The organism is Sphingomonas parapaucimobilis NBRC 15100 (genome assembly GCF_000787715.1).
Lineage (GTDB): Bacteria > Pseudomonadota > Alphaproteobacteria > Sphingomonadales > Sphingomonadaceae > Sphingomonas > Sphingomonas parapaucimobilis.
The window spans coordinates 55,584-110,763 of record NZ_BBPI01000018.1 but is presented as its reverse complement, the minus strand read 5'-3'; the positions used below and the strand labels follow the sequence as shown (position 1 = coordinate 110,763).

Annotated in this window: 59 protein-coding genes (1 of these 59 running past the window's edge); 32 read left to right on the top strand and 27 right to left on the bottom strand. The window is 66.8% G+C overall.

Going from position 1 to position 55,180, the window contains the following annotated elements; all coding sequences use genetic code 11:
- On the top strand, positions 1-1,129 hold the 3' portion of the coding sequence (locus SP5_RS03905) for a phospholipid carrier-dependent glycosyltransferase (protein ID WP_042484303.1). Its footprint begins 128 nt before the window's first position; the window shows 1,129 of its 1,257 coding nt (coding positions 129-1,257); its start codon lies off the left edge, out of view; the stop codon is at positions 1,127-1,129.
- Positions 1,130-1,246: 117 nt separating this feature from the next.
- Here the strand turns inward: SP5_RS03905 and SP5_RS03900 are convergent, their stop codons facing one another.
- From SP5_RS03900 to SP5_RS03885, 4 genes are all read right to left on the bottom strand, one after another.
- Positions 1,247-2,347: a glycosyltransferase family 2 protein gene (locus tag SP5_RS03900; RefSeq protein ID WP_042484301.1), complete on the bottom strand. Its 1,101-nt coding sequence runs from the start codon at positions 2,345-2,347 to the stop codon at positions 1,247-1,249.
- Positions 2,348-2,352: 5 nt separating this feature from the next.
- Positions 2,353-3,396, bottom strand: coding sequence for a 3-isopropylmalate dehydrogenase (leuB, locus tag SP5_RS03895; protein WP_042484298.1), 1,044 nt, complete (start codon positions 3,394-3,396; stop codon positions 2,353-2,355).
- Between the two features lie 56 nt (positions 3,397-3,452).
- Positions 3,453-4,184, bottom strand: coding sequence for a DNA repair protein RecO (gene recO / locus SP5_RS03890; protein ID WP_042484295.1), 732 nt, complete (start codon positions 4,182-4,184; stop codon positions 3,453-3,455).
- A 151-nt stretch (positions 4,185-4,335) separates the two neighbouring features.
- Complete coding sequence (locus SP5_RS03885; RefSeq protein WP_042484292.1) at positions 4,336-4,932, bottom strand: hypothetical protein; 597 nt, start codon at positions 4,930-4,932, stop codon at positions 4,336-4,338.
- A gap of 86 nt (positions 4,933-5,018) precedes the next feature.
- Between SP5_RS03885 and SP5_RS03880 the strand changes: the two genes are divergently transcribed.
- Entirely contained in the window at positions 5,019-5,696 is a 678-nt protein-coding gene (locus SP5_RS03880; protein WP_042484289.1) for a helix-turn-helix transcriptional regulator, read from the top strand.
- 188 nt (positions 5,697-5,884) lie between these two features.
- On the opposite strand, the gene uvrC is transcribed toward SP5_RS03880, so the two are convergent.
- The 10 genes from uvrC to SP5_RS03830 form a co-directional block, all read right to left on the bottom strand.
- Positions 5,885-7,804 (bottom strand): excinuclease ABC subunit UvrC, encoded by a 1,920-nt coding sequence (gene uvrC, locus SP5_RS03875; protein ID WP_042484287.1) that lies wholly within the window; start codon positions 7,802-7,804, stop codon positions 5,885-5,887.
- Between the two features lie 213 nt (positions 7,805-8,017).
- Positions 8,018-8,338, bottom strand: coding sequence for a DMT family transporter (locus SP5_RS03870; protein WP_042484285.1), 321 nt, complete (start codon positions 8,336-8,338; stop codon positions 8,018-8,020).
- A gap of 372 nt (positions 8,339-8,710) precedes the next feature.
- Positions 8,711-9,382 carry a F0F1 ATP synthase subunit B family protein gene (locus SP5_RS03865; RefSeq protein WP_042484283.1) on the bottom strand — a complete coding sequence of 224 codons (672 nt, stop codon included), beginning with the start codon at positions 9,380-9,382 and terminating at the stop codon, positions 8,711-8,713.
- Positions 9,375-9,869, bottom strand: a complete 495-nt coding sequence (locus SP5_RS03860; RefSeq protein WP_042484280.1) for a F0F1 ATP synthase subunit B family protein — start codon at positions 9,867-9,869, stop codon at positions 9,375-9,377. The genes SP5_RS03865 and SP5_RS03860 overlap by 8 nt, the downstream gene beginning before the upstream one ends.
- Before the next feature lie 63 nt (positions 9,870-9,932).
- A complete protein-coding gene (locus SP5_RS03855; protein WP_007406947.1) occupies positions 9,933-10,160 on the bottom strand; it encodes a F0F1 ATP synthase subunit C in 228 nt (75 codons plus the stop codon).
- Between the two features lie 81 nt (positions 10,161-10,241).
- The gene (locus SP5_RS03850) at positions 10,242-11,033 is read right to left on the bottom strand and encodes a F0F1 ATP synthase subunit A (protein ID WP_042484383.1); all 792 of its coding nucleotides are present in this window, start codon (positions 11,031-11,033) and stop codon (positions 10,242-10,244) included.
- A 33-nt stretch (positions 11,034-11,066) separates the two neighbouring features.
- Positions 11,067-11,384: an AtpZ/AtpI family protein gene (locus tag SP5_RS03845; RefSeq protein ID WP_042484278.1), complete on the bottom strand. Its 318-nt coding sequence runs from the start codon at positions 11,382-11,384 to the stop codon at positions 11,067-11,069.
- A gap of 378 nt (positions 11,385-11,762) precedes the next feature.
- On the bottom strand, positions 11,763-12,143 hold the full coding sequence (locus SP5_RS03840; protein WP_042484275.1) for a YdbL family probable chaperone protein: 381 nt from the start codon (positions 12,141-12,143) through the stop codon (positions 11,763-11,765).
- Positions 12,144-12,145: 2 nt separating this feature from the next.
- On the bottom strand, positions 12,146-12,334 hold the full coding sequence (locus SP5_RS03835; protein WP_244955784.1) for a YnbE family lipoprotein: 189 nt from the start codon (positions 12,332-12,334) through the stop codon (positions 12,146-12,148).
- 29 nt (positions 12,335-12,363) lie between these two features.
- Positions 12,364-15,513 carry an intermembrane phospholipid transport protein YdbH family protein gene (locus SP5_RS03830; protein WP_042484381.1) on the bottom strand — a complete coding sequence of 1,050 codons (3,150 nt, stop codon included), beginning with the start codon at positions 15,511-15,513 and terminating at the stop codon, positions 12,364-12,366.
- A 158-nt stretch (positions 15,514-15,671) separates the two neighbouring features.
- On the opposite strand from SP5_RS03830, the gene radC reads away from it, so the two are divergent.
- From radC to SP5_RS03785, 9 genes are all read left to right on the top strand, one after another.
- A complete protein-coding gene (gene radC, locus SP5_RS03825; RefSeq protein ID WP_042484270.1) occupies positions 15,672-16,361 on the top strand; it encodes a RadC family protein in 690 nt (229 codons plus the stop codon).
- An 81-nt stretch (positions 16,362-16,442) separates the two neighbouring features.
- A complete protein-coding gene (locus SP5_RS03820) occupies positions 16,443-17,420 on the top strand; it encodes a hypothetical protein (RefSeq protein ID WP_042484267.1) in 978 nt (325 codons plus the stop codon).
- Positions 17,421-17,484: 64 nt separating this feature from the next.
- Positions 17,485-18,060 (top strand): aminoacyl-tRNA hydrolase, encoded by a 576-nt coding sequence (gene pth, locus SP5_RS03815; RefSeq protein ID WP_042484264.1) that lies wholly within the window; start codon positions 17,485-17,487, stop codon positions 18,058-18,060.
- Positions 18,057-18,659, top strand: coding sequence for a TIGR02466 family protein (locus tag SP5_RS03810; RefSeq protein WP_042484262.1), 603 nt, complete (start codon positions 18,057-18,059; stop codon positions 18,657-18,659). The genes pth and SP5_RS03810 overlap by 4 nt, the downstream gene beginning before the upstream one ends.
- A gap of 167 nt (positions 18,660-18,826) precedes the next feature.
- The gene (locus SP5_RS03805) at positions 18,827-19,018 is read left to right on the top strand and encodes a hypothetical protein (RefSeq protein WP_042484259.1); all 192 of its coding nucleotides are present in this window, start codon (positions 18,827-18,829) and stop codon (positions 19,016-19,018) included.
- A 247-nt stretch (positions 19,019-19,265) separates the two neighbouring features.
- Positions 19,266-20,366, top strand: a complete 1,101-nt coding sequence (ychF, locus tag SP5_RS03800) for a redox-regulated ATPase YchF (RefSeq protein ID WP_042484256.1) — start codon at positions 19,266-19,268, stop codon at positions 20,364-20,366.
- Between the two features lie 91 nt (positions 20,367-20,457).
- On the top strand, positions 20,458-20,850 hold the full coding sequence (locus SP5_RS03795) for a BLUF domain-containing protein (protein ID WP_052811395.1): 393 nt from the start codon (positions 20,458-20,460) through the stop codon (positions 20,848-20,850).
- 80 nt (positions 20,851-20,930) lie between these two features.
- Positions 20,931-22,244 carry an alkaline phosphatase family protein gene (locus SP5_RS03790; protein WP_042484255.1) on the top strand — a complete coding sequence of 438 codons (1,314 nt, stop codon included), beginning with the start codon at positions 20,931-20,933 and terminating at the stop codon, positions 22,242-22,244.
- Positions 22,245-22,257: 13 nt separating this feature from the next.
- Positions 22,258-22,710 carry a MaoC family dehydratase gene (locus SP5_RS03785; RefSeq protein ID WP_042484251.1) on the top strand — a complete coding sequence of 151 codons (453 nt, stop codon included), beginning with the start codon at positions 22,258-22,260 and terminating at the stop codon, positions 22,708-22,710.
- On the opposite strand, the gene SP5_RS03780 is transcribed toward SP5_RS03785, so the two are convergent.
- On the bottom strand, positions 22,707-23,234 hold the full coding sequence (locus SP5_RS03780; protein WP_052811394.1) for a hypothetical protein: 528 nt from the start codon (positions 23,232-23,234) through the stop codon (positions 22,707-22,709). The two genes, SP5_RS03785 and SP5_RS03780, sit on opposite strands and share 4 nt — an antisense overlap.
- A 300-nt stretch (positions 23,235-23,534) precedes the next feature.
- Between SP5_RS03780 and petA the strand changes: the two genes are divergently transcribed.
- The 7 genes from petA to SP5_RS03745 all read left to right on the top strand — a co-directional run bounded on the left by petA (position 23,535) and on the right by SP5_RS03745 (position 29,045).
- Positions 23,535-24,128: a ubiquinol-cytochrome c reductase iron-sulfur subunit gene (petA, locus tag SP5_RS03775; protein ID WP_042484248.1), complete on the top strand. Its 594-nt coding sequence runs from the start codon at positions 23,535-23,537 to the stop codon at positions 24,126-24,128.
- Positions 24,129-24,142: 14 nt separating this feature from the next.
- Positions 24,143-25,426, top strand: coding sequence for a cytochrome b (locus SP5_RS03770; protein WP_042484245.1), 1,284 nt, complete (start codon positions 24,143-24,145; stop codon positions 25,424-25,426).
- 26 nt (positions 25,427-25,452) lie between these two features.
- Positions 25,453-26,301: a cytochrome c1 gene (locus SP5_RS03765; protein WP_042484242.1), complete on the top strand. Its 849-nt coding sequence runs from the start codon at positions 25,453-25,455 to the stop codon at positions 26,299-26,301.
- A 259-nt stretch (positions 26,302-26,560) separates the two neighbouring features.
- Entirely contained in the window at positions 26,561-27,097 is a 537-nt protein-coding gene (locus tag SP5_RS03760) for an adenine phosphoribosyltransferase (protein WP_042484237.1), read from the top strand.
- Entirely contained in the window at positions 27,097-27,552 is a 456-nt protein-coding gene (locus tag SP5_RS03755) for a tRNA (cytidine(34)-2'-O)-methyltransferase (protein ID WP_042484234.1), read from the top strand. The genes SP5_RS03760 and SP5_RS03755 overlap by 1 nt, the downstream gene beginning before the upstream one ends.
- Positions 27,553-27,586: 34 nt before the next feature.
- Positions 27,587-28,447, top strand: a complete 861-nt coding sequence (hemF, locus tag SP5_RS03750) for an oxygen-dependent coproporphyrinogen oxidase (protein ID WP_042484231.1) — start codon at positions 27,587-27,589, stop codon at positions 28,445-28,447.
- Between the two features lie 4 nt (positions 28,448-28,451).
- A complete protein-coding gene (locus SP5_RS03745; RefSeq protein ID WP_042484228.1) occupies positions 28,452-29,045 on the top strand; it encodes a GNAT family N-acetyltransferase in 594 nt (197 codons plus the stop codon).
- On the opposite strand, the gene SP5_RS03740 is transcribed toward SP5_RS03745, so the two are convergent.
- Positions 29,029-29,778: a hypothetical protein gene (locus SP5_RS03740; RefSeq protein ID WP_167334671.1), complete on the bottom strand. Its 750-nt coding sequence runs from the start codon at positions 29,776-29,778 to the stop codon at positions 29,029-29,031. The genes SP5_RS03745 and SP5_RS03740 overlap by 17 nt on opposite strands.
- 13 nt (positions 29,779-29,791) lie before the next feature.
- Positions 29,792-30,640, bottom strand: coding sequence for a hypothetical protein (locus SP5_RS03735; protein ID WP_157013567.1), 849 nt, complete (start codon positions 30,638-30,640; stop codon positions 29,792-29,794).
- A 139-nt stretch (positions 30,641-30,779) separates the two neighbouring features.
- Between SP5_RS03735 and lipB the strand changes: the two genes are divergently transcribed.
- The 4 genes from lipB to SP5_RS03715 all read left to right on the top strand — a co-directional run bounded on the left by lipB (position 30,780) and on the right by SP5_RS03715 (position 34,813).
- Positions 30,780-31,451 carry a lipoyl(octanoyl) transferase LipB gene (gene lipB / locus SP5_RS03730; protein ID WP_157013566.1) on the top strand — a complete coding sequence of 224 codons (672 nt, stop codon included), beginning with the start codon at positions 30,780-30,782 and terminating at the stop codon, positions 31,449-31,451.
- Between the two features lie 90 nt (positions 31,452-31,541).
- Positions 31,542-31,814 carry a peptidylprolyl isomerase PrsA family protein gene (locus SP5_RS03725; RefSeq protein ID WP_042484220.1) on the top strand — a complete coding sequence of 91 codons (273 nt, stop codon included), beginning with the start codon at positions 31,542-31,544 and terminating at the stop codon, positions 31,812-31,814.
- Positions 31,815-32,056: 242 nt separating this feature from the next.
- On the top strand, positions 32,057-32,767 hold the full coding sequence (locus SP5_RS03720; protein ID WP_042484217.1) for a hypothetical protein: 711 nt from the start codon (positions 32,057-32,059) through the stop codon (positions 32,765-32,767).
- Positions 32,768-32,950: 183 nt separating this feature from the next.
- On the top strand, positions 32,951-34,813 hold the full coding sequence (locus SP5_RS03715; protein WP_042484215.1) for an ABC-F family ATP-binding cassette domain-containing protein: 1,863 nt from the start codon (positions 32,951-32,953) through the stop codon (positions 34,811-34,813).
- Between the two features lie 268 nt (positions 34,814-35,081).
- Here the strand turns inward: SP5_RS03715 and SP5_RS03710 are convergent, their stop codons facing one another.
- On the bottom strand, positions 35,082-35,360 hold the full coding sequence (locus tag SP5_RS03710) for a DUF3297 family protein (RefSeq protein WP_042484212.1): 279 nt from the start codon (positions 35,358-35,360) through the stop codon (positions 35,082-35,084).
- Between the two features lie 103 nt (positions 35,361-35,463).
- Positions 35,464-35,859 (bottom strand): hypothetical protein, encoded by a 396-nt coding sequence (locus SP5_RS03705; RefSeq protein ID WP_042484209.1) that lies wholly within the window; start codon positions 35,857-35,859, stop codon positions 35,464-35,466.
- Between the two features lie 139 nt (positions 35,860-35,998).
- On the opposite strand from SP5_RS03705, the gene SP5_RS03700 reads away from it, so the two are divergent.
- Complete coding sequence (locus SP5_RS03700; RefSeq protein ID WP_042484206.1) at positions 35,999-36,400, top strand: EVE domain-containing protein; 402 nt, start codon at positions 35,999-36,001, stop codon at positions 36,398-36,400.
- A gap of 224 nt (positions 36,401-36,624) precedes the next feature.
- Here SP5_RS03700 and SP5_RS03695 read toward each other — a convergent pair whose 3' ends face one another.
- The 3 genes from SP5_RS03695 to SP5_RS03685 are packed head-to-tail and all read right to left on the bottom strand — an operon-like array spanning position 36,625 to position 39,262.
- Entirely contained in the window at positions 36,625-37,443 is an 819-nt protein-coding gene (locus SP5_RS03695) for a shikimate 5-dehydrogenase (protein WP_042484202.1), read from the bottom strand.
- 60 nt (positions 37,444-37,503) lie between these two features.
- On the bottom strand, positions 37,504-38,571 hold the full coding sequence (locus SP5_RS03690) for an NAD(P)H-dependent flavin oxidoreductase (RefSeq protein WP_281177302.1): 1,068 nt from the start codon (positions 38,569-38,571) through the stop codon (positions 37,504-37,506).
- Positions 38,552-39,262 carry a c-type cytochrome gene (locus SP5_RS03685; RefSeq protein ID WP_042484198.1) on the bottom strand — a complete coding sequence of 237 codons (711 nt, stop codon included), beginning with the start codon at positions 39,260-39,262 and terminating at the stop codon, positions 38,552-38,554. The genes SP5_RS03690 and SP5_RS03685 overlap by 20 nt, the downstream gene beginning before the upstream one ends.
- Positions 39,263-39,404: 142 nt before the next feature.
- On the opposite strand from SP5_RS03685, the gene SP5_RS03680 reads away from it, so the two are divergent.
- Entirely contained in the window at positions 39,405-40,295 is an 891-nt protein-coding gene (locus SP5_RS03680; protein WP_042484196.1) for a prephenate dehydratase, read from the top strand.
- A gap of 133 nt (positions 40,296-40,428) precedes the next feature.
- On the opposite strand, the gene nudC is transcribed toward SP5_RS03680, so the two are convergent.
- Genes nudC through mutY form a run of 3 tightly spaced genes read right to left on the bottom strand, consistent with a single transcriptional unit; the run spans position 40,429 to position 43,663 of the window.
- Entirely contained in the window at positions 40,429-41,283 is an 855-nt protein-coding gene (nudC, locus tag SP5_RS03675; protein WP_042484191.1) for an NAD(+) diphosphatase, read from the bottom strand.
- Positions 41,280-42,578, bottom strand: coding sequence for a serine hydrolase domain-containing protein (locus SP5_RS03670; RefSeq protein ID WP_439645598.1), 1,299 nt, complete (start codon positions 42,576-42,578; stop codon positions 41,280-41,282). Before SP5_RS03670 ends, nudC begins: the two co-directional genes overlap by 4 nt.
- Before the next feature lie 23 nt (positions 42,579-42,601).
- Positions 42,602-43,663, bottom strand: a complete 1,062-nt coding sequence (gene mutY / locus SP5_RS03665) for an A/G-specific adenine glycosylase (RefSeq protein ID WP_241823775.1) — start codon at positions 43,661-43,663, stop codon at positions 42,602-42,604.
- A gap of 26 nt (positions 43,664-43,689) precedes the next feature.
- Between mutY and SP5_RS03660 the strand changes: the two genes are divergently transcribed.
- The 3 genes from SP5_RS03660 to SP5_RS03650 are packed head-to-tail and all read left to right on the top strand — an operon-like array spanning position 43,690 to position 45,670.
- Positions 43,690-44,205 (top strand): DUF721 domain-containing protein, encoded by a 516-nt coding sequence (locus SP5_RS03660; protein WP_156361024.1) that lies wholly within the window; start codon positions 43,690-43,692, stop codon positions 44,203-44,205.
- Positions 44,205-44,900 (top strand): thioredoxin domain-containing protein, encoded by a 696-nt coding sequence (locus tag SP5_RS03655; protein ID WP_052811392.1) that lies wholly within the window; start codon positions 44,205-44,207, stop codon positions 44,898-44,900. Before SP5_RS03660 ends, SP5_RS03655 begins: the two co-directional genes overlap by 1 nt.
- Positions 44,901-44,929: 29 nt before the next feature.
- Positions 44,930-45,670: a DsbA family protein gene (locus SP5_RS03650; RefSeq protein WP_042484361.1), complete on the top strand. Its 741-nt coding sequence runs from the start codon at positions 44,930-44,932 to the stop codon at positions 45,668-45,670.
- Positions 45,671-46,252: 582 nt separating this feature from the next.
- On the opposite strand, the gene groL is transcribed toward SP5_RS03650, so the two are convergent.
- Both groL and groES read right to left on the bottom strand, forming a co-directional pair.
- A complete protein-coding gene (gene groL / locus SP5_RS03645; RefSeq protein WP_042484186.1) occupies positions 46,253-47,893 on the bottom strand; it encodes a chaperonin GroEL in 1,641 nt (546 codons plus the stop codon).
- A gap of 53 nt (positions 47,894-47,946) precedes the next feature.
- On the bottom strand, positions 47,947-48,234 hold the full coding sequence (gene groES, locus SP5_RS03640) for a co-chaperone GroES (protein WP_042484184.1): 288 nt from the start codon (positions 48,232-48,234) through the stop codon (positions 47,947-47,949).
- Between the two features lie 226 nt (positions 48,235-48,460).
- Between groES and sppA the strand changes: the two genes are divergently transcribed.
- The 5 genes from sppA (at position 48,461) to gor (ending at position 55,047) form a co-directional block, all read left to right on the top strand.
- Entirely contained in the window at positions 48,461-50,422 is a 1,962-nt protein-coding gene (gene sppA, locus SP5_RS03635; RefSeq protein WP_084220550.1) for a signal peptide peptidase SppA, read from the top strand.
- Between the two features lie 221 nt (positions 50,423-50,643).
- On the top strand, positions 50,644-51,234 hold the full coding sequence (locus tag SP5_RS03630; protein WP_042484182.1) for a GNAT family N-acetyltransferase: 591 nt from the start codon (positions 50,644-50,646) through the stop codon (positions 51,232-51,234).
- A 41-nt stretch (positions 51,235-51,275) separates the two neighbouring features.
- Positions 51,276-51,863, top strand: coding sequence for a hypothetical protein (locus tag SP5_RS18995; RefSeq protein WP_157013565.1), 588 nt, complete (start codon positions 51,276-51,278; stop codon positions 51,861-51,863).
- A 101-nt stretch (positions 51,864-51,964) separates the two neighbouring features.
- A complete protein-coding gene (pgi, locus tag SP5_RS03625; RefSeq protein WP_042484180.1) occupies positions 51,965-53,458 on the top strand; it encodes a glucose-6-phosphate isomerase in 1,494 nt (497 codons plus the stop codon).
- 239 nt (positions 53,459-53,697) lie between these two features.
- Positions 53,698-55,047, top strand: a complete 1,350-nt coding sequence (gene gor, locus SP5_RS03620) for a glutathione-disulfide reductase (protein ID WP_042484178.1) — start codon at positions 53,698-53,700, stop codon at positions 55,045-55,047.
- Positions 55,048-55,180 lie beyond the last annotated feature (133 nt).

Genomic DNA, 55,180 nt, shown 5'->3' with positions numbered 1-55,180 from the left:
CGAAGTGCATTACGTTCCCGCCGCGCGCACGCTGCTGGCTCTGGAGGGGCCGGTGAATATCGAGCATCCGCTGCTCGGCAAGACGTTGATCGCGGCGGGCATGCTGCTGTTCGGCGACAACGCGCTGGGCTGGCGCGCGCTGTCCACGGTCGCGGGGACGGCGATCGTCGGCGGGGTGTTCGGCATCGTCTGGCTGATGACCCGACGGACACGCGCAGCGGCGATCGGCGCGCTGCTGACGATGTTGAACTTCATGGTGCTGGTGCAGGCGCGGATCGCGATGCTCGACGGCTTCATGGCGGCGTTCGTCGTGCTGGCCGTCGCGGCGATGGCCTGGGCGATGCGCGGGAACGCCGCGCGGAGTCGCTGGCGCTGGACGCTGGGCGCGGTGCTGCTGGGTCTCGCAGTCGGGGTGAAATGGGCGGCAATGCCCTATCTGGGCTATGCGGCGATCGGCTTTGTCCTGTTGAAGCGACAGGATCCCAGCCGCTGGCCGGGCCTGCGCTGGTGGTCGGCCTGGGGTCTTCTCGGCCTGGGCGCGGCGCTGGCCTATGCGGCGACCTTTGCACCGGCCTTCTTCTATATGCGCGAGCCGATGACGCTGGCGGAGCTTCTGCCCTTCCAGCTCGAAATGTATGCCCGCCAGACCCAGATCCTGCCGCCGCATCATTACCAGTCGACATGGTGGAGCTGGCCCGTGATCGGGCGGCCGATCTGGTATTTCTATGAAATGGCCCAGGGTGCGCAGCGGGGCATCTTCCTGCTGGGCAATCCGGCGGTGATGTGGGGCGGACTGGTCGCGGTGGCGGCATGCGCGCTCGGGTGGCTGCGGACACGCGAGGTACGGCTGGGCGTCGCGGCGGCACTCTGGATCGGCGGCTTCGCGGTCTGGGCGATCATCCCCAAGTCGCTGGGCTTCTATTATTATTACTTCCTGCCCGCGATCTGGCTGTCGGTCGTGCTGGCTGTGGCGATCGATCGCTGGCGGACGTGGTTGCGCGACTGGGACGAGGCCTATCTGGTCGCGGTGGCGTGCCTGTTCGTGTATTTCTATCCGATCCTGACAGCGGGGGCGCTGGCGGGGCCAAAGTCCTTTGCGCGCTATGCGTGGTTCATGGACTGGCGGTGAGGCCGTCCCTTGGCCTTCGACTTCGATCAGGCTGAACGGAGTTTGGGGTCAGGCTTTATATAAACCGCCGTTCAGGCTGAGCGAAGTCGAAGCCCACGCCCCGCCCTCATCCCGAACTCAGTACCGCCCCCAGACGAACCGCGACGACAGCGCATAATTCCACACCGCCCCGACCAGCACGCCGATCAGTGCCGACAATGCCCACTCATTGGCCCGCGCATCGTGCAGGAAGGCCGCGACGCCGACATTGGCGATCGCCCCCACCGCGCAGACCAGGCAGAAGGACACCCAGCCGTCGAGCAGCGGCTTGACCCCGGTCAGGCGCCGATCGCGATAGGTCAGCGCATTGTTCAGGAAGAAGTTGAACGTCATCGCCGCCGCCACCGCGACGATCTGGCTGGCGAGGAAGCTGGCGCCCAGCAGGACGAAGAACAGGCTGAGCACGGCCATATGGACGCCCACCCCCAGCACGCCGATCGCCGAGAACATGGCGAAGCGCACCGGCACCACCTTGCCGAAGCGACGATCGTACAATGCGATCAGATATTCCATCGCCACGACATGATCGAGCTTCGACTCGCCCTCTGTCCGCAGCCGGAAGACATAGGGCATCTCGGCGGCGCGCAGCGGGCGCGGCGAGGCGCTCATGATGTCGAGCAGGATCTTGAACCCGATCCCCGACAGATACGGTACGGTGTCGCGCGCCACCTGGGTGCGCACCATGAAGAAGCCGCTCATCGGGTCGGACAGGTTCACGTTCAGCACCCGCTGCGACAGCTTCGTCGCAAAGGCCGACTTGGCCACCCGGTCGCGGTCCCAGTCCCCCGTCCCGCCGCCATCGACGAAGCGCGAGCCGACGACGATGTCGAGATCGCCTTCCGCCTGCAACCGGTCGAGCATCTTGGGCAGCAGCGTTTCGTCATGCTGCAAATCGCCATCGATCACCGCGACCATGGGAGCTGCGGTGGCGCACATCCCCTCGATACAGGCGGACGACAGCCCCCGCCGCCCGATCCGCTGGATCACCCGCACGCGCGGATCGACGCGGCCCAGTTCGCGCGCGGCCTCGGCGGTGCCGTCGGGGCTGTTGTCGTCGACGAAGATCGCCTCCCACCGCCGCCCGGCCAGCGCCTGGTCGAGCTTGGCGATGAGCGTCGGCACATTGGCGCGCTCGTTGAAGGTCGGGATGACGACCGCGAGTTCGAGGAGCGCGCTCATGGGGTTCAGAGGCGCTGGAGGATCGCGTCGGCCATGGCGCGGGTCGACAGGCTGCCGCCCAGATCGCCGGTCCGCGCGCCCTCGCGGATCGCGCCCGCCACCGCCGCGTCGATGCGATCGGCCGCTTGCGGCTGCCCCAGCGAGTGGCGCAGCATCATCGCCGCCGACAGGATCGCGGCGCAGGGGTTCGCCTTGCCCTGCCCTGCAATGTCGGGGGCCGAGCCATGGATCGGCTCGTACAGCCCCTTGCCGGTCGCGCCCAGCGCGGCCGACGGCAGCATCCCGATCGACCCCGCGCACATCGATGCCTGATCCGACAGGATGTCGCCGAACAGGTTGCCGGTCAGGATGACGTCGAACTGGCCCGGATCACGCACCAGCTGCATCGCGCAATTGTCGACATACATATGGTCGAGCGCGACGTCCGGATACTCCTTCGCCACCTCGATCACCACGTCGCGCCACAGCTGCGACGTTTCCAGCACATTGGCCTTGTCGACCGACAGCAAGCGGCGGCGGCGGCGCATCGCGGTCTCGAAACCGACACGGGCGATCCGGGCGACTTCCTCTTCATCATAGCGCATCAGGTCATGACCTTCGCGCAAGCCCGCCTCGGTGGTGCCGCGACCCTTGGCGCCGAAATAGACGTCGCCGGTCAACTCGCGCACGATCACCATGTCGATGCGGCGGGCGATATCGGGGCGCAGCGAGCTGGCATCCTCCAGCCCCTCGAACAGGCGCGCGGGGCGCAGATTGGCGAACAGGCCGAACGCCTTGCGCAGGCCCAGGATCGCCTGCTCCGGCCGATGCGCGCGCTCCAGATTGTCGAAGCGCGGATCGCCGACCGCCCCGAACAGCAGCGCGTCGGCGCGGCCCGCCACCTCCAGCGTCTCGGGCGGCAGCGGATGCCCGGCCGCCTCATAGGCCGCCCCGCCGACCTTGGCTTCCTCGAAGGTCAGGCCCAGGTCCAGCGCCTCCAGCACGCGCCGCGCTTCGGCGGTCACTTCCGGGCCGATGCCGTCACCGGCGAGGATCGCGATCAATGCCATGGCTGGCCCCTTGTCTTGCCTAAGTTCGGAGCGCCCTTTGCCTTAGCGGGCGGTCTTCACGCAACCGCCCTTTTGAACCGATCGAACAGCCGCACGCGGGCGGGCATCGGATCGTTGCGCAGACCGGCCAGGATATCGCGCGCCAGGAAATGCGCGGTGATCCGCCCGGCGGCAAAGATATCCGGCCAGTCGGCCACCCCGCCCTCGCGCAGGAAGTCGGGCAAGGGGAACAGCCGCGCCTCGTATCCGAACGCCGCCCCCGCCGACACCGCCGCCCCGCTCCTGGGGCTGACAAAGGCGAGATCGGCGGTCCCGCCGGTCACGGTGCATCGCTCCAGATCGAGCCCGAACCCCAATTGCCCGAGCAGCAGCAGTTCATAGCGCACCAACGCCCCCGCCCAACTTCGCGCGGACGGGGCCGATTCAATCGCGGTCAGCACCGCGTCCAGCGCCTCGTAAAGCACGGGATAAGGCTGCTCCTCGGGCAGCGTCGCCGCGGTCAGCGCGCAGAGCCACTCGATCCCGGCGGCGGCCAGCCGCTCGCCATGCAGCCCCGCGCGGCTATGCCCCGGCTCGACGGTCAGCGCGGCAAGCTGCTCCACCGTCCGCGCCCGCCACTCGCCGACGATCCCATTGCCCGGTTGCAGCACCGGCCGCAAAGCCCGCGACCGCCCGCCCCGGACATAGCCCGGCTGCACCCCGTCCGCGCGGGTCAAAGCCCGCACGATCGCCCCATGCTCGCCATGCGGCCGAACCGACAGGATGATAGCGGGGGCGACCCGGTGCATGACGGAGGATGTAGGGGGGAATGGGGTGGGATGCTATGGATGGCAGCAGGCCATCATGATCCGTGTAACCCGACGCCGATGGCTCCCTGAAGGGCATCGCCAATCCCAAAAACGATGGTATATTGGGAAAGCCCGCACCTGCACGGTCAACTCAAACGATCGTGCCGAACTCCATGCTGACAGGCTCGATCATGGAAAGGAAGCGGTCACAATCCGCATTACCAACCCAACTGGCGCAGATCGCTTCGGCGCGATCGCGGTCACTGGCAAAGGCCAGATCGACGAACGTACCATCCTGCAGCTTCACCAGATGCTGACGCCGCCACCCCGGCTGGTGTCCCAGATGATCTGACACCATCGCCGTGTAGGCGGCTCGCATCGCGCTTTCCTCGACACCGGGCTTCAGTTTGAAGCGACCAAGCTCGATGCCGCTCCCCGCCACCACTGGCTGCGGGTCGAGGGAAAGGGCAATGTAGTGCGCCATACTCGCGACCGTCGCGACGGAGCCACGAAAGTCGGCAAACTCCGGGGCATTCCCGACCATTTGCGCGGCGACGCGGGCGCTATGATGATCGGTCCAAGCGACCAGATCGACCCGCTCGTTCGCATCGTCTACACCCTTGAAAGGCGTCCAGGCGATGAAGCCTGGCTGGCGGACGAGCAGCGCCCGTGCGTAGTCGCGAACCCTGTCCGCCTGATCCGCGTCGTTGGTCCTGTAGGTGACGATCTCATAGCAAATGGCGGTCATGGCGTTTCCTGACGGTGACGTTCGTGAAGCCCCGCGATACACGTCATCCCTGACAGTTTCCGTCAGGATGGAACGACAGCCTTCCCATGCGCTCACTGCGGCTTTTTGCGCTTCTCGATCACCTGCGCGGACGGTCAGTCCCGATCTCGGCAGACACGCTGGCCGAGATGCTCGGCGTGTCGGTGCGGACGATTTATCGCGACATGGTGACATTGCAGGCCATGGGCGCACCGGTTCGCGGGGAACCGGGCGTCGGATATCAGTTGGAGCAGGGCTATTTCCTGCCGCCGCTGCATCTGGATCATGACGAGATGGAGGCGGTCATGCTGGGAATGCGCCTGATCGCAGCGCGGAGCGACAAGCCGCTGGCGGCCGCCGCGCGACGGGCATCGGCAAAGTTTGCCGCCTCAATGGGACCCGACCGGCAAGCGGCCTATTCAAACCTGCCGCTGCGCGCGGTGTCCAGGCGGACATCGGAAAGCGAGTGTGCCAAGGCGCATCTGCCCCTGTTGCGCGATGCCATACGCGGACGCCTGATCCTCCGCATCACCTATGCGGACCTTTCGGAAAACGAGAGCGAACGGACGATAAGACCGCTCGGACTGACCCTGTTCGATGCAGCGTGGCTCCTTACCAGCTGGTGTGAAGCCAGGAACGCTTTCCGCAACTTTCGGGTCGACCGAATTGCTACCGTCAGCGGCACGGGCACCACCTTTCGACACGAAAAGGGGCGGCGCTTCGAGGACTATCTGAAGACACTGTGATGGCTCAAACCCGTTGAGCCGACTTCCCGATTGGGAACTCTAAGCAAGAATGCCCTGCGTTTGCAGTGAGGAGAAACGCAAGAGCCAGCAAGTATCCCCAAATATGTTCCCGAGTAATCTTTCCCGAAACAGCTTTGGATTGATGAAGAAATTGGAATGGTGGGCCACAGGGATGGCCGGTTCCCCCCTCACCGACTATGATAAAAATCGTAGACCTGCTGTGCCACCGCCTGGCTGACCCCCGGCGCCTTTTGCAGGTCTTCCAGACTAGCATTCCGCACCGCCCGTCCCGTGCCGAAATGCATCAGCAACGCCTTCTTGCGCGCCGGGCCGATGCCGGGCACTTCGTCCAGCGGACTCGCGCCCATCGCCTTGGCGCGCTTGTCGCGGTGCGCGCCGATCACGAAGCGGTGGACCTCGTCGCGTAGCCGCTGGAGGTAGAAGAGCAGCGGCGCGTTGACAGGCAGCATCCGTTCGCTGCCGTCCATCATGTGGAAGACCTCGCGCCCCTCGCGGCCATGATGCGGACCCTTTGCGACACCGACCAGGCAGACATCCTCGATGCCCAGATCCTCCAGCACCGCCTTGGCCGCGTTGAGCTGGCCGCGACCGCCGTCGATCAGCACCAGGTCGGGCCAGGTCGCATTGTCGCGATCCGGGTTCTCCTCCAGCTGGCGGGCGAAGCGGCGGCGGAAGACTTCGCGCATCATGCCGAAATCGTCGTTGGTCGCCGCCTCGTTCCCCTTGATGTTGAACTTGCGATACTGGCCCTTCTGGAAACCCTCCGGCCCCGCCACGACCATCGCGCCCAGCGCGTTGGTGCCCTGGATATGGCTGTTGTCATAGACCTCGATCCGCTGCGGCGGTTCGGACAGGTCGAAGAACTCCGCCACCTCGCGCAGCAGCCTGGCCTGGGTGGTCGACTCAGCCAGCCGCCGGTCGAGCGCCTCGACCGCATTGCGCTTGGCCTGGTCGAGCAGGCGGCGGCGGTCGCCGCGCTGGGGGACGTTGAGCTGCACCTTGTACCCGGCCCGCTCGCCCAGCGCCTCGGCCAGCAGGTCGCCCTCCGGCAGGTCGCGGTCGAGCAGGATCGTCTTGGCGGGCGGCACCTCCTCATAGAATTGGCTGAGGAAGCTGGTGAGCACCTCCTCCTCGGGCACGTCATTGGTGTGCGCGGGGAAGAAGCTGCGATGCCCCCAATTCTGGCCGCCGCGGATGAAGAAGGCCTGGATGCCCATCACCCCCTCGCGATTGGCCAGCGCGAAGATATCGGCGTCGCCCACCCCTTCCGCGTTGATCGCCTGCGTGCCCTGGATGAAGGTCAGCGCCTTCAGCCGGTCGCGCAGGATCGCCGCCAGCTCGAAATCCATCGCCTCGGCGGCTGCCTGCATCTGGGTACCGAGCTTGGCCTGGACCTGGGTCGACTTGCCGCCGAGGAAGTTCTTGGCATCGGCGACCAGCTCGGCATAGGCGGCCTCGTCGATCCGGCCGACGCACGGCGCCGAGCAACGCTTGATCTGGTAGAGCAGGCACGGCCGGTCGCGCCCCTTGAAGAAGCTATCGGTGCAGGAGCGCAGCAAGAACAGCTTTTGCAGCGCGTTCAGCGTGTTGTTGACGCTCCCCGCGCTGGCGAAGGGGCCGTAATAATTGCCGACCGCCCGCCGCGCGCCGCGATGTTTCTGGATGCGCGGGAAATCATGGTCGTTGCGCAGCAGGATGAAGGGGAAGCTCTTGTCGTCGCGCAACAGCACGTTGAAGGCCGGGCGATAGCGCTTGATGAGCTGTGCTTCGAGCAGCAGCGCCTCGGCCTCGTTATTGGTCGTGACGATGGTCATCGACCGGGTCTGCGCGACCATGCGTTGCAGGCGCTTGGGCAGCCGGTCGACCTGCGTATAGTTGGCGACGCGGTTCTTCAGCGCGCGTGCCTTGCCGATATAGAGGACATCGCCGCGCGCATCCTGCATCCGGTAGACGCCGGGCCGCAACGGCAGAGTCGCCAGCACGTTGCGGATCGCCGCCACCCCCGCGTTCAGATCGGGCGCATCGGCCCCGCGCAGGGTGAAGGTGGATTTCTCTTCGTTGAAGCGGTCGACGGGAGGCTCGGACATTGCGTGCGATTTAGGAGCGCCAAGGGCGGATCGCTACCCTGTCAGGGTGTTTGATTCGCGCGAAGCCGCGAAGACACGAAGGTTTTTTGCGCGCAGAGGTGCAGAGAACGCGGAGGGGGAAGAAGGTCTTCCGACTGCCACCTTCAGAACACCTCTGCGTCTTCCGCGCCTCTGCGCGGACCATTTTCTTCGCGGCTTCGCGTGAACGACCACTTATCCTTGCGCGAAGAGCTTGGTCCCCATCACGCCGATCACGGTCAGGACCATGAAGCCCGCCTGGATCGGCGCGATCTTGTCGCCGAACACGATGGCCCCGCCGATCACGACGCCCACCGCACCCAACCCGGTCCACACCGCATAGGCGGTTCCGGCCGGAAGCCCGCGCATCGCCAGTGCGAGCAGGCCCATGTTCACGAAGCTGAGGATGATCGGCACGCTCGACGCCTGCCAGGTCGCGACGGTTGCCGCCCATTTCAGGCTGAGCGCCCAGCAAATCTCGGTAATCACGGCAATGCCCAGAATGACCCATGCCATAGGAAGTGTCTCCTTTGTCACGGGCTCGGCGATATGGGCATCGTCGCCGGAAACCCGGAAGAGACGGCGATGCGGGCCTGCCTTTTGGGGGCGGGCTATGCAGTTGGGGGGCGGCCCCTCCACCACCGGGCTTTGCCCGGCGGTCCCCCTCCCCAAGCGAGCTTGGGGAGGAATGGGTCATGCTCCCCGCTCCGTTCGGGCTGAGCGAAGTCGAAGCCTAAGGGAATCCCTCTCCTCATGAGAGGCGAGCATAGGGCGTAGGCTTCGACTTCGCTCAGCCTGAACGGAGGCGGTGGTCTTTTGGCTTCCAAAAACGACCGAACCGCGCCTCGGCTTCCCGAAGCGCGGTCCTGTCTCCGGCCTTGCAGCCGATCAGTTCGGGCGACCGAGCCCCGCGATGGTGCGGTCGATCATCGCCCGGTCCGCATCCGCCGAATGATGCTCGGCGATCAGCAGACCGGCAGCCTTCGCGGCGGCCTCGGCGGCACGGGCGCGGACTTCGGCGATCGCGGTGCGCTCGGCGGCGGCGATCTTGTCCTCGGCCATCTTGGCGCGACGCTCCATCAGCGCCTCGGCATCGGCCTTCGCCTTGCTGAGCAGCTGACCCGCCTCATGCTGGGCCTGGGCGCGCATCGCCTCGGCATCGGCATGGGCGGCCTTCGCCTTGGCCTCATATTCAGCCTTCAGCGCTTCGGCTTCCTGACGCAGCTTATTGGCTTCGTCGAGCTGGGCGCGGATACCGGCGATCTTCTGGTCGAGCGAACGACCGATCATCGACGGCACCTTCTTCACCAGCATTCCGATCAGCACGACCAGAGCGGCAAGCGCCACCCAGCCGGTCGAATCGAAACCCAGTGCGGTCGGGCTGGCGGCGTGCTCGGCCCCATGCTCGACCCCGCCGGGCGCGACCGTGTTGCCGGTCAGGCCGTCTCCCTCGCGGATCGGCTTCTGCGCCATGCCTTCGGCGGACGCCGCATCGGCCAGGTTCTGCGCGACCAGCGCATCGCCATTGGCCAGCACGCCGTTTGCGGAATGATTAGCCATGCGCGCTCACCTTTCGCACCGCGTCGGCCGCCGCATCCTCGCCCACCTGGACGCCGGACAGCTTGGCGACGAGATCGCGAGCGGCCTCGGCCGCCACGGTCTGAAGATTGGCCATCGCCTCGACCTTGGCATTGGCGATCGCCAGGTCGTGATGACCCAGACGCTCGGCCAGGTCGGCATCGGCCGCCTTCACCTGCGCCTCAAAAGCGTGGGTGGCCCGCGCCTTGGCGGCGTTGGTTTCGGCCATCGCGGCGACACGGGCGGCGTCCATTTCGGCCCGCCATGCCGCCTCGACCCGGTCGGCCTCGGCACGCGCGGCCTCCGCCGCCGCCAGATCGCCGGCGATACGGCCTTCGCGAGCGTCGACGGTCGCCTGAATCTTGGGCACCATCCCACGACCGACCACAAAATACAGCAGGCCGAACGTGATCAGGAGCCAGAAGATCTGCGACGCATAGGTCGCACTGATCTGTGCTATCTGGGGCATGGAGTCCTCGTTGCCATATCAACCGGGCGCATCGTCAGCGACACGCCCGGCCGATCCGAATGATTAGGCGACGAACACCAGGATGATCATCGTCACGAAGGCGAGCAGGCCCAGAAGCTCGGCACCGGCGAAACCGATGAACAGGCGGCCCTGCTGGCTGTCCGCCGCACCCGGATTGCGCAGCGCGCCTTCGAGGAACTTGGCGAACACGTTGCCCACGCCGAGCGAGGCGATGCCCATGCCGATAGCGGCCAGACCGGCACCGATCAGCTTCGCGGCTTCTGCGTCCATTTCAATCACTCCAGTTCAAAAAGGGTCGTTTGGGTATTCAAGTCGGCGGCGCGCCCGCCTGCCCGATCCGGCCGTACCGGATCAGTGCAGGTTGACGGCGTCGTTCAGGTAAACCGAGGTCAGCAGCGCGAAGACATAGGCCTGGATCGCGGCGACCAGCAGTTCGAGAAGGGTGATGCCGATCATCAGCAGGAAGCTCGGCAGGGTGATGAGCGCGGCATAGCCCGGACCCATGTTGATGCCGTTGATGACGAAGGCGGCGAGAACCTTCAGCAGGATATGCCCCGCGGTCATCGCGACGAACAGTCGCAGACCCAGCGAGAAGGGGCGCACCAGAAAGCTCATCAGCTCGACCACGAAGATCAGCGGAATCATCAGCTTGGGCGTGCCGTGCGGCACGAACAGCGCAAAGAAGTGGAAGCCGTGGCGACCGAAGCCGACGATCAGCACGATCGCGAACGAGATCAGCGCGAGTACGCCGGTCACGGTCACATGGCTGGTCACGGTGAAGGGATGGACACCCGGCACCACGCCGAAGGGCAGCAGGCCCAGCACGTTGGCGAACAGGATGAACATGAACAGCGAGAAGACGTAAGGCAGGAAGCGCTTGCCCTCCGGCCCGATGTTCGACGTCAGCATCGCATTCACGAAGCCGGTAAAGCCTTCGACCGCCGCCTGCCAGCGCCCGGGAACCAGATCGCGCTTCATGCCGCCGATCATGAACACCCACAGCGCGACCAGCGTCGCCACCATCCACAGAGCGGAATTGGTGAAGGAAAGGTCGTAGCCGCCGACCATCCAGTGCTGACCGAGCACCGGCTCGATCAGGAACTGGTGCATCGGATCAATCTTGCCGCCCGATTCTGCCGCCACGCTGCTTCGTTCCCACATATGACGAACGCCCGGTTACTCCGGGCGCTCACCAGAAATCCGAATGATCTGCCTGAACGCCACGCCGATCCCCAGGAACAGCATCACGATCAAGGCCCAGGGTGCGGTGCCGAACCAGCGGTCGAATAGCCAGCCGATCAACGCACTGCCGACAAGACTTCCGATCAGCGCGGAGATCACGCGGCTGCCCTGGGAATAACCCCTGTCGGCGTCCACCTTCACCCCCTGCCGCGCTGCGCCGTCCGCTTTCGCCTTGGCCAATCGCTGATCCAGCGCGGCCAGACGCGGATCGTCCGCATCGCCAAAGTCCTGTCCGGGTTCCTTCTCCGCCACGCAGCCACCCTCACCTGATTTCGTCACCGAAGGGGAGAATGCGCGCGAACGGCGAGCGACCCCGCCAAGGCGAGGCCCGTTTAGAAAGCCCCTCCCCCCAAGTCAACCGCCTGGGGTGGAGCTTGTGACAGATGTGTTAAGGATTGTTGCCGGGGAGTGACAGCGCTCCCCTTTTCGCCCCCCACCCCGCAAGCGGCAGGCCCCCTCTTCATCTCCCCTCCCGCAGGCGGGATGGGTTGGGGGAGGGTTGGCGCTGTCCGCAAGTGGTGTCGTCAGTTATTTGAGCGACACCAGTCCACGCCCCAGACCGTACGCCCTATCGCAACCGGACTCCCCCCCCCAGCCCCTCCCGCCTGCGGGAGGGGAGTAAAAAGGGAATTACACGCAGGCGGGCGCGCGTTCCGGGGCCGCGCCGGTGCGGGTCTTCCACACACCCTCGGGCGTCTTGTACTTCTCGCCGCTCGCGGTCTGCGCGATCAGGTTGCAGCCGCTGGTGAAGGCCATCTGCTCGACGGTCGCGCCGCTGGCCTGTGCCTTTTGGGTATAGGCGGCCTTGCGCTGGATGTTGATGCTGTTGACCAACGTGCGCAGCGCGGGCGTCGCACTGCCCACGATGCCCAGATAGCCATCGGGCTGCTCGCCGACCAACCCCTCGGCGCGCGCGGCGGCATAGGCCGGATCCCGCTGCGCCATCGCCATGCCCGATATGCCCAGCAGCGCCACCGCGCCGAGCGCCAGGATCACCGTCTTTGCCTTCATGATCAGAATATCCCCGGATTCTGCTGGATCAGCGATTTGGCCTCGCCATCCAGGCGATATACCACTTCCTGCGTCACATTGATGTTCAGATTGATCTCGATCGGCTTCTCCGGCGCGGAGATGTTGACGCATCCTCCGCTCAGCAGGGTCAGCGCGACCGGCATCCATCGTGTCGCATCCAAGATCGGCATCCTTCCCAGCATTTTCAATCCTGTTACGGTCATGGCACGGTCTCGCTTGCGGAGGGCTGAATGGGGATATTGGCCGGCGGCGCGGCGCGCTTGTTCTGCTCGTCCAGCAGCGCGGGCAGGTTGCGCTGGATCAGGCGGCGCGGGTCGTAGAAGGACTGCGCCGAATCGAGCAGCCCGCGGAAGGGCGCCTTGATCCGCACGTTGAAGATGAAGGGCAGGCGCTGGAGCCGCCGGATGATGAAGTTGGACTTGGCGCCCTTGCCCTGGCTGATCCCGGCGAAGCGCACGTCCGTCACCATCTCGCCCGCCAGCGGGCCGTTCATGTCGATCCGCAAGCTGCGATAGTTGAGCGAACGCAGCGCCCCGAACGCCAGATTGCCCCAGACGCCCAGATCCTTCTGGCTCAGTTCGCCCAGATAGGCGATGCTGCCGCCGCCGGAACGCACGGCCAGCCGCCCGCCCTCGATCCGCCCGCCCCGCTCGTCGAAGATCATCGGCAGGGTGCCGTCGAAGACGCCGGTGGCGTTCAGATTCTGAAAGTCGAACTGGAGCAGGAACTGGTCGGCGGCCGCCCCCTCGACATGGAAGGTCATGCGGCGTTCGACCGGTTGCGAGAAGTCGAGCAATGTCGGGTCGAGGGTGAGCAGGCCGCCCGCGAACGGCCAGCGTCCGCTCTCCACCTTCACCCGCGCGCCCGACAATGTCTGATAGCGGATCACACCGTTCGTCACCTGGATGCCCGGATTGATCGTCTTGACCGTCGCCACCTGTCCCGGCGCACTCTCCAAGGCCAGCAGGTCGGTGAAGTCGATCGTGCCCGCGATCCCGCTGACCGGGCCGAGCGCGGCGGCCAGGTCGATCCCATCGGTGCCGAATCGCCCGGTCGAGCGTACGCCGTTCGCGTCCCACGCAATATGGCCGCGCCCGTTGATCGGCCCGCGTACATCCTCGATCACACCCTTCGTCACCGGGGTCAGCAATTCGGGCTGGAAGTCCTTGGCAAAGGTGATGCCCGGCACGCTCAGGTCCGCTTCGCCCGCGCCCTTGTCGAGCGCGTGGGTGATGGTGACATCGGCGACCTTCACCGATTTGGTCGGCTCGAACAACGTGCCCTTGGCGTCGATGCGACTGCCCGCGAGCGTCAGCGTGACGTCGCGCGCCGCCATCGGCAGGAAGCGCGGCGAATCGGCGCGTGCGTCACGGACCTGAAGCGCGCCGTTCAGCGTCAGCACGCCGCCCGCCAGTCGCCAGTCGCCGCCTGCCTCACCCAGCAGCAGAGGCACCTGCCCGACCTGCCCCGCGCCGCCGGTAAACTGGCCCGCAAGGCCCTCCGGCGTGATCCGGCCATTCAGTTCGGCCGCGTCGATCCGGGTCGGCGATTCGGGACGGCCGATGACCGTCTGCACGTCGGTCAGGGTAAAGCCGCGATCCGCCAGCGCGAAGCGGGTGGCCGCCGCCGCCAGGGTCAGCGGGCTGCTGCCGATCTGGCCGACCAGCTTCGTCGGCCCGAGTTGCGCGCCGCCGCCCAGCCTTGGGCCGTCCAGCCGGACCAGCGCGCCGTCGAGCGGACAGAGCCGCGTGGCCACCCGCGCCAGCCTAAGGCCCGACAGCGCCAGCCGGTCGATCGCCAGCGGCTGGCAGTCCGGATTGACCACCAGGCGCCGTCCGCCATCCCAGCGCGCGGCGATGGGGAGGACCAGCCCGTCGATCCGCCCGCCGCTGATCGGCCCGGACAGCGCGATACGGGTCGTCACCTGGGTTTCGCCATGGGCGGCGGCGCGGAACACCATCCGGTCAAAGGCCAAAGCCGCGCCGCCGGCTTCGTAACGCGCCAGCTCGGCGGTGCCGCGCATCGGCTGTTTCGGTCCATCCTGCTGCAACGTCGCGCGCAGGGTCGGCAGACCGCCGCCGCCCATCGCCGCCCGCGTATCGATCCGCAGCCCCCGCATATCATAGGCGAGGCCATAGCCGCCCGCGAAGGCGAGCCGCCCGCCGCTCGCCGACGCGACCGTCAGGCGCGGCACCCGCACCGCAAAGCCCGGCCCGCGCGATCCCCGGTCGCTGTCGATCGCCAGCGCCATGTCGGCCGCGAAGCGACGCCCCGCCCGTCCGACCGCCTGGGTCATGGCACGCAGCACCGGGCCGACCGGCGTGCCCGCCGCCGCCTCGCCCGCCGTCAGCACGGGGGCCAGCATCGCGGCCGACGCCTGCGCACCGCCCAGTTGCGCCTGTCCGTCGAAGCGGGTGGCGGTGCCGATCAGATAACGACCCGCGACCATCGCCCGTTCGGCCCGGCCAAAGCGCGCCGCGACGTTGCGCGCGGCGACCTGCAACCGGCCTTGCGTACCCTTGGCAGTGCCGGAAAAGTCGATCTGGCCGTCAATCGCCGCAGCAGCCAGGACCGGATGCCGGATCGCCCCGCTGCCGAGCGAAGCCCGCCCCTGCCAGCGGTCGAGCGCCGCCCCGAAGGTCACATCGACCCGCGCCGCCAGATCGGCGACCGCCACCTCGCCGCAGCGCAGATTGCCGAGTTGCAGCGGCCCGGTCAGCGTCGGCTGTTCGCGTACCACCAGTACGCGCAAGGGGGCAGCCAGCCCGGTCGCGACGCAATCGCCCATCACGAGCCTGGGTGCGACCGCCGCCAGCCGTCCGGTAAAGCCGTCGCTCAGCACCCCCTGCCCCGAGACGCTCAGGCCGACGACTCCGTGCGGTGTTTCGAGCCGGATGCCGCCATTCTGCACCGCCACGTCCAGCGCGGGCAGCTGGAACGGCTTGCCCGATGCGTCGGGCGGTCCCATCAGCCTGTCGAGCGTGCCCAGGCTGATCCGCCCGTCGATCAACCGCCCGCGCAGGCGAACCCGCCCGGCGCGCACGCCCGTCACGACCGGTCCCGACAGGGTCATGCGGGTCCGCGTCTCCAGCCAGTCGGCGACGAGGTCGGGCCGGCGCGGATCGCCCAGCACGACATCGGTCAGCCGCTGTCGACCAAAGCCCAGGTCGGAAATCCTGTAGCGCGCGGGCACGCCACGCTTCGCCAGTTCGCGGTCCAGCACCTGTCCCGCCAGCGGCTTGCGCTCGATCCACAGGGCGATCAACGCGGCCAGTATGACCAGCGCGATGGCGATCAGGGTCAGTTGCAGGCGACGGAAACGGCGGGCGGGGCTCGCGACCGGGGTCACGCGCGTCTCGCTCTCTTCGCTCGCGCCCTCCACCCCGATGCCACTCCCTCAATCTTGACCCACGTCATAGACACCCAGCCCCGCGCCACGCAATCGCGTGAAGCCCGGCGACAGTTCCCGCCGCCCGCTTTATGATGCCCCGTCACGGGGGGCGGGACATGCGCGATACCAGCGAAATCGAAGCCAATGACCATGCCGGGCACCGCGCGCGGTTGCGCGACCGATTGCTGGGCGGTGGCGGATTGCTCGATCATGAACTGATCGAATATCTTTTGATGACCGCCATTCCGCGCCGCGACACCAAGCCGATGGCCAAGGCCCTGCTGCGCGAGTTCCACGATATCGGCGGCGTCCTGACCGCCGACCCCATCGCGCTCCAGCGGGTCGACGGCATAGGCGAGACGGCGGCGGCGACGATCAAGATCGCCCAGGCCTGCGCGCTGCGGCTGGTCCAGGCGGAGGCGATGAAGCGTCCCGTCCTGTCCAACTGGCAGGCGCTGCTCGATTATCTGCACGCCGACATGGCGCATCACGGGGTCGAGCGGGTGCGGGTGCTGCATCTGAACACCCGCAACATGCTGATCCGCGACGAGCTGATGGGACAGGGCTCGATCGACCAGGCGCCGGTCTATGTCCGCGAGGTGATCCGGCGCGCGATCGACTTCGGTTCGGCCGCGCTGATCCTGGTCCACAACCACCCCAGCGGCGACCCCTCGCCCAGCCGGGCCGATATCGACGTGACCCGCGCCATCGCCGAGGCGGGCAAGAGGCTGGGGATCACGGTACACGACCATATCATCATCGGCACGGCGGGGCATGTCAGCCTGCGGGCGCAGGGGCTGATCTGACGCCGCCGTCGAAGCGTATCATTATGACCAGGCGGGGGGCGTGACTCGCTTGTCATCTCCGTCGCGCTGCCGCATCCCCATATGATGACGTCGTCCGCCCGTCCCCACCGGCTTTTCTGCAAGGTCCTCGACCGGACCATGCGCCGGGCGCGGATGCACCTGCACCTGCATGTCGCGCAGCGGATACTGGCGACGCCGCCGATCATACCCCGCGACGACGGCGTGATCGTCCTGTCGATGATCGGCACCCGCACGCTGATCCCCTATCTGGTCGCGATCAAATCCTTCCACCAGCATCTGGCCATGGGCCGGATCGTCCTGATCGACGACGGCAGCCTGACGGATGCAGACCGGCGCGTCCTGGCACGGCATTGCGGCGCGCCCCGGATCATTCCGATTGCGGAGATCGACACAGGCGCGTGTCCGCGCGGCGGCACCTGGGAAAGATTGCTGGTACTGCTCGACCTGCGCGCCGATCACTATGTCGTCCAGCTCGATTCCGATACCGTGACGCTGAACGACCTGCCCGAGGTTCGCGCAGCGATCACCGGGAATCGGAGCTTCATGCTGCTGGGCGGCCCCGACAGCCAGGCCCTGGGCATCCAGACGCTGCCGGAGTTCGTCCGGCGCAAATATCCCGACGGCCCGGTGTCGGCTCCGGCGCACATGCAGGCGCTGATCGAATCCCGTTATGCCGCCTATCCCGACGCGGAATGCCATTCCTACGTCCGGGCATCGTCGGGGTTTGCGGGCTTCGCTCGCGGTGGGCCTAGCGACCGCACAGCAGCGGCGGCCTTTTCGCGCCGGGCCGAGAATCTGGTCGGCACCGCGACCTGGGCCGAATGGGGAAGCGAACAGGTGACGTCGAACTTCCTGCTCTGCAACGAGCCCGGCACTGTCACCCTGCCCTATGGTCGCTATTATAATTTCTGGCGCACGCCGGTCACCGGCGATGAGCGACTGGTCCATTTCGTCGGCACGCACCGCTATTCGGACGAGACCTATCGCCGGATGACGGCCCGCGCGATCGACCGGCTGACGCAGCCCCGCCCCGAATAGCGGCTTTGGCGTCCCGACACCCGATGCTAGGGGCCTCATCCGTAACGCGAACGAGGAACACCACATGCAGGTCTGGACCGGGTTGGGCAATCCGGGGGCGCAATATGCGATGCACCGCCACAATGTCGGCTTCATGGCGATGGACGCCATCGCCGAGGTGCATGATTTCGGCCCCGTGAAGAAGCAATTCCAGGGCTGGACCCAGGAAGGCCGGATCGGCGGGCAAAAGATCCTGCTGCTGAAGCCCGCCACCTTCATGAACGAAAGCGGGCGGAGCGTCGGCGACGCGCTGCGCTTCTACAAGCTGGGTGTCGAGGCGCTGACCGTGTTCCACGACGAACTCGACATCGCGCCTTTCCGCGTCAAGGTGAAGACCGGCGGCGGCACGGCGGGGCATAACGGCCTGCGCTCGATCGACCAGCATCTGGGGCCGGACTTTCGCCGCGTGCGCCTCGGCATCGGGCATCCGGGGCACAAGGACCGCGTGACCGGCCATGTGCTGGGCAATTACGCCAAGGCGGAGATCGAGCCGCTGTCCGACCTGCTAGGCGCGGTGGCGGCGGAGGCGCATTGGCTGGCGGAGGGCGACGACGTGCGCTTCGTCAACGATATCGCGCTGCGACTGGGGGATGCGGCATGAGCGTGCGGCGCCTCTTCGCCTCGCTGCTCTATGAGGGCCAGCTGGACGATGCCGATCTGCTGGCCGACATCGAACAAAGCTGCTGGGCACTGGCCGAGGACGACCGGGCCGGGCGGCGCTGGTCCAAGGAGCATGGCTATCGCGGCTATACCAGCTATGCCTCGCTCAACGACCTGCCGATCCGCGATCCGGTCTTTGCCGACCTCAAGAAGAAGCTCGACCGCCATGTCGCGCGCTTTGCCGAGGAATGCGCGTTCGATCTGGGTGGCCGCAAGCTGAAGCTCGACAGCCTGTGGGTCAATGTCCTGAAGCCGGGGGGCCATCACTCGGCGCATATCCACCCGCATTCGGTGGTGTCGGGCACGCTCTATGTCGCCATGCCCCAGGGCTCGGGCGCGCTGAAATTAGAAGACCCGCGCCTGCCCATGCTGATGGCCGCGCCCCCACGCCGCCCCGATGCGCCGGACGATCTGGCGACCTTCGCCACCGCCACGCCCGAGCCCGGCACGGTGCTGCTTTGGGAAAGCTGGCTGCGGCATGAGGTGGTGCCCAACGGCGCCAAGGGCGAACGGATCAGCGTCAGCTTCAATTATCGCTGATCCGACCGGAACGGGTGCGACGACATGCGCCACACCCGCGATCAGGTGAAAAGTTCCCTCGACTCGCCTTTGATACGGGGCGTTTTGTCGCGGCGATATCGTGCCGTTAACCTATATTGGGTAAGGAGGGTGGCGATCGCACCTCCCTATTTTCGGACGTATCCACGATGCTCGAATTCGCCGTCTTCACCTTTGGTATGTTGGCCAGCTTCGTGCTGTCGGGCCTGGGCCGGAACAAGAAGGCGCAGCGCGCCAATCCGCCGATCCTGCGCTATATGGGTCTGGTGCTGATGGGCTTTTCGGGTGCGATGGGTATCATGCTGCTCGGCTATGCCGCCGCATTGGCGGTGAGCGCCTGACGGGCGGGTAACGCCCCTGCCCCCTCCCCAACTCCGTTCAACCTGAGCGAAGTCGAAGGCCACGGGAATCCAGTCATCAAACATCCTTGAGGCGAAGGTCAGCCCTTGGCCTTCGACTTCGCTCAGGCTGAACGGAGCTTGGGGTTTGGGCAGCGGTGTCTTCCCTTCCCCCCACCACCATCGGTTGAGAAATCCCCCCATCCTCGCTAGAGGGGCGCTTTCCCCTTTCCTGTAGGATAAGCGACGCATGGGTTTCCGCTGCGGCATCGTCGGCCTGCCGAATGTCGGCAAGTCCACCCTTTTCAACGCGCTGACCGAAACGGCGGCGGCGCAGGCCGCCAATTATCCGTTCTGCACGATCGAGCCCAATGTCGGCAATGTCGCGGTGCCCGATCCACGCCTGTACCAGCTGGCCGAAGTCGCTGGTTCGGCCAAGATCATCGAGACGCAGCTGGCGTTCGTCGACATCGCTGGGCTGGTGCGCGGCGCGTCCAAGGGCGAGGGCCTCGGCAATCAGTTCCTGGGCAATATCCGTGAGGTGGACGCCATCGTCCATGTCCTGCGCTGCTTCGAGGACGGCGACGTCACCCATGTCGAGGGCAAGGTCGATCCCATCGCCGACGCGGAGACGGTCGAGACCGAGCTGATGCTCTCCGACCTGGAAAGCCTGGAAAAGCGCGTCCCCGCCTTCATCAAGAAGGGTCAGCAGGGCGACAAGGAAGCCAAGATCGCCGCGTCGGTCCTCGGCCAGACGCTCGAACTGCTGCGCGACGGCAAGCCCGCGCGGCTGACCGTGCCCAAGGACGAGGAGGAAGCCCGCGTCTTTTCGCAGGCGCAGCTGCTGACCGCCAAGCCCGTCCTCTACGTCTGCAATGTCGAGGAATCGAACGCGGCGAACGGCAATGCCCATTCGGCGCGCGTGTTCGAGAAGGCTGCGGCCGAGGGTGCGCAGGCCGTCGTCGTCTCGGCCGCGATCGAGGCCGAGATCGCGACCATGCCCGCCGAAGACCGCGGCGAGTTCCTGTCGGAGCTGGGCCTGTCGGAAACCGGCCTCGCCCGCGTGATCCGCGCCGGTTACGCGCTGCTCGACCTGCTGACCTTCTTCACCGTCGGCCCGAAGGAGGCCCGCGCCTGGACCGTTCATCGAGGCGCCAAGGCCCCCAATGCGGCGGGCGAAATCCACAGCGATTTCGAGCGCGGCTTCATCCGGGCCGAAACGATCGCCTATCCCGACTATATCGCCTTCAAGGGCGAAGCGGGCGCACGCGATGCGGGCAAGCTGCGCGCGGAAGGCAAGGAATATGTCGTCCAGGACGGCGACGTGATGCTGTTCCGCTTCAACGTCTGATCCATCGCGCGCCGGTCGGGTTCGCTCGACCGGCGTCCGAACCCGCTTATTGCCGCTTTGCAGATGCGGCTCATGCAGCTAGGCACACGACATGATCCATGTTAGTGCGTTTCGCCGTGTCATTTATACCAGCCGCGCCGTCGGCGATGACCAGCGCGCCGACCATCAGGCCATATTGTCGACCTCGCGCCGCAACAACGGCATGGACGGCATCTCGGGCATATTGTGGATCGGCGATGGCGAATATCGCCAGTTGCTCGAAGGGCCGGTGGATAGCGTTCGTGAAACGCTGTCGCGCATCATGCGCGATCCCCGCCACACCGACATCCGCATCCTCGATGACGGGATGACCGACGGCCCCGCCTTCGGCGAATGGGCGATGGCTGGCTTGCCCGGTGACCACCCCGCGCAAGCCGCGGAGCGGCTGCGCCTGTTGCTCCGCAATGCCGACCCGACCATCCGCCAGTTCTTCCCGGTCGACTGACCCCGCGAAGGGCGGCAGCTTCCACTCGCCACTGTCATAATGCGACGCTATCGGGCTGAGCCGAAAGGACTGCCCCTCCCGTGATCCGACTCCCCCTTGCCGCTCTCGCGCTCGCCCTGCTCGGCGGTTGCGCCTATCCCTATACCCCGCCTGCCATGACCGCCGTGACGAGCGCTGCGCCCGCCACCATGGCAGGCCCTGCCCCCGTCGCCCCGATGGGGGAGGAACGTGCGCCGATCACGATCCTGGTGTCGATCGACGGATTCCGCGCCGACTATCTGCAACGGGGTATCACCCCCAATCTGTCGCGACTGGCGGCAGGCGGCGTGAGCGCGCCGATGCGGCCATCCTTTCCGTCCAAGACCTTCCCCAATCACTGGACGCTGGTGACGGGGCTGGTTCCCGATCGCCACGGCATCGTCGCCAACAGCTTCACCGATCCGGCTCATCCCGGCGAACGCTTCACCATGTCGTCGGAGCAGCCCTATTGGTGGAATGCCGCCGAGCCGATCTGGGTGACGGCGGAGAAGGCGGGCATCCCCACCGCCACCATGTTCTGGCCCGGCTCCACCGTCGCCTGGGGCGGGGTCCAGCAGGACGACAGCCACCACACCGTCACCGGCGGCACCCGCCCGCACGACTGGCAGGCCTATAACTCCGCCGTGTCCGACCGGCAGCGGGTCGATGCGCTGATCGACTGGCTGCGCCGTCCGGTGGCGACCCGGCCGCGCTTCCTGACTCTCTATATCGACGAGGTGGATATCGCCGGGCACGAGGTCGGCCCCGACGCGCCCGAGATCAACACCGCCATCGCCAAGGCAGATCGGGCGATCGGGATGCTGGTGGCGGGGCTGGCCGAACTGCATCAGCCCGCCAATCTGGTCGTCGTCGCCGATCATGGCATGGCCGCGACCTCCAGCGACCGGGTGATCGCGCTCGATCAGCTTCTGGACCCGGCCGATTACCAGTTGAGCGACGACGGCCCCTTCGCGTCGCTGACCGCGAAGCCCGGCCATGAGGCCGCGCTGGAGGCGCGTCTGCTGGGACGGCGCGGCCATATGACCTGCTGGCGCAAAAGCGAGATTCCGGCGCGCTTTCAGTACGGCCGCAACCCGCGCATCGCCCCGTATTTCTGTCTGGCCGATGCCGGGTGGATGATCGAGGAGAAGGCGCCGGACAAGCCCTTTGCCGGGGGGATGCATGGCTATGACAATGCCGATCCGACCATGGAGGCGCTGTTCGTCGCCCATGGTCCGGCGTTCCGGCCGGGCGTCCGGCTGGCACCATTCGCCAATGTCGACGTTGCCCCCTTGCTGCGCGACCTGATCGGCCTGCCGCCGGGCCAGGGGCTGGACGGCAACGACGCGCCGTTCCGCCGCGCGTTCCGACGATAAGGAGGCAATGAGGATGATCTGGCTGGAGGATGTCGCGGTCGGCGACGTGTCGCGCTTCGGCGCGTACAAGGTGGAGCGGGACGAGGTCATCGCCTTTGCCCGGCGTTACGATCCCCAGCTCTTCCACCTGTCCGACGAAGCCGCCGCCGCCACCCATTTCGGGCGGCTGTCGGCCAGCGGCTGGCACACCGCATCGATGGCGATGGCGATGATCGTCGCGCATTTCCGCGATACCGGCTTCCAGAGCATCGGCTCGCCCGGGGTCGACGAACTGCGCTGGACCAGGCCCGTCTTTCCCGGCGACACGCTCCATTGCGAAACGGAGGTGCTGGAGACGCGGACCTCGGCCAGCCGCCCCGAAATGGGCTTCGTCATCAGCCGCTGGACCGTGCTTAATCAGGACAATGTGCCGGTCATGACGATGCGTCCCACCGTCATGATCCGTACCCGCCCAAAGGCCGGCTAACGCGGACCCCGCCCGCCGCGTCCACCCGGTCGGCCGCCACGCCAGCCGCCGGGACGCGGCGCGGACGGGGTCGGGCGAACGCCCTCGCCGCCGCGCCACCGGCCGGGATTGCCACGCCAGCCGCCGGGCGCAGGGGCCGCACCGGGCACCGGTCCACGCCAGCCGCCCCGGCCCCAGCCGCGCCACTGGTCCCGGATCGCGCCGCCGCGCCACGCATCGCGACGCCCTTCCCAATAGGCGCGCTGACCGTCATTCCAGCGGAACGGGCGGCGATACCGATCATAGACGTAGACGCCGGTGCCCGGATAATAGAAGTCGTTATACCAGCCATAATAGGACGGCGCGTAGCCATAACCGCCATAGCCGCCGCCATAATAGCTTGGCGCATAACCACCGCCATAGCCCGCGCCGACCGATACGCCGTTATAGCCATAGCCGTCGGCGCATCCGCCCAGCGCCAGCAACCCGGCCGCGATCGCCACGGCCCAGCCCGTCTTTCTCCCCAGGTTTTTCAGGGTCATCATCCTCTCCATGCCCCTGGTCCAGCCGGAGCGGGTGCGGCAGGGGTCCGTCATCCGCGTCTATCGACGGTCAACCCCGCAGCGCGAAGGGAGGTTCCTGCGCCTTGCCGCCTGCACGGGCGGTGAACGCCCAAAGGGGATTGGCAAAGTCGGTCAAGCAAGGCTAACCTGACGTACCGTTCATAAGGACGGGCCGTTCATCGAGGACGGGCTTGAGACAGGCGGCGCATGACCGGGGGCAATCCGGCACGACCGTCGGATCGTAGCGTGTCGAACGCGAGCGAAGGTGGAGGGACAGGACGAATGGCGATGACGGAGAACACCGTACCCCCCGGCGAGGCGCCGGAGCCATTCCACGAAGAGGTCCATGATCCCCGTCGCCGCGACTTCATCAATGTCGCCGCCGTGTCTTTCGCGGGTGTCGGCGCACTGGCGATCGTGCTGCCGCTCATCAACCAGATGAACCCCTCGGCCGACGTTCTCGCCCAGTCCACCACCGAGATCGACCTGTCGAAGATCCAGCCGGGCCAGGCGATCAAGGCCAGTTTCCGCAAGCAGCCGCTGTTCGTGCGCAACCTGACGCCCAAGGAAATCGCCGAAGCCAACGCCGTGCCGCTGTCCGAACTGCGCGATCCGCAGACGCTGGCGGAGCGGACCAAGCCGGGCAAGACGAACTGGCTGATCACGCTGGGCGTCTGCACCCATCTGGGCTGCGTGCCGCTGGGCGCGGGCGAGGGCGAGAACAAGGGGCCGTATGGCGGCTATTTCTGCCCCTGCCACGGCTCGGCCTATGACACCGCCGCCCGCATCCGAAAGGGTCCGGCGCCGAAGAACCTGTTCGTGCCCGATTACAAATTCGACAGCGACACGACCGTCACGGTCGGCGCGGCCGCTTAAGGGAGACCCGAGAGATGAGCTTTCCCTGGGCCAAACATTATCAGCCGAAACAGCCGGTCATGCGCTGGCTGGACGAGAAGCTGCCGCTGCCGCGCCTCGTCTACAATGCGGTGGGTGCGGGTTATCCGGTGCCGCGCAACCTGAATTACTTCTGGAATTTCGGCGTGCTGGCGGGGGCCGCCCTCGCCATCCAGATCATCACCGGCGTCGTGCTGGCGATGCATTATGCCGCCAATGCGGGCGTCGCCTTCGACTCGGTCGAAAGCATCATGCGCGACGTGAACGCGGGCTGGTTCCTGCGCTATGCCCACGCCAACGGCGCGTCGATGTTCTTCATCGTCGTCTATACCCATATCTTCCGCGGCCTTTATTACGGATCGTACAAGGCCCCGCGCGAGATGGTGTGGCTGCTCGGCGTGGTCATCTTCCTCCTGATGATGGCGACGGCCTTCATGGGCTATGTGCTCCCCTGGGGGCAGATGAGCTTCTGGGGGGCGCAAGTCATCACCGGCTTCTTCTCGGCGATCCCACTGGTCGGCGATACCATCCGCATCTGGCTGCTGGGCGGCTTCGCGCCGGACAATGCCGCGCTGAACCGCTTCTTCTCGCTCCACTATCTGCTGCCCTTCGTGATCGCGGGCGTCATCATCCTGCACATCTGGGCGCTGCACATTCCGGGTTCCAACAACCCGACCGGCGTGGACGTGAAGGGCGAGCAGGATACCGTGCCCTTCCACCCCTATTACACCGCCAAGGATGCGGTGGGTCTGGGCGTGTTCCTGCTGGTCTTCGCCAGCCTGCTGTTCTTCTTCCCCAATTATCTGGGGCACCCGGACAATTATATCCCGGCCAACCCGCTCTCGACCCCGGCGCATATCGTGCCCGAATGGTATTTCTGGCCCTTCTACGCGATCCTGCGCGCCTTCACCGCCGACTTCATCCTGCCCGCCAAGCTGTGGGGCGTGCTGGCGATGTTCGGGTCGATCCTGCTGCTGTTCTTCCTCCCCTGGCTGGACAGCTCGCCGGTGCGGTCGAACAATTTCCGGCCCAAGGCGCGGGTCGCCTTCTGGGTGCTGGTCGTCGACGTCCTGCTGCTCGGCTGGTGCGGCGGCTCGCCCGCAACGCCTTTCTTCATCATCCTCAGCCAGCTGACGGCGGCCTATTATTTCCTCCATTTCCTGGTGATCCTGCCCTGGATCGCCCGGACGGAGCGCCCCACGCCCCTGCCCAACTCGATCACCGAAGCCGTGCTGTCCAAGCATGGCGGGACCGCACCCACCAAGTCGGCCCTGGCCTGACCCGAACCGAAAGAGGATAGCTGAACATGGTTCGTGGCATCGCATTCCTGGTCGGGGCGGCCTTCACCTTCGTCCTCGCCATCGCGCTGTGGGGCAGCGTCTCGGGGCTCGTCTCAGAGCCGCCCGTCCCCACCGCCGAGGAGGAGTTCCACCTTCACCCCAAGCCCGCGCATCTGGCGTCAGACGGCATTTTCGGCCGCTTCGACCGCCGCCAGCTCCAGCGTGGTTTCCAGATCTACAAGGAGGTCTGCGCGGCCTGCCACTCGCTGCGGCTGGTCGCGTTCCGCGACCTGAAGGACCTGGGCTATACCGACCCCGAGATGAAGGCGATCGCCAACCAGTGGGTGATCGAACAGCCCAGCATCAACCCGGAGACGGGCGAGGCGACGACACGCAAGAACGTCCCCGCCGACCGCTTCCCCTCGCCCTTCGCCAACGAGGTGGCGGCGCGCGCGGCAAACAACAACGCCCTGCCGCCCGACCTGTCGCTGATGGCCAAGGCGCGGCATGACGGCGGCAACTATATCTACTCGCTGGTCGGCCCCGACGCCTATCGCCCGCAGCCCGCCGAGCTGTTGCGCAAGTTCCCCGACGCCAAGACGCCGACCGGGCTGCACTATAACCCATACTTCGCGAACCTGAACATCGCGATGCCGCCGCCGCTGACCTCGGATGGCCAAGTGCAATATGCCGACGGCACGCTGGCCAGCCGCGACCAGATGGCCAAGGACGTCGCCGCCTTCCTGACCTGGACCGCCGAGCCCAAGCTGGAATCGCGTCACGCGGCCGGGATCGGGGCGTTCGTCTTCATCCTGATCTTCTGCTTCCTGGCCTGGGGCGCGTATCAGAATGTCTGGCGCGACGTGAAACACTGAGATCGGGAAAGCCCGATGTGAGAGAACTGGGGCGGTTTCCGACAAGGGAGCCGCCCTTTTTATTGGGGTCAGCTCCGACCTCACTCGCCCCAGTTTCCTCGATCCGTTCGGGCTGAGCGAAGTCGAAGCCCACGCTCCGGCCTCTCCGCCCTTGGCAGAGGGATTCCCTTGGCCTTCGACTTCGCTCAGGCTGAACGGAAGTGATGGAGTTCGGGCCTCCCCCTTTACCCCCGCGCCCCACAGGCCCATTACGCCCCTCATGAGCGCCAATGACGACCTGAAAGCCCTGATCCGCACGATCCCGGACTTCCCCAAGCCCGGCATCCAGTTCCGCGACATCACCACCCTGCTCCTCGATCCCAAAGGCTTCGCGCAGACGATCGAACGGATGGCCGCCGCGACACGCGGGACCGTCGATCTGGTCGCCGGGATCGAGGCGCGGGGCTTCCTCTTCGCCGCTGCGCTCGCCTTGCCGCTGAAGGCGGGCGTGCTGCTGATCCGCAAGGACGGCAAGCTGCCCGGCGCGACCATCGCCGAGGATTATGCGCTGGAATATGGCCAGGACCGCATCGCCATCCACGAGGATGCGCTGGTCCCCGGTGCCCGCGTGCTGCTGGTCGACGATCTGATCGCCACCGGCGGCACCGCGCGCGCCGCTGTCCGGCTGATCCGCAAGGCGGGGGGCGTGGTCGAGCAGGCGCAGTTCCTGGTCGACCTGCCCGATCTGGGCGGCGCCGATGCCCTGCGCAAGGAAGACATCGCGGTCGATGCGCTGCTGTCCTTCCCCGGCCACTGATGCGGCTCGCGCTGCATGAGCCCGATATCGCGGGCAATGTTGGCACGCTGATCCGCACCGCGACCTGTTTCGGCGTCGCGGTCGACCTGATCGAGCCGATGGGCTTTCCTTATTCCGACCGCGCGCTTGCCCGATCGGCGATGGATTATGCCGCCCTGGCCGAGGTGGTGCGCCATGCCGATTGGGACGCCTTTCACGCCACGACGCGCGGGCGGATCGTGCTGGCCACGACGCTGGGCGCGATCCCGCTGCCCGAGATGGTGTTCCGCCCCGACGATGTGATCCTGCTCGGCTCCGAGGGCGCGGGCGTGCCGGAAGCGGTTCATAACGCCGCCGATATCCGCGTCCGCGTGCCGATGCGGGCCGGGGTCCGCTCGCTCAACGTCGCGATCACCGGCGGGATTCTGCTGGCCGAGGCACGCCGCCAGACGGGTTGGGATCAAATGCCGGGTTGACCCTGCCCCCCGCCCCCGCCCAGAACGCCGGGCGATGAACAGCCGCACCCCCGACATCGCGCTCGACGCCGAGCAGGACGCCGCCCGCCTCTGGTTCGAATCCCTGCGCGACCGGATCTGCGCCGAGTTCGAGGCAATCGAGCGTGAAGCGGGGTCGGACGCCGCCTTCGACTACACCGCCTGGGACCGCGCCGACCCCAGCGGCGAGCCCGGCGGCGGCGGCGTGCGCGGGGTGATGAAGGGCCGCGTCTTCGAGAAGGTCGGTGTCAACGTCTCGACCGTCGGCGGCACCTTCGAGGGGCCGTTCGCCAAGACCATCCACGGCGCGGGCGACGATCCGCGCTTCGTGGCCACCGGCATCAGCCTGGTCGCGCATATGGCCAACCCGCATGTCCCCGCGGTCCATATGAACACCCGCTTCCTGACCACCACCAAGCGCTGGTTCGGCGGCGGCGCGGACCTGAACCCGCCGCTGCCCATCGCGGAGGACACCGCCGATTTCCACGCCCGGCTGAAGGCCGCGTGCGACGCGCATGATCCCGACCATTATCCCCGGTTCAAGGCCTGGGCGGACGAGTATTTCTACATCCCCCATCGCCAGGTGCATCGCGGCGTGGGCGGCATCTTCTACGATCATCTGGAGGGCGATTTCGACGGCCATTTCGCCTTCACCCGCGATGTCGGCGAGGCGTTCCTGGACGTCTTCCCGCGCATCGTCCGGCGGCGCATGGGCCTGTCCTTCACCGAGGCGGACCGGGCGCAGATGCTGGCGTGGCGCGGGCGCTATGCCGAGTTCAACCTGGTCTATGACCGGGGCACGTTGTTCGGGCTGAAGACCGGCGGCAATATCGATGCGATCCTGATGAGCCTGCCGCCGCTGGCGACGTGGGAATAAGCCCATGGCGCTGATCCCCGTCGACCCCGCCGAGATCGCCACCATCGTCACCACGCTGGAGATGCGCGAGCGGCCACGCCCCCGCCCCCTGCCCGCCGCGCCGCTGCAACTGGTCGCCTGGGGCAAGCCCGATCCGGCGAAGTATCGCATGCTGTTCCAGCGTGTGGGCGCGCCCTGGCTCTGGTTCTCGCGGCTGGTGATGGACGATGCGACGCTGACCGCGATCATCCACGATCCCGCCGTCGCGGTCTTCGCCGTCGTCGACCGGGCGGGGATCGAGGTCGGGCTGCTCGAACTCGATCATCGCACGGATGGGGAATGCGAGATCGGCTATTTCGGGCTGATCCCCGAGCTGGCGGGGCAAGGCCATGGCCGCTGGCTGATGGCGCAGGCGCTGATGCGCGCCTGGACCGCGAAGGTCGAACGGGTGTGGGTGCATACCTGCACGCTCGACCACCCGTCCGCGCTGAATTTCTATCGCAGGCAGGGCTTCGTGCCCGTGTCGCGCGCGATCGAGACGTTTCGCGATCCACGTGCGCTGGGCGTCCTGCCCGAGGACGCCGCGCCGCAAATCCCCCGGCTCAGCCCGCGCGATTGACCAGGCGGCGATAGGCCGCGACCGACACCAGCGCCTGGGCGAGCCCCGCCGCCATCGCCACCGCCGCCGATCCGGCCTGGAGCAGCGCGACCGCGACCGGATTGCCCGCACCATCGCCCTGCACAGCCTCGATCAACGCCAGGAAGGGCTGCGCCGCGATCATGCCGCCCAGATAGGTGCAGGACGCCAGCGCCGCCATCGACAGGCCCGTGCCCCGCGTCAGCGACACCGAACGGGCCAGCGCCGCCATGGCGGGCATACGCCGCTCGGCGAACAGCACCGGGCCGACCAGCAGCAACCGCCCGGCCACATACAGCCCCGGCAGGATGTAGAGCAGCATCCCCGCCCCCACCGGCAGCGCGACCAGGATCATCGCCAGCAGGAAGCGCGGCGCCATCCGCAATGCGCGGCCCAGCGCTTCACCGACCGTTACCGGCCCGCCGAGGGTCAGTGCCAGGATCGCCGCCGTCCCGATCAGGCCGACCGCATAGCTGGCGAAATACCAGCCGCCATAATGGCCCGCCCAGGCCCCGACCGAATCGATCCAGGCCATGGCGCGCGCGGTCGCCTCGCCACCCTCGGTCTCGGGCAGCGGCGGCGCAGGCACCAGCAGCCCCAGCGTAAAGGCGGGCCAGAACAGGAAGGGCGCGGACAGGCGGATCAGCAGCACGCGATCGCGGCGGAACACGGCCCACGCATCCCGCAGGGTGGCGACGACATCCAGTTTCATCACAAGGCCCGTTTCATCACAGGGACGAACCGACCTCTCCACGATGCGCCTGCTCGCCCGCCGTCGCGACGTACAGCCGCGCGACGAAGACATAGGCCAGCGTCATGAACCCCGCGCTGACCACCGATCCGAGCAGTGCCGCCAGCCGGACGGCGGTCAACGCCTGATCCGCGCCCAGCGCCAGACGAAGCGCCGCGCCGGTGACGCCCTGCACCGCCAGCGTCGCGACCAGCATGACCACCCCGAACAGCAGGAACACGCCGATCAGCCGCCAGGTCAGCCCCTGCGTCAGCGCGATGGAGCGACGGATCGCCCCCAGTCCGCGCCGCTCGTTCAGCACCACGGCATAGATCAGCATCAACCGCGCCGCGAGCCACAGCGACGCCACCATGATCGTCAGGCCGTACAGGATCAGGAACAACGCCGCGCCGCCGCTCATCGACGGCAATTTGGACGGGTCGCCGTTCGCTGCGACCGCGGCGGCGAAGTTGAAATGCGAAAGCCCCAGCACGACGACCATCACCAGCACGACGAGCGCAAAGGCGAAACCGATCGCCAGGGCGACGCCCAGCACCGGCCACATCCGGCGAAGGCCCGCGCGCGACGCGGCGGCACTGGTCGTCGCCGGATGGGTCGCCAGCGCCATGATGGCCAGCTGTGCCCAGATGCCCAGCAGCGCGGACAGGACGATCAACCCCAGCCCCGTCACCCCCATGGACGGCTGGGTGGCTCCGGACGGCAGCAGCACGATCTGCAACACGCCCGGTAGGACGAAGCCGATCAGGGCAAAGGGGGCCATCATCCCGGCCCTGCCCGTCAGCACCTGCTGCGTGCTGTCCCACACCGTTCCGATCCTGACGGTCATGCTACCTCCCTTGGCGGCCCACCCCGTCCGCCTGTCCCGGTCTGCCTAAACGATTGCCGGATGCAAAGCCATCATGCCAGGACCGGCTGGTTGCGGAGCGCTTGCATCGACGCACCGCCGGGCGCAAGGACAAGGAATCGTGACCCATAATCCTGACATGCCCGATATCGAATGGCGGATCAGCCCGGGCCTGACCCCCTATGACCAGTCGCTCGCCGAGATGGAGGCGCGCGCCGCCGCCGTGGTGGCGGGCGAAGCGCGGGAGCTTGTCTGGCTGCTCGAACATCCGCCCGTCTATACCGCCGGGACCAGCGCCGACCCGGTCGAGCTGGTCGATCCGCGTTTCCCGGTGTTCCAGACCGGGCGCGGCGGGAAATATACCTATCACGGCCCCGGCCAGCGGACCGGCTATCTGGTCCTGGACCTCAACAAGCGCGGGCGCGACGTACGGCATTTCGTCCATACGCTGGAGGACTGGCTGATCGCCGCGCTGGGGCGGCTGGGGGTCAACGCGTTCCGTGCCGAGGGGCGGGTCGGCATCTGGACCCGCGACGGCGGCCCGGAGGCGAAGGTCGGCGCGATTGGTGTGCGCGTGCGTCGCTGGGTAACACTGCACGGCTTTGCGATCAACGTCGCGCCCGACCTGTCCCATTTCGGGGGGATCGTGCCCTGCGGCCTCGCGGAATTCCCGGTGACCAGCCTTTTTGCGTTGAACGGCGTCAAGTCGTTGGAAACCTTTGACGAGGCGCTTGCGTTCAGCTTTCCGGCTTTCCTCAACGATCTCGACGCGGTGCGACAAAACGAGGCTTGAGGACCAGACGGTATCCGATTAATGTCCACCCCGATTTGGGTAATAGGGCCAGCAAGCCGTTCCAAATCCATAATATCAAGGGAGCTTCCAATGCGTGCAATCATCTCCAAGGTCCTGACGGGCTCGATCATCGCCGGCGCGGCGCTCGCGGTTTCGGCTTGCGGCTCGAAGACCGAGAACACCACCGACGCGAACATGACCACCGAAATGAACGCTTCGGAAGGCATGGACACCGCCACCGACAACATGACCGCCGTCGACGGCACCATGAACGGTGGCATGATGGCCAACGACACCACCATGTCGAACGACATGATGATGGCCAACGACACGATGATGACCAACGCGACCAACGCGATGTAATCATCGTCGGGGTCATCCCGACGAAGGGGGCCGTCCGGGCGACCGGGCGGCCCCTTTTTCATGGGTGCTCCCCAAATGTTCGCGATGACGGGCGGGGCAAACGCCGGATTTCGCTATGTTTCCGTAACGACCGATCGCGCATGAACGATGGCCGTGCGGGCGTAATTCCGTTTGGGAAAAAAGCCGGAAAGCGTTATGTTTCGGGACGCTCGAAGGCCCTACGGGGGAAGGATCGGAACACAATGAAAGTGGTGCGTACCGCGCTGGTAGCTGGCGTGGCGTTTTGGGGGATGGGTGCCGCGGCGCCCGCATCGGCGCAATTCTTCCTGCAGCCCTATAATTTCCAGGGAAAGCCCGTCCAGGGCGACGAACCCGGCATCGGCCAGCCGCTGCCCGGCGCGACCCCGGCGGAGTTGCGCGCGGGCCTGCTGTGGAACATGCGCGCCGCGCTCAACGTCGCCGCGCTGCAATGCCAGTTCGAACCGATGCTGACGACCGTTTCCAACTATAACGCGACGCTGAAGGATCACGAGGCCGAGCTGAAGGGCGCGTTCGACACGCTGGGCGCCTATTTCAAGCGGCAGAACAAGTCGGTGAAGGCCGGGCAGGACGCGCTCGACCAATATGGCACGCGCACCTATGCCAGCTTCTCGTCGGTGTCGGGACAGCTGGGCTTCTGCACCACGGCGGCGTCGATCCTGCATCAGGCAGTGTTCACCCCGCGCGGCCATCTGGGCGAGCTGGCGGTCGACCGGATGCGCGAGCTGCGCAACAGCCTGGTCCCGTACGGCGAGCAGCGTTTCCCGCGCTATATCGGGCGCGAGCAGCATATCGTCGCCACCATGCCGCGCCTGGATGCGCTGTGCTGGAACAAGAAGGCGGAATGGGTCGTCAAGAAGTGCGGCATCCAGAACTGGCCGCCCGCCGGCGCGACCAGCCTGGCGGCGCGCTAAGACCAAATCCTCCCCGGCACGGGGAGGTGGCAGGCCGCAGGCCTGACGGAGGGGGGCTTCCACTACGGATGCCCTGTGTGGAACGCCCCCTCCACCACCGCTTCGTGGCGGTCCCCCTCCCCGTACCGGGGAGGATGAAAGCCCCCCTCCCCATCCGCGCCATAATTTGCTAGGCGCGCGGCCATGCTCAATCTGAATGGCATCACCGTGCGCCTGGGCGGCCGCACGATCCTCGACGGTGCATCCGCCGCACTCCCCCCCGGCAGCCGGGTTGGCCTGATCGGTCGTAACGGTGCGGGCAAATCGACGCTCGTCCGCGTGATTGCGGGTCAGCTGGAGGCCGATGACGGCGCGTGCGAGATGCCGAAGGGCGCCAAGCTCGGCTATATCGCGCAGGAGGCGCCCGACGGCAGCGCCACCCCGTTCGAGACGGTGCTGGCCGCCGACATCGAGCGCGCCGAACTGATGGAGCGAAGCGAGACCGAGAGCGATCCGGAAAAGCTGGGCGATATCTATGAGCGCCTGATCGCGATCGACGCCTATACCGCCCCCGCGCGCGCCTCCAGCATCCTGCAAGGCCTGGGTTTCGACGAGGCGATGCAGGCGCGGCCGCTGTCCAGCTATTCGGGCGGCTGGAAGATGCGCGTGGCGCTGGCGGCGTTGCTCTTCTCCGCGCCCGACGTGCTGCTGCTCGACGAGCCGTCGAACCACCTCGACCTCGAAGCGGTGATGTGGCTGGAGGATTTCCTCAAATCCTATCGCGCGACGATCCTGCTGGTCAGCCATGAGCGCGATTTCCTGAACAACGTCGTCGACCATATCCTGCACCTGCAGGGCGGCAAGGTGACGCTCTATCCAGGCGGGTACGACTCGTTCGAGCGCCAGCGTGCCGAGCGGATGGCGCAGCTCGCCGCCGCCAAGGCGAATCAGGATGCGCAGCGCGCCAAGTTGCAGGACTATATCGCCCGCAACTCGGCCCGCGCCTCGACCGCCAAGCAGGCGCAGAGCCGCGCCAAGATGCTGTCGAAGATGCAGCCGATCGCCGAGATGGCGAATGATCCGTCGCTGTCCTTCGACTTCCCCGATCCCGACCAGCTGCGCCCGCCGCTCATCACGCTGGACCTGGCGAGCGTGGGCTATGCCGAGACGCCGATCCTGAAGCGGCTGAACCTGCGCATCGACCCGGACGACCGGATCGCGCTGTTGGGTCGCAACGGCAACGGCAAGACGACGCTGGCCCGCCTGCTCGCCGCGCAGCTGACGCCGATGGAAGGCGACATGAACTCGAGCGGCAAGATGCGCGTCGGTTACTTTACCCAGTATCAGGTCGAGGAACTCGACACCGACGACACCCCGCTGGAGCATATGACGCGTATCATGCGCGGCGCGACCCCGGCGGCGGTGCGCGGGCAGCTCGGCCGGTTCGGCTTTTCGGGCGACAAGGCGACGACCAAGGTCGGCAAGCTGTCGGGCGGCGAGCGTGCGCGTCTGGCGCTGGCGCTCATCACCCGTGACGCGCCGCACATGCTGATCCTCGACGAGCCGACCAACCACCTCGACGTCGACGCGCGCGAGGCGCTGGTCCAGGCGCTCAACATGTACAAGGGCACGGTCGTGCTGGTCAGCCATGATCGCCACATGCTGGAAATGACGGCGGACCGGCTGGTGCTGGTCGACAATGGCACGGCGAAGGAGTTCGACGGATCGCTCGACGATTACATCGCCTTCGTGCTGAAGGGTGACGCGGGCCAGGGCGACGCCGCGTCCAAGGCGGACCGGGCGGCGAACAAGAAGGCCTCGGCCGAGCAGCGCGAGCGCTTCAACGCGATGAAGAAGACGCTGCGCGGCATCGAGGACGAGATGGCCAAGCTGACCCGCGAGCGCGACGCGCTGGACAAGGCGATGAACGACCCGGCGGCGGCCGAACCGCGCCATGCGAAACTGTCGATGGGCGAGCTGAACAAGCGGCGTGCCGAGGTGGTCGACAAGCTGGCCGAAGCGGAAGTGCGCTGGATGGAAGCCGGGGAGGCGATGGAGGCGGCGTGATGCCCGCCATCCGTTCGCACTGAGCGAAGTCGAAGTGCGGTGAGGAATTCCCTTGGCCTTCGACTTCGCTCAGCCTGAACGGAGGTTGGGTACTCACCCTCCCTTATCACAGGCGTACCCCGGCGAAGGCCGGGGTCCAGTTTCTGCGAAGTCGGCGGCGCGCGATTTGATGAGGGGGAGGCGATGGCCCACCACCCTTGATACGCTGCGCAACTGTACCCCGGCCATCGCCGGGGTACGCCTGACAATGCCGGGGCAGGCCCGGTAATTAAGCTTCGGTTTCTTCCGAACCCTCTTCGGCACCGTCGGCCGGATTTTCGATCCACGCCTCGACCTCGCCGTTCAGCTTCAGGGTCAGCGGGCGGCCATGGCGATCGACCTTCTTGCCCAGTGCGACGCGAATCCAGCCTTCGGAAATGCAATATTCCTCGACGTCGCGGCGTTCATTGCCCTTGAAGCGGATGCCGACCCCACGCGAGAGGAGGTCCTGGTCGAAATAGGGGCTGTCCGGGTTGGTGGACAGGCGATCGGGAACGGTATCGGTCATGGCTTGGCCTTAACGCCGACTCGGGGGCGCTGCCAAGCAGGGCTCCCAAGAAAAAGCCCAAAGAAAAACGGCGCCGGGATCGCTCCCGACGCCGCCAAAGGCCTTAGTTGCAGACCTGAACCTGTACATTGCGACCCCAATAGGGGTCCCAGCGCCAGTCGTTCCAGCAGCGCGGCGCATAGCTGCGATACTCATATTGATAGACCGGCGGCGGGGGCGGCGGCGCGTAATAGGGATCATAGCCCCGGTTGTAATAATAGCCGCGATCGACATAGCGCGGCTGGTTGCTGCTCGCGATGGCCGCGCCGACGCCCAGACCGACGATACCGCCCAGCAGCGCGCCCGCGACGGCATCGCCGCCCCGGTCACGATGGTAATAGCCGCCATAACCACCACCCCAGCCACGGCCCCAACGCTGTGCCTCGGCCGGCGGCGCCGCCGTCAGCGCGGTGGCGCCCAAGGCGAGGCCCAGTCCCAGCTTCTTCCAAACTCCGTTCATACCGAACCTCCGATACTGATACGCCCGGTCCGCTGATCGCAAAACGCGCAGGCGGCGTCCGTGTTGCCTTCCCTGCCACTATGGGGCTGAATGGACACGGAATGTGGCGTTTAGGCGCGGTTCAGGAGGGAAAGCGGAAATGGGATACTGGCTGCTGAAGTCGGAGCCGGACAGCTATGGCTGGGACGATCTGGTCCGGGACGGGCGGACCGAATGGGACGGCGTGCGCAACGCCGTCGCCGCCGGGCATTTGCGGGCGATGCAGCCGGGCGACTCGGTGCTTTTCTATCATAGCGGCAAGGACAAGGCGGCGGTCGGCATCGCGACGATCACCCGCGCCGCCAAACCCGATGGCGATGACGGGCGCTGGGTCTCGGTGGAGATCGCCCCCGACCGCCCGCTGCCCCGCCCCGTCACGCTGGCCGCGATGAAGGCCGAAGTCAGGCTCGCGGCTTTACCGATGCTGCGTCAGTCGCGGCTCTCCGTATCGCCGGTGGGCGAGGCGGAATGGGCGGTGTTGATGGCGATGGCAGAACTTTAGGGCGCGATGGCATGGGATCGAACCAAGCCTGGCCCCTCCCCTTCAGGGGAGGGGGTGGGGTGGGACATCGCCACAGGCCGGGCGTTTGCGGAAACGCCCCACCCCCTGCCCCTCCCCTGAAGGGGAGGGGTGGATCAAGCTGATGCCATCATGCTTCAAATCCTCCTCTGCAAAGGGAGGTGGCAGCGCGCAGCGGATGGTCGCCCTCCCCGTGCCGGGGAGGATCAGCCCATGCGATAGGCGTAATCGGCGGCCTCTTGCACCTGCTCGGGCGTGGGTCGGACGCCGGTATAGAGCACGAACTGCTCCAGCGCCTGGATGGTCGCGACCTGGGTGCCGGTGATCACCCGCTTGCCCAGCCCCCGCGCCATGGACAGGAAGCGCGTCTCAGGCGGATATTGTACCACGTCGAAGGCGATCTCGGCACGGTCGATCATCGCCTCCGGGAAGGCGAGCTGATCCTCATCGCCCCCGGTCATGCCGATCGGCGTGACGTTGATGAGCAGCGGCGCCCCCTTATCCAACTCCGCCGACCAGCCGAAACCATAAAGCGCGGCCAATTCGCGCCCGACCGCCTCGTTGCGCGCGACGATAGTCCCGTTCGCGAAACCCGCGTCGCGCAAGGCTGCCGCCACCGCCTTGGCCATGCCGCCCGATCCGCGCAGGACGAAGGGTGTGGAGGGATCGATATCGGCGATCAGCTCGACCACGGCGGCATAGTCGGTGTTGTAGCCGGTCAGCCGCCCATCATCATTGACGATGGTATTGACGCTGTCGATCGCCGCCGCCGACCCCGCCAGCCCGTCGAGCATCGGAATCACCGCCTCCTTGAACGGCATCGAAATCGCGCAACCCCGGATATTCAGCGCCCGAATCCCGCCGACCGCCGCCGCCAGATCGGTCGTGCTGAACGACTTGTAGACATAGTCCAGCCCGGTCAGCTCATAGAGCCGGTTGTGGAAGCGCGACCCGAAATTGCCGGGCCGCGCCGACAGCGACATGCACAGCCGCGTGTCGCGACCGATGGGGGGTTTGGTGGTCATGTCACGGGTTTAGCGGAGTGTTGGGGGAGTGCATCCCTTGGCCGATGCCCACGCCTCGCCCTATCCTCGCATCTCTCCCGCAATCGCCCGAACCAGTTCCGCTGCGGGCCGGGCACGAGCCAATGGCGCCCCCTGCCCCGCCCATTGCGCGCCATAGCCGCCCTCTCCCCGCGCCTTGGCGGCCGCATTCAGCGCCTTTCCCGCATCATAGGCGATCGGATAATCCGGCACCGCCACCGGCAAAGCCTCCCCCATCGCGGTGAAGCGATTGGGCAAGCAGCGCGCCGGACGCCCCGAGATCGCACGGGTCATCACCGTATGCGCGGCCCCCTCGCCCATCAGGGCAGCGCGATACGCCGCATCCGCCGCGCTCTCGGGACAAGCGATGAACGCCGTCCCCAGCTGCGCCGCCACCGCCCCCAGCGCGATAGCGGCCGACACGCCCGCACCGTCCATGATCCCGCCTGCCGCGATCACCGGCCGCCGCGTCCGCATCACCAGCAAGCGGGTCAGCGCCAGCGTACCCAGCCGGTCGTCGGGCGCATCGGGATCGAAAATCCCGCGATGGCCGCCCGCCTCATAGCCTTGCGCCACCAGCATATCGATCCCGGCACGCTCGGCGGCCTGCGCCTCGGCCAGCGAGGTCACGCTGGCCAGCAACAGGCATCCCGCCTGTTTCAGCGCGGCGATGCGGGGACCATCGGGCAGGCCGAAGTGAAAGCTGACCACCGCCGGTTTCGCCGCGACCAGCAGCGCCAGCATGGCATCGTCCTGCGCGAAGCTCGGATAGATCGCCCGCAACGCTGCTGGTGGCTGGGTGTCGAACGCCGCAAAGGCGGGGCGCAGCGCCTCGCACCACGCCGTCTCGCGCGCCGGATCGGGCTCGGGCGGCGCATGGACAAAGAGGTTGACGTTGAACGGCCTTTCGGTCCGCTCACGCGTCTCGGCGATCATCCGGGCGGCCGCATCGGCGTCGCCAGCCCCGAGCGCGATCGCGCCCAGACCGCCGCCCGCATTCACCGCTGTGGCCATGGCGGGGGTCGACACCCCCGCCATCGGCGCCTGCAGGATCGGAACGTCGAGGGTCAGCCGATCCCGCGCACCCGTATCAGCGCGGTGCCTTGGCACCTTCCACCGCCGCTTGCGGATCGACCGAGGGCGCGCCCTTGGCGGGCGTGCCGGTATTGGCGATCGATCCGGTGTCGGCGCGCGGATCTTCCTCGACCTTGTTGACCGCCGGGTCCGTGCCGTTCGCAGGCGCGTCGCCCGCCGCCGGTTCCGCCTTGGCGGCCGGGGCCGCCGGAAGCGGAAGGTTCGATCCCTGCTGGTTGAGGTACAGGATCACGTTCGCGCGGTCCTGCGGATTGGACAGCCCGGCAAAGGTCATCTTGGTGCCGGGCGCGAATTTGCGCGGGGACGTCAGCCACGCGTTCATCTTGTCCCAGTCCCATTTGCCGCCGACCGCCTTCAGCGCGTCGGAAAAGGCGAAGCCCGCTTTCCCCTGCGCAATGGCCTCACCCATGGTGGCATAGAGATTGGGTCCGATGCCGTTCGCGCCACCCTGGTTGATGGTGTGGCACGCGGCGCATTTCTTGAAGACTTCGGCGCCCTTGGCTGCGTCCGCGGTGGGCAGCAACGAGGCGATCGGCACTTCGGCGGCACCGCCACCCGCGCCTTCGGCCTCCACGCCCTCGATCGCATAGCCCATTTTTTCGGGGCGTTCCTCGTGGAAGATCATGCCGCCGACGATCGAAAGGCCCAATGCCGTGCCTGCCGCACCCAGCACCCATCCCGCGATCGTATTGGTCTTTAGGTCCATCGCGTTTCGCTGCCCCGCCAATATCTCTCCTGAACGGGGACCTTAGGTGCGGCTTTCGCGAACGGCAAGTTCTGCTTCCTTGCTTCTGCTTCCGCGCCGCTTCCCTTGATCGTGCCGCGCGGGCGCTTTACGCCGCACGCCCATGGAGAATTACGCCGCCCCCGCCCGCCCCATCGTCGAGGCGATGACCGCCGCCGCGCTGGCCGAACCGGCCCGCGCCGTCGCCTTTCAGGGTGCGCCGGGCGCCAACAGCCATGTCGCCGCGACCGAGGTGTTCCCGGACGGCCTGCCCTTGCCCTGCTTCGATTTCGCCGACGCGCTGGACGCGGTGAAGAGCGGCAAGGCCGACCGCGCGATCATTCCCATCGAGAATTCGCTGCACGGGCGCGTCGCCGACATCCATTTCCTGCTGCCCGAATCCGGGCTGGTCATCACCGGCGAGCATTTCCTCTCGATCCGCCACGCGCTGATGGCGACGGGCGGGCGCGACGGGCTGGTCGAGGCGATGAGCCATCCTCAGGCGCTGGGCCAGTGCCGCCACTGGCTGCGCGCGCATGGCATCCGTCCCATCGCCTATGCCGACACGGCGGGCGCGGCGGCGCGGGTGGCGGAGATGGCCGACCCGCGCGTCGCAGCCCTTGCCCCGCCGCGCGCCGCCGAACTCTATGGCCTGAACCTGCTGGCCGAGGATATCTCGGACGCCGACAGCAACATGACCCGCTTCGTCGCGCTGGCGCGGGGCGGCCAGCCGCCGGTCGGCGACGGGCCGTGGATGACCAGCCTGATCTTCGAGGTGAAGAATATTCCCGCTGCGCTCTACAAGGCGATGGGCGGCTTCGCGACCAACGGCGTCAACATGACCAAGCTGGAAAGCTATCAGCGTGGCGGCAGTTTTGCCGCGACGGAATTCTATTGCGACGTGGTCGGGCGCCCGGGCGAAGCGGCGTTCGACCGGGCGATCGAGGAGCTGGGGTTCCACAGCAAGTGGGTGCGGATGCTGGGCACCTACGCCCAGGCGCGGGAGCGGGGGTAAAATCCTCCCCGGTGCGGGGAGGGGGACCGCCGCGAAGCGGTGGTGGAGGGGGGCTACCACACAGGACGTCCTTTAAAGGCGCGCCCCCTCCGACAGGGCTACGCCCTGCCACCTCCCCGCGAGCGGGGAGGATTTATTTTGCCCACGCCTCCAGCAGCGTATGCGCGATGGCATAGGACGGCGGCACGCCGAAACGCGACTCATCCCCCGCCAGCGCCGCACGCACCGCGTCGCGCGACACCCAGATCGCATCCTCCAGCTCGGTCGTGTCGATGGTCAGCCGGTCGTCCACCGCCTCCGCCACGCAGGCGATCATCAGCGACGACGGGAACGGCCAGGGCTGGCTGGCGATATAGCGGACATTGCGCACCCGCACGCCCGCTTCCTCGAACAGTTCGCGCGCCACTGCTTCCTCGATCGATTCGCCCGGCTCCAGGAACCCGGCCAGCGCCGAATAGCGCCCCGGTGGAAAGGCGGGCTGGCGGCCGAGGAGCGCGCGGCCGTCATGCTCGGCGATCATGATGACGACCGGATCGACGCGCGGGAAATGCTCGGTCCCGCATGCGGGGCAATGCCGCCCCCAGCCCGCCCGGAACGGCGCAGTTGCCGCCCCGCATTTCGCGCAGAAGCCATGCCGCGCATGCCAGTCGAGCACCGATCGCGCCGCCGCATAAGTCGCGGCCTCGCCCGCCTCCAGCGCGTGCAGCGCCGCGATCATCTCGAACGAACGGCCTGTCGCCGGTTCGCCGGTCAGCCGCGCGAAATGCGGCACCCCGTCCTCGATGCCGAGCAGGACATGATCCTCCGGGACCGCATCCGCATCGATCGCGGTCCAGCCCAGCCGCCCGCCGTCCAACACCGGCTGATAGTCGTTCAGCATCAGCAGCCGCGCCGACGGATCGGCCAGCGCCGCCGCGAACCCCGCCGGATCGTGGCGCAGCGGGTCGGCCCGATCCAGCCGCCCGCCGGTAAAACCCAGCGTCGTCACTTCGCCATCCGCCCCAGATCCTTGTAGAGCGCCGCCGCCAGATCGCCGCGCAACGGATAACGGTCGGCGGGAAAATAATTGACCATCACCGTGCCGCGCACATGCCGGGTCGGATCGACATAGGCGATGGTGCCCGCCGCCCCGCCCCAGCCATAGGTGCCCTTGCCCGGCCCGCCCGGCGTGTCGGCCAGCGTCACCGATCCGCCTGCGCCGTAACCCGTCGGCACCTCGCCCCCGCTGCCCCCGCTCGCGCCCGTCACCGAACCATAGGTGACCCCGGCGGGCAGCAGGTTGGACATGGCGAGCCGCACCGTCTCGGGCTTCATCACGCGGACGCCGTCGACCTGCCCCTCATTCTGGAGCATCTGGAGAAAGCGGTCATAATCGCGCGCCGACATGACCAGCCCCGCGCCGCCATAGGGAAAGCTGGGGGCCAAGCGAAAGACCGAGGTTGCCGCCGGATCCACCGGCACCATCGTGTCGCCCACGAAGGTATAGTTGGTGACCAGCCGGTTCGCCGCCGAAGCGGGAACCTGCCAATAGCTGCTGTTCATCTTCAAGGGCGTGAAAAGACGGGTCTGGACGAACCGTTCGAACGGCATGCCCGACACCTTCTCGACCACCGCCGCCAGCACGTCGAGGCCCATCGAATAGCTCCACCGCGTCCCCGGCTCGGCGATCAGCGGCGCGGTGGCGGCGCGCTCGGCGAATTGCTGAAGGGTGGCGGGGCGGGTCGGACGGACCACGGCCTCGACCTGCGCATTGGCGGCAAAGGGCACCAGTCCCAGCCGCTCATATTCCTTGAGCAGCGGCCCCTTGGCGGTGAAGCTGTATCCCAGCCCCGCCGTATGGGTCATCAGTTCGCGGATCGTGATCGGGTTGGTGGCCGGGCGACTGTCGAGCGAGGCCTGCGGATTGGTCAGCACCCGCATCTGCTTATAGGCCGGATAGATGTCCGACAGCGGCTGGTCGAGTTTCAGCCTGCCTTCCTCGACCAGGATCATCGCGGCCATGGCGGTGATCGGCTTGGTCATCGAATAGACCCGCCACAGGCTGTCGGGCGTGGCGGCGGGCGCATTCGGCTCGGCGGCGATCCGGCCTGCCGCCACGAACATCGGCGGCTGCCCCGGGCGTCCGATGGCGGCGACGATGCCAGGCATCTTGCCCGACCGGACATAACCGTCGAACAGCGCCTGGGTCGCGGGCAGCGTGCTGGCGGCTTGCGCCTTGGGCACCTGCGCCACCTGCGCGGGGGCGGCGGCACTCAGCAGGGTCAGCATCGCCCCACCCGTCATCATCACTCGGCGCATCATCGATATCAGACCCTTTTCAACAGATCGGCTGCCCGCGCGAACAAGGTAGGCAGCCCCGCGGTTCCCAGATCGGCGATCGGCCACCATTCACCCGCGCTGTCATTCTCCGGCTTGCCATCGGTGCGGGCGAGCGCCAGTTCGAGTTCGAAATGGGTGAAGCCATGCACGACCGTCTCGTTCAGCATCGTCCATGGCCCCTGCCCCGGCGCATCGGCCAGCCCCGGCCGTGCATCGACCCAAGGCCCGGTCGGCAGCGCGCGCATGCCGCCCAGCATCCCCTTGTCCGGGCGGCGGACCAGCCAGACGCAGCCCTTATGCTCGATCCAGAAGACGGTACCGTGACGATAGGGTCGCGCCTTTTTGGGGGCCTTGGCGGGCAGCGTCTCCGCGATCCCCTCCGCCCGCCCCCGGCAATCCACCGCGATCGGGCAAAGCAGGCATTGCGGCTTCTTCACCGTGCAGATGGAGGAACCCAGGTCCATCATCGCCTGCGCGAAATCCCCCGCGCGGGCATCGGGCGTGATCCGGTCAGTGGCCTCGCGGATCGCGGGCCGCGCGGCGGGCAGCGGCGTTTCGATCGCGAACAGCCGGGCGACGACCCGCTCGACATTGGCGTCGACCACCACCGCCCGCTCACCGAACGCGATCGCCGCGATCGCCGCCGCCGTATAGGCCCCCAGCCCCGGCAGTGCGCGAAGCCCTGCTTCGGTCGTCGGAAAGCGCCCGCCATGCTCGGCGACCACCGCCCGCGCCGCCTTCACCAGATTGCGGGCGCGCGCATAATAGCCCAGCCCCGCCCAGGCGGCCATGATATCCTCGTCCGGCGCCGCCGCCAGGCTGGCGACATCGGGCCAGCGCTCCACCCAGGCGGTGAAGCGGGGCGTGACCGCCGCCACCGTCGTCTGTTGCAGCATCACCTCGGACAGCCAGACGCGGTACGGGTCGGACACCTCCCCCGGACGGCTGCGCCAGGGCAGGTCGCGGGCATGGCGGTCGTACCAGGCGAGCAGCCGGGCGGCGGGGCCGCCATCCAGGGGGGCGGGCGATGATGAATGCTTGGCGTCCACCCGCCCGCTATGGCATGGGGACGGATATGAGCAAGCGCGTCCGCGCCCCCCAGGAGCCGCCCCCCCGTTCCAACCGCCCCCGCGCGGTGTCCGAACTGCTGCCCGCCATCGGCGGCGCGGCCTTTCGCCGCTTCGGCTTCGTGCAGAGCGCGATCGTCAGCCGCTGGCCCGATATCGTCGGCCCCCGCCTGTCCACCGCCAGCGCGCCCGAATCAATTCGCTTCCCGCAGGGCGAGAAGCAGAACGGCGTGCTGACCCTGGTCGTGCGCGGGGCGCACGCGCCGATGATGCAGCATATCGCGCCCGAGATCATCGAACGGGTGAACCGCTTCTTCGGTTATCCCGCAGTTGCCCGGCTCCAGATCCGGCAGGGCGAACTGCCCATGGCCGCGCCGCGTCGTGCCGCCCCGCCCAAGCCGCAGCCGGTGCCGCCGGAAATGGGTGACGGATTGCGCCAGATCGCGGACCCGGAACTTCGCGCCGTGCTCGAATCGCTTGCCGCGGGCGTCGCTGCGACGCGCGGCCTTCCCAAGGTGTCGTGATGCGTCTTTTCCTGTCGCTGGCCGCGCTCGGCCTTGCGGTGGCCGCCGGTTCGGCCCAGTCCGCCCAGGCCCAGCACAAGGGCGTGAACTGGGCGAGCCATATCACCCAGACGCCCGCCGGGGCCTATGTCATCGGCAATCCGGCGGCACGGGTGAAGCTGGTCGAATATGTCAGCTATACCTGCCCGCATTGCGCCGTCTTCACCACCGAATCGGCCCCCGTGCTGAAAGGACAGATGGTTCGGTCGGGCTCGACCAGCATCGAGATCCGCCATTTCATCCGCGACCGGCTGGACCTGGCCGCCGCCCTTATCGCGCGCTGCGGCGGGGCGGGCAAATTTGCCGGACTGAGCGACACGATCTTTGCGCAGCAGCGCGACTGGCTGAAGCGCGGCATGGAGTTCGACCAGGCCAATGGCCAGCGGATCGCCGCCTATCCCGCCGCCGCGCAGATGCGTGCCGAGGCAGACGGATCGGGCCTGACCGCGATCGGCAAGAGCGCCGGGCTGAGCGATGCGCAGATCACCGCCTGCCTGTCGGACCGGGCCGCCACCGACCGGATCGTCGCGATGACCACCGCCGCCCCCGACTCGATCGAGGGCACGCCCGGTTTCTTCATCAACGGCAAACAGGCCATGGGCGTCTTTACCTGGGACAAGCTGCTGCCGCTGCTGCGCGCAGGCGGCGCCCGCTAAATCCTTCTTTTCCTTCGGAGCATATGTCGATGAAGTCTCGTCTCCTCCTCCTCGCCCTTCCGCTGGCGCTGGCCGCCTGTGGTGGCGGCAATGGCGACGCCAACAGCAGCGCCCCGGCCGCTTCGCCGCTGCCCGCGGTCGCTGCGCCCGCGGGCCAGGACTGGACCCAGGTCGTCAGCAAGACCGCCGAGGGCTATGTGATGGGCAACCCCAACGCGCCGATCAAGCTGGTCGAATATGGCTCGCGCCTGTGCCCGGCCTGCGGCGCCTTCGCGCGCGAGGGGTATGAGCCGCTGACGAACAATTACGTCAAGTCGGGCAAGGTCAGCTGGGAATTCCGCGAATTCCTGATCCACGGCGCGCCCGACCTTCCCCCGGCGCTGCTCGGCATCTGTGCGGGCGAGGCGACCTTCTTCCCGGTGCTGGAACAGATGTACCAGTCGCAACAGGGCTTCAACGACAAGCTCCAGGCGATGAGCCCCGAGCAGCAGAAGGCGCTGCAGAACGCCAAGCCGGTCGACGTCATCAAGGCGCTGGCCGACCAGATGGACCTCATCAACTTCGTCAAGCAGCGCGGCATTCCCGAAGCCAAGGCGCGCCAGTGCCTGAGCGACATGACGCAGATCGACCGCCTGACCAAGCAGACCCAGGATCGCGGTGCCGACGGCACCGTGACGGGCACGCCGACCTTCATCCTGAACGGCAAGCCGCTGAAGGGCGCGGTCAGCTGGCCGGACGTGCAGGCGGCGCTGAAGAACGCGGGCGCGTAAGCGGGTCTGACTTTCGGATTACGGAAAAGGCGGTCGGGCGAAGGTCCGGCCGCCTTTTTCCATGCCGCCTTCCGTACCCGGCGGAGGCCGTGACGATGTGCGTAGGTTTTGCCTCCACGCCATGTCCAGCGCCACCTCGAGCGCACCGAAACTGGACCCCGGCCTTCGCCGGGGTACGGGGCCTGCGGGGTGCGGGGCCTTTTATCGCCCCCCGACCATCACACCCCGTTCCCACCGAGCGAAGTCGAAGCGCACGCCCCGCCGTCTTCCCCGGAGAGTCCCATGGCCTTCGACTTCGCTCAGGCTGAACGGATGTAGGGAGCGCGGCACCCGGCGTGATCCTGGGAAGTAGGCCTCACCCCCAACCACCGTTCACGCTGAGCGAAGTCGAAGCGCACGACCCGGCCTAGCGCCAAGCGAGTCGCGTGGCCTTCGACTTCGCTCAGGCTGAACGATCGGTGGGATAACTGAACAGACAAAAAAAAGGCCCGGGGATCGCTCCCCAGGCCCTCTTTTGGCTGTGCCGCAAGGACAAGGCCGGTCCGGTTCCCGGCGGGTTGCCCCGCCGGTCCCCGATCCGACTTAGAAGTCCATGCCGCCCATGCCGCCCATGCCACCACCGGCGGGCATGGCGGGCTTGTCGTCGGGCAGCTCGGCCACGGTGGCTTCCGTGGTGATCAGCAGCCCTGCGACCGACGCCGCGTTCTGGAGCGCGGTGCGCACGACCTTGGTCGGGTCGATGACGCCAGCCGTCACCAGGTTCTCATAGGTATCGGTCGACGCGTTGAAGCCGAACGAGGTGTCGTTCTGGTCGAGCAGCTTGCCCGACACGACCGCACCGTCATGACCGGCGTTCTGGGCGATCTGGCGAACCAGCGCGGTCAGCGACTTGCGAACGATGTCGATACCACGGGTCTGGTCGTCGTTGATGCCCTTGACGCCGTCCAGCGCCTTGGTCGCATACAGCAGCGCCGTACCACCACCGGGGACGATGCCCTCTTCGACGGCCGCGCGGGTCGCGTGCAGCGCGTCGTCGACGCGGTCCTTGCGCTCCTTGACCTCGACCTCGGTCGCACCGCCGACCTTGATGACGGCGACGCCGCCAGCGAGCTTGGCCAGACGCTCCTGGAGCTTCTCGCGGTCGTAATCGCTGGTGGTGTTCTCGATCTGCGCACGGATCGCCTCGGTGCGGCCCTTGATCGCGTCGGCTTCACCCGCACCATCGACGATGGTGGTGTTGTCCTTGTCGATCGTGACGCGCTTGGCAGTGCCCAGCATGCCGACGGTAACGGTCTCGAGCTTGATGCCCAGGTCTTCCGAGATCAGCTCGCCCGCGGTCAGGATGGCGATGTCTTCCAGCATCGCCTTGCGACGATCGCCGAAGCCCGGTGCCTTGACCGCTGCGACCTTCAGGCCGCCGCGCAGCTTGTTGACGACCAGGGTCGCCAGCGCTTCGCCCTCGATGTCCTCGGCGATGATCAGGAGCGGACGGCCCGACTGGACGACAGCTTCCAGGATCGGGAGCATCGCCTGCAGGTTCGACAGCTTCTTCTCGTGGATCAGGATGTACGGGTCGTTCAGTTCGACCGTCATCTTTTCCGGGTTGGTGATGAAGTAGGGCGACAGGTAGCCACGGTCGAACTGCATGCCTTCGACGACGTCGAGCTCGAAATCGAGACCCTTCGCTTCCTCGACGGTGATCACGCCTTCCTTGCCGACCTTCTCCATGGCTTCGGCGATCTTCTCGCCGACTTCACGGTCGCCATTGGCCGAGATGATGCCGACCTGCGCCACTTCCGACGAACCCGACACGGGCTTCGAGCGCGACTTGATGTCCTCGGTCACCTTGGCGACGGCGATGTCGATGCCGCGCTTCAGGTCCATCGGGTTCATGCCGGCCGCGACCGACTTCATGCCCTCGCGGACGATCGCCTGGGCCAGGACGGTCGCGGTGGTGGTGCCGTCACCGGCGATGTCGTTGGTCTTCGACGCCACTTCGCGCACCATCTGCGCGCCCATATTCTCGAACTTGTCCTTCAGTTCGATTTCCTTGGCGACCGAAACGCCGTCCTTGGTGATGCGCGGGGCACCGAACGACTTGTCGATCACGACGTTGCGGCCCTTCGGCCCCAGCGTGACCTTGACGGCATCGGCGAGGATGTCGACGCCCTTCATGATGCGCTCACGCGCGTCGCGCGAAAACTTGACTTCCTTGGCTGCCATGGTGGCTACCCTTTCAATAGAATGTCAGAAAAAACGGGAGGAAAACCGGTCGCTCAGCCGATGATGCCGAGGATATCCGATTCCTTCATGATGAGCAGGTCTTCACCGTTCACCTTGACCTCGGTGCCCGACCACTTGCCGAACAGGATGCGGTCGCCCGCCTTCACGTCCAGCGGCGTGACCTTGCCGTCTTCGGCCTTCGCGCCCGAACCGGCGGCGACGACTTCGCCCTCCTGGGGCTTTTCCTTGGCGGTATCCGGGATGATGATCCCGCCAGCCGTCTTTTCCTCGGCCTCGACGCGACGGACGAGAACGCGGTCGTGCAACGGACGAAAGTTCATTGCCATGTCCCTTTAATCTGGCGTGTTACACTTTTCTGGCACTCGAGCCATGCGAGTGCCAACGCCCCGGATATGTGAACGGGCATTCAGGGCGTCAACGCCCGCCTGCAAAAAATTTCGACGAAGCGTGGCGCGGGTGGGAACAAAATCGGGGCCGCCCGCCCCGCGTATTGGCTCGCTAACACGGACCATTGCCGAGCATTCGTCGCTGGGGTAGCGATAGGGAATGACCGACGCCCGCGCCGACGCGCTTCCGCCCGCCTCTCCGCTCGACCAGGATTTCAGCCGACCGGGGCGCAAGCCCGGACGGCGCAGCGGGTGGCGGCTGGTCCGGGGCGCGTGGCGGCTGCTGGTCGGCATCAAGGATTTCCTGGTGCTGGCCGCCATGCTGCTGTTCTTCGGCCTGATCTTCGCCGCGCTCAACGCCCGGCCGGGGACCAAAGCGATCACCGACGGCGCGCTGCTGCTGAAGCTGGACGGCCCGATCGTCGAACAGCCCGAGGCGATCGCGCCGCTCGCCATGCTGTCGGGGCGCAGCGTGCCGCATCAATATCGCCTGCGTGATCTCGTCCGCGCGATCGACGCGGCGAAGGACGATGGCCGCGTCAAACTGCTGGTCCTCGACCTGGATGCGTTCGGCGGCGCATACCCCGCGACCCTGCAAGAGGTCGGCGACGCGATCCAGCGCTTCCGTAAAGGGGGCAAGCCGGTGCTGGCCTATGCCACCGCCTATACCGACGGCGCCTATCGCCTGGCCGCCAATGCCAGCGAGATCTGGGTCAACCCGCTGGGTGGCACGCTATTCACCGGGCCGGGCGGCAACCAGCTTTATTACAAGGGCCTGATCGACAAGCTGGGCGTCACCACCCATGTCTACCGCGTCGGCAAGTTCAAGTCCTTTGTCGAACCCTATATCCGCAGCGACCAGAGCCCCGATGCGCGCGCCGCGTCGCAGGCGCTGTACGGCACGTTGTTCGCCCAGTGGCGCGAAGCGGTCGCCAAGGCCCGGCCCAAGGCGCAGATCGACGCCTTCCTGACCCAGCCCGACCGCGCCGTGCTCGCCGCGAACGGCAGCATCGCCGATGCCAATCTGAAGGCCGGTCTGGTCGACAAGCTGGGCGACAAGCTGGCCTTCGGCAAGCGCGTGGCCGAGATTGCGGGAGCGGAGGCGGACAAGCCCGCAGGCGCGTTCCGCACCATCTCCTATGCCGCCTGGGTCAAGGCGAACCCGCTGCCGACCAAGGGCGATGCGATCGGCGTGCTGACCATTGCGGGCAATATCGTCGATGGCGAGGCCGGTCCCGGCACCGCGGCGGGTGAGACGGTGTCCAAGGCACTGCTCGACGGCCTGGCCAAGAAGAATCTGAAGGCGCTGGTCGTCCGCGTCGACTCGCCGGGCGGCTCGGTGCTGGCCTCCGAACAAATCCGCCAGGCGATCCTTGAGGCCAAGCGGCAGAAGCTGCCCGTCATCGTCTCGATGGGTGGCCTCGCGGCGTCGGGCGGCTATTGGGTGTCGACCCCGGCCGACCTGATCTTCGCCGAGCCGGGCACGATCACCGGGTCGATCGGCATCTTCGGCATCATCCCGACCTTCGAGAATACGCTGGCCAAGATCGGCGTCACCACCGACGGGGTGAAGACCACGCCGCTGACCGGCCAGCCCGACGTGCTGGGCGGGACGACACCGATGCTCGACACCATCCTGCAGGCGGGGATCGAGAATGGCTATCGCCAGTTCCTGACCCGCGTCGCCCAATCGCGCCACATGACGCCCGAAAAGGTCGACACCATCGCGCAGGGCCGCGTCTGGGACGGCGGCACCGCGCGCCAGATCGGACTGGTCGACCGATTCGGCAACCTGTCCGACGCCATCGCCGAGGCCGCCCGCCGCGCCAAGCTGGACCCGGCCAAGGTTCATGCCGAATATCTGGAAAAGAAGCCGGGCTTTGCCGCGACTCTGGTCGAAGGGTTCGACAGCGACGATGACAGCCAGCAGGGCGGCGACGTCTTCGCCATCGCGGCAGCCGAACGCCGCGCGGTCGCGGCGCGGGCGCTGGGCGATGTCGCGCGGCTGGCGCGGGGCGGCTCGGTCCAGGCGAAATGCCTGGAGTGCGGCGCGCTGGGTCCGGTGGGCACGGCCAGCGACGAGCGGCTGCTCGACCTGCTGATCGCGCGACTGGGGCTGTAACTTTTACGCGCAGACAATGCCCAGCCTCCCCCACTCCCCTTCAGCCTGAGCGAAGTCGAAGGCCAAGGGACGCCCTCGTCTCAAGCGCGGGGCGTGCACTTCGACTTCGCTCAGTGCGAACGGATGGGGGACTTGGCGCAAAAGGCAAAGAATGCTGGCCCCTTCCGCAGCACGGCCCCCCGCGCTACCCAGTCTCATCGCTTCAGGAGACGCAAAGCCCCATGATCGCCATCCGCGCCGCCCGCCCCGATGACGCCGCCGCCATCGCCGCCATCTATGCGCCGCATGTGCTGGCGGGCGTCGTGTCGTTCGAGACCCAGGCCCCCGACGCCGACATGATGCGCGCGCGGATGGAGGGGGCGGACGGCCTCTATCCCTGGATCGTCGCGACGCTGGCCGACGAAGAAGGCCGTGAAGATGCGGTGATCGGCTATGCCTATGCCGCGCGCTTCCGCGAGCGCGAGGCCTATCGCTGGGTGGTCGAGACGACCATCTACGTCGCCGACGTGTCGCAGCGTTCGGGCATCGGGCGGCTACTGTACGAGGCACTGGTCGACACGCTGACCGCGCAAGGCTTCACCCAGGCGATGGGCGTGATCGCGCTGCCCAATGACGGCTCGATCAAGCTGCACGAAGCCGTTGGCTTCCGCCGCGCGGGCGTCTTCCGCGAGGTCGGGCACAAGCATGGCCGCTGGATCGACGTCGGCTACTGGCAGCGCGAACTGGCCGAACCCGCCCCCCACCCCGCCGAACCGAAGCGCTTCGCCGATGTCGGCGTGGTCCGTGACCCGGTGGCGGGGAAGCATCGGTAGTACGGACACATCGAAAGCTTGGTGGAGATAAGGCAAATGCGATGACAATACTCCCACCGCAAACTATCGCTTTTCTTTACCAGTCCGGCATTGATCGAATTTGCGATGCCTATCAATTATCCGCTTCAGCGTTGGATGTTGCCACACACGCTGCCAATCGGGCTGCGATAAATTACCTCAAAAGTGGCTCAGACGACAGCGAATATGAATATGAGGGCGAGCATCGCGTCCTTGTTCACAGCACCCAACATGCGTTGGATTACGCTGCAATGGGCACCACCCTATCGGCTCGAGTTGTGCGGGAAGCATTTATAATAAGCGCATTCCATTATTGGGAAAGCTGGTCCCGATCCATCACCAAACTCAATGGGCGCAATGACAATTACGCTGTACTAAAAAGGGGTATGGCGGCTCATTATCCCATCGATACGCGATTGGATTTTCTGGCGTTGCTTGCCAATCTACTAAAGCATGGCGACGGAGCCTTTCATCACGCAAGAGTACTGGCCGCTGACCGCCCCGCTCTGTTCAGGCGTTTGCCGGGCTTGTTTGGAAACTGGGCGCTGTCCGTATCGGACGAGACGGTCAACGAGGCGTTCGACACCATCCGTGCGGCGGGGCCTCGCTAACATGCCCACCATACCAATCTAAGGCTTGGCTTTGCCCGCCCGCTTTGGCTAACGCCGTGAGGGAAGCCCTTCGGGGCACGCGCAAGGAAGGAACAGGCATCATGGCTGCCGACTGGTCGACGATCGAATCGCTCCCGCAGACCCCGCTTCTCGATCTTTTCGCGAATGATCCCAACCGGCTGGCCTCGCTCAGCCTGGACGTGGCGGGCATCCATTTCGACTGGTCCAAGACGCACCTCACCCGCGAGGCCGTCGCCGCCTTCGCCGAACTCGCCAAGGCAAGCGGGCTGGCCGCCAAGCGTGACGCGCTGTTCGGCGGCGAGGTCGTCAACGTCACCGAAGGCCGCGCGGTCGAGCACACCGCCGAGCGTGGCGAGGGCAATCCCGAAAGCGTCGCCACCGCGCGCCAGTCGCACGCCCGGATGCGCGCGCTGATCGACGCGATCGAGGCCGAGGCGCTCGGCCCGATCCGCCATGTCCTGCATATCGGCATCGGTGGTTCGGCGCTCGGTCCCGACCTGCTGGTCGACGCGCTGGGCCGTGACAGCGACCGTTACGACGTGGCGATCGTCTCGAACGTCGACGGCGTCGCGCTGGAGGAGGTGTTCAAACGCTTCGACCCCGCCGCCACGCTGCTGGTCGTCGCCTCCAAGACCTTCACCACCACCGAGACGATGCTGAACGCCACCTCGGCGCTCCAGTGGATGACCGAGAGCGGTGTCGAGGATCCCTATGGCAAGGTGATCGCGCTGACCGCCAATCCCGAAAAGGCGGTCGAATGGGGCGTGGACGAGACGCGCATCCTGCCCTTCGCCGAGTCGGTCGGCGGTCGGTATTCGCTCTGGTCGACCATCGGTTTCCCCGCTGCGCTGGGCCTGGGCTGGGATGCGTTCGAGGAACTGCTGGAGGGCGCGGCCGAGATGGACCGCCACTTCCGCCTCACCGACCTTAGCCAGAACGCACCCGCGCTCGCCGCCTTTGCCGACCTCTATTACACCCAGGTCCGCCATGCCGAGACGCGCGCGCCCTTCGCCTATGACGAGCGCCTGCGCCTCCTGCCCTCCTATCTCCAGCAGCTGGAGATGGAGTCGAACGGCAAGGGTGTGACCGTCGACGGTCAGCCGGTCGGCCGCCCGACCGCCGCCATCACCTGGGGCGGCGTCGGCACCGATGCGCAGCACGCGGTGTTCCAGCTGCTCCACCAGGGCACGCACCTGGTGCCCGTCGAGTTCATCGCCGTGATCGAGCCGGGCGATGTGCTGAGCGACGATCATCACCGCCAGCTGCTGCTCAATGCGTTCGCGCAGGGTGCGGCGCTGATGAAGGGCAAGAAGGTCGACGACCCTGCGCGCAGCTATTCGGGCGATCGTCCGTCATCGACCATCCTGCTCGACACGCTCGATCCGCGCACGCTGGGCGCGCTGATCGCATTCTACGAGCACCGCGTGTTCGTGAACGGCGTGCTGCTGGGCATCAACAGCTTCGACCAGTTCGGCGTCGAGCTGGGCAAGGAAATGGCCAAGGCGGCCGATCAGGGCGGGCAGGAGTTCGACCCCTCGACCGAGGACCTGATCAAGCGGGCTTTTGGCGAATAACTATCCTCCCCGCTCGCGGGGAGGTGGCAGGCCGCAGGCCTGACGGAGGGGGGCTTCCTCACAGGATATCCTTTGTGGAACGCCCCCTCCACCATGCTTCGCATGGCCCCCCTCCCCGCAAGCGGGAAGGATGAACATCATTTCCGATCACTGTCAGGGGGACGCTGAACTTGGCTCGGCGTCCCCCGTTATGCTTTCAGGCGGCTGAACCGCCCCCAATTCCCGGAGAAACCGTTCCCATGGCTGAGTATGACTATGACCTGTTCGTCATCGGTGCAGGGTCGGGGGGCACGCGCGCCTCGCGGGTCGCGGCGGCGCATGGCGCGCGCGTGGCGGTGGCCGAGGAATATCGGGTCGGCGGCACCTGCGTCATTCGCGGCTGTGTGCCCAAGAAGCTGCTCGTCTATGGCGCGCATTTCGCCGAGGATCTGAAGGACGCCCGCCGCTTCGGCTGGCAGGTGCCGAGCGAGTGCGAATTCTCGTGGCAAACGCTGCGGGACAATGTGCTGGCGGAAGTCGACCGGCTGAACGGCGCGTACAAGAAGACGCTGGAGAGCCACAATGTCGAGATCATCGACCAGCGCGCCGTCGTCACCGGCCCCAACAGCGTCCGCCTGGCCGACGGGACCGAGAAGACCGCCGAACGCATCCTGATCGCGGTCGGCGCGCATCCGGCCGTCCCCTCCTGCCCCGGTCACGAGCATGGCATCACCTCCAACGAGGCGTTCCATCTGGACGCCATCCCCAAGCGCGTGCTGATTGCCGGCGCGGGCTATATCGCCAATGAATTTGCGGGCGTCTTCCACCAGTTCGGCGCGCACGTCACGCTGATCAATCGCAGCAAGGACATATTGCGCGGTTACGACCTGACGATCCGCGACCGGCTGCTCCAGATCTCGATGATGAAGGGGATCGAATTCCGCTTCGACGCGACGTTCGAGGGGATCGAGAAGATGGACGATGGCTGCCTGAAGGTATCCATGTCCAACCACGAGCCGATGATCGTCGACCTGGTGATGTTCGCGACCGGCCGCCTTCCCAATACCCATGGCCTGGGGCTGGAGACGGCCGGTGTCGAGCTGGACGATCATGGCGCGATCAAGGTGGACGAGGACAATCGCTCGACCTGCCCCAGCATCTATGCGGTCGGCGACGTGACCAACCGGGTCCAGCTGACCCCCGTTGCCATCCGCGAGGGACAGGCCTTTGCCGACACCGTGTTCGGCGGCAAGCCGACCCGTGTCGACTATGACTGCATCCCCGCCGCCGTGTTCAGCCATCCCCCGATGGCGGGCGTCGGCATGACCGAGGCGCAGGCGCGCCAGATCCTGGGGTCGGTGCAGGTCTATACCTCCGACTTCCGCCCGATGAAGAATGTCCTGGCGGGCCGCGAGGAACGCGCGCTCTACAAGATGGTATGCGACGGCGACACCGGCCGCGTGGTCGGGCTGCACATGATCGGCCCCGACGTGCCCGAAATCCTCCAGGCCGCCGCCATCGCGGTCAAGGCCGGGCTGACCAAGGCGCAGTTCGACGCCACCGTCGCGCTGCACCCGACCATGTCCGAAGAGCTGGTGCTGATGCGCTGAGGCTCAGTCGCCCCCCCGGTGTCCCGCCGGGGGGCAGTTCGAAAGGACCAGCCTTATTTGCATATCGCGTGAAACTTTATTGCAGCTTAGGATTATATACATGTCGAGTCGTCAGGACGTTGGAACAGAGTCG

What these genes read in the sequence shown, in the direction of transcription:
- petA (WP_042484248.1), top strand. Translation starts at nt 23,535, where the DNA reads ATGGCGATGACGGAGAACACCGTACCCCCCGGCGAGGCGCCGGAGCCA.
- SP5_RS03770 (WP_042484245.1), top strand. Translation starts at nt 24,143, where the DNA reads ATGAGCTTTCCCTGGGCCAAACATTATCAGCCGAAACAGCCGGTCATG.
- SP5_RS03630 (WP_042484182.1), top strand. Translation starts at nt 50,644, where the DNA reads ATGATCGCCATCCGCGCCGCCCGCCCCGATGACGCCGCCGCCATCGCC.
- radC (WP_042484270.1), top strand. Translation starts at nt 15,672, where the DNA reads ATGCGCGATACCAGCGAAATCGAAGCCAATGACCATGCCGGGCACCGC.
- SP5_RS03870 (WP_042484285.1), bottom strand. Translation starts at nt 8,338, where the DNA reads ATGGCATGGGTCATTCTGGGCATTGCCGTGATTACCGAGATTTGCTGG.
- SP5_RS03900 (WP_042484301.1), bottom strand. Translation starts at nt 2,347, where the DNA reads ATGAGCGCGCTCCTCGAACTCGCGGTCGTCATCCCGACCTTCAACGAG.
- SP5_RS03745 (WP_042484228.1), top strand. Translation starts at nt 28,452, where the DNA reads ATGGCGCTGATCCCCGTCGACCCCGCCGAGATCGCCACCATCGTCACC.
- SP5_RS03780 (WP_052811394.1), bottom strand. Translation starts at nt 23,234, where the DNA reads ATGATGACCCTGAAAAACCTGGGGAGAAAGACGGGCTGGGCCGTGGCG.
- SP5_RS03670 (WP_439645598.1), bottom strand. Translation starts at nt 42,578, where the DNA reads ATGACGGGTGGGGCGATGCTGACCCTGCTGAGTGCCGCCGCCCCCGCG.
- SP5_RS03755 (WP_042484234.1), top strand. Translation starts at nt 27,097, where the DNA reads ATGCGGCTCGCGCTGCATGAGCCCGATATCGCGGGCAATGTTGGCACG.
- SP5_RS03835 (WP_244955784.1), bottom strand. Translation starts at nt 12,334, where the DNA reads ATGCCGATCTTGGATGCGACACGATGGATGCCGGTCGCGCTGACCCTG.
- SP5_RS03840 (WP_042484275.1), bottom strand. Translation starts at nt 12,143, where the DNA reads ATGAAGGCAAAGACGGTGATCCTGGCGCTCGGCGCGGTGGCGCTGCTG.
- gor (WP_042484178.1), top strand. Translation starts at nt 53,698, where the DNA reads ATGGCTGAGTATGACTATGACCTGTTCGTCATCGGTGCAGGGTCGGGG.
- ychF (WP_042484256.1), top strand. Translation starts at nt 19,266, where the DNA reads ATGGGTTTCCGCTGCGGCATCGTCGGCCTGCCGAATGTCGGCAAGTCC.
- SP5_RS03810 (WP_042484262.1), top strand. Translation starts at nt 18,057, where the DNA reads ATGAGCGTGCGGCGCCTCTTCGCCTCGCTGCTCTATGAGGGCCAGCTG.
- SP5_RS18995 (WP_157013565.1), top strand. Translation starts at nt 51,276, where the DNA reads ATGACAATACTCCCACCGCAAACTATCGCTTTTCTTTACCAGTCCGGC.
- SP5_RS03720 (WP_042484217.1), top strand. Translation starts at nt 32,057, where the DNA reads ATGAAAGTGGTGCGTACCGCGCTGGTAGCTGGCGTGGCGTTTTGGGGG.
- SP5_RS03725 (WP_042484220.1), top strand. Translation starts at nt 31,542, where the DNA reads ATGCGTGCAATCATCTCCAAGGTCCTGACGGGCTCGATCATCGCCGGC.
- groL (WP_042484186.1), bottom strand. Translation starts at nt 47,893, where the DNA reads ATGGCAGCCAAGGAAGTCAAGTTTTCGCGCGACGCGCGTGAGCGCATC.
- SP5_RS03855 (WP_007406947.1), bottom strand. Translation starts at nt 10,160, where the DNA reads ATGGACGCAGAAGCCGCGAAGCTGATCGGTGCCGGTCTGGCCGCTATC.
- SP5_RS03695 (WP_042484202.1), bottom strand. Translation starts at nt 37,443, where the DNA reads ATGACCACCAAACCCCCCATCGGTCGCGACACGCGGCTGTGCATGTCG.
- leuB (WP_042484298.1), bottom strand. Translation starts at nt 3,396, where the DNA reads ATGGCATTGATCGCGATCCTCGCCGGTGACGGCATCGGCCCGGAAGTG.
- SP5_RS03710 (WP_042484212.1), bottom strand. Translation starts at nt 35,360, where the DNA reads ATGACCGATACCGTTCCCGATCGCCTGTCCACCAACCCGGACAGCCCC.
- SP5_RS03865 (WP_042484283.1), bottom strand. Translation starts at nt 9,382, where the DNA reads ATGGCTAATCATTCCGCAAACGGCGTGCTGGCCAATGGCGATGCGCTG.
- SP5_RS03785 (WP_042484251.1), top strand. Translation starts at nt 22,258, where the DNA reads ATGATCTGGCTGGAGGATGTCGCGGTCGGCGACGTGTCGCGCTTCGGC.
- SP5_RS03885 (WP_042484292.1), bottom strand. Translation starts at nt 4,932, where the DNA reads ATGACCGCCATTTGCTATGAGATCGTCACCTACAGGACCAACGACGCG.
- SP5_RS03795 (WP_052811395.1), top strand. Translation starts at nt 20,458, where the DNA reads ATGATCCATGTTAGTGCGTTTCGCCGTGTCATTTATACCAGCCGCGCC.
- uvrC (WP_042484287.1), bottom strand. Translation starts at nt 7,804, where the DNA reads ATGTCCGAGCCTCCCGTCGACCGCTTCAACGAAGAGAAATCCACCTTC.
- SP5_RS03715 (WP_042484215.1), top strand. Translation starts at nt 32,951, where the DNA reads ATGCTCAATCTGAATGGCATCACCGTGCGCCTGGGCGGCCGCACGATC.
- recO (WP_042484295.1), bottom strand. Translation starts at nt 4,184, where the DNA reads ATGCACCGGGTCGCCCCCGCTATCATCCTGTCGGTTCGGCCGCATGGC.
- SP5_RS03660 (WP_156361024.1), top strand. Translation starts at nt 43,690, where the DNA reads ATGAGCAAGCGCGTCCGCGCCCCCCAGGAGCCGCCCCCCCGTTCCAAC.
- SP5_RS03880 (WP_042484289.1), top strand. Translation starts at nt 5,019, where the DNA reads ATGCGCTCACTGCGGCTTTTTGCGCTTCTCGATCACCTGCGCGGACGG.
- hemF (WP_042484231.1), top strand. Translation starts at nt 27,587, where the DNA reads ATGAACAGCCGCACCCCCGACATCGCGCTCGACGCCGAGCAGGACGCC.
- SP5_RS03860 (WP_042484280.1), bottom strand. Translation starts at nt 9,869, where the DNA reads ATGCCCCAGATAGCACAGATCAGTGCGACCTATGCGTCGCAGATCTTC.
- SP5_RS03655 (WP_052811392.1), top strand. Translation starts at nt 44,205, where the DNA reads ATGCGTCTTTTCCTGTCGCTGGCCGCGCTCGGCCTTGCGGTGGCCGCC.
- SP5_RS03685 (WP_042484198.1), bottom strand. Translation starts at nt 39,262, where the DNA reads ATGGACCTAAAGACCAATACGATCGCGGGATGGGTGCTGGGTGCGGCA.
- SP5_RS03805 (WP_042484259.1), top strand. Translation starts at nt 18,827, where the DNA reads ATGCTCGAATTCGCCGTCTTCACCTTTGGTATGTTGGCCAGCTTCGTG.
- SP5_RS03820 (WP_042484267.1), top strand. Translation starts at nt 16,443, where the DNA reads ATGATGACGTCGTCCGCCCGTCCCCACCGGCTTTTCTGCAAGGTCCTC.
- SP5_RS03735 (WP_157013567.1), bottom strand. Translation starts at nt 30,640, where the DNA reads ATGACCGTCAGGATCGGAACGGTGTGGGACAGCACGCAGCAGGTGCTG.
- SP5_RS03705 (WP_042484209.1), bottom strand. Translation starts at nt 35,859, where the DNA reads ATGAACGGAGTTTGGAAGAAGCTGGGACTGGGCCTCGCCTTGGGCGCC.
- pth (WP_042484264.1), top strand. Translation starts at nt 17,485, where the DNA reads ATGCAGGTCTGGACCGGGTTGGGCAATCCGGGGGCGCAATATGCGATG.
- SP5_RS03760 (WP_042484237.1), top strand. Translation starts at nt 26,561, where the DNA reads ATGAGCGCCAATGACGACCTGAAAGCCCTGATCCGCACGATCCCGGAC.
- SP5_RS03765 (WP_042484242.1), top strand. Translation starts at nt 25,453, where the DNA reads ATGGTTCGTGGCATCGCATTCCTGGTCGGGGCGGCCTTCACCTTCGTC.
- SP5_RS03650 (WP_042484361.1), top strand. Translation starts at nt 44,930, where the DNA reads ATGAAGTCTCGTCTCCTCCTCCTCGCCCTTCCGCTGGCGCTGGCCGCC.
- sppA (WP_084220550.1), top strand. Translation starts at nt 48,461, where the DNA reads ATGACCGACGCCCGCGCCGACGCGCTTCCGCCCGCCTCTCCGCTCGAC.
- SP5_RS03700 (WP_042484206.1), top strand. Translation starts at nt 35,999, where the DNA reads ATGGGATACTGGCTGCTGAAGTCGGAGCCGGACAGCTATGGCTGGGAC.
- SP5_RS03680 (WP_042484196.1), top strand. Translation starts at nt 39,405, where the DNA reads ATGGAGAATTACGCCGCCCCCGCCCGCCCCATCGTCGAGGCGATGACC.
- groES (WP_042484184.1), bottom strand. Translation starts at nt 48,234, where the DNA reads ATGAACTTTCGTCCGTTGCACGACCGCGTTCTCGTCCGTCGCGTCGAG.
- pgi (WP_042484180.1), top strand. Translation starts at nt 51,965, where the DNA reads ATGGCTGCCGACTGGTCGACGATCGAATCGCTCCCGCAGACCCCGCTT.